Genomic DNA, 57,334 nt, shown 5'->3' with positions numbered 1-57,334 from the left:
AACTGCATGACTCAATAGTAACGCCGCCCGCCGCGTTTCGGTGAAGTCTTATATAAGACATAAGACATAATTTACGCTTTAAATTCAATAAGATAGTCGTTGGATTTTGCGATGCAAAACAGGCTTTCGAGTGGCGAAAAAACGAGGCTGCAGAAATTTTCAGAGAATTTCGCAATATGAAACGCGCTTTCAGCGACTGGGGGCGGGGCACGCTCGATTGCCGGTTCGGCGAGACATACGAAATGTGCACGACCGGATTGCCGATCGCCGTCGGCGCGTAGTCGAATTGCGTGAAGCGTGTATTCAGCAGGCCGAGGTTCGCGAACAGGACGAGGCCGTTGCGGAGAATCGAATCGGCGAGATCGAGCATTCTTTTTGCAATTGCCCTTACGGGCAATATCGCTGCCTCACTCCCTAATGGCGCATGCGCTGCATCCAGTCGACACTTTGGCAATCGTCGCATACGCGGCTGACCGGAAATCGCACTCGCCTAGTGCCGTCGAGCCGTTGCGTTCTATTCACCCGTGACACACGCACGCCAGCCGATCCGGAGATCGCCCGCCGCACCCTTGGTGCGTCACGCGCTTTTTCTGCGCCGTCGATACGCGATTCGGCATTTATTCATAAATGGCATTTCTAACAAAACACTAACAATATTCTCTCGAATTTAGATTACCCGGGAATGAAGCGCACATTTGATTTCGACTATGTGCATCGTGATAGGCTTGCTTCGTCTATAGGCCTATTTTTCGCACGATGTCCCGTCAAATAATGCCGCGCCTTACCAGTGGCAGCTCTGACGAACATACCGTGCCAAGATGCGATCCTTTCGCCCTATTCTGCTTAACCGGTTGCGGACACAACGGTATGGAGTGCCTGCGCTGAAACGCTCTCCAATTCGCGTTTTGCGATCGACCGCCCTTTGGGGCCCCGGCATCCTCGTCATGCTGGCGGACTGCGATGCGGGCAACGTCGTCACCGCGGCCCAGAGCGGTGCGCAATGGGGCGTGCGCCTGTTGCCGCTACTGCTCGCACTGATCCCCGTGCTCTACATGGTTCAGGAACTCGCCGTGCGGCTCGGCATTTTCACCGGCGAAGGGCACGGTGAGTTGATTCGCAAGCACTTCGGCGCTGTGTGGGCATGGATTGCGGCGCTCGGACTCGTGGTCGCCGTGTTCGGCTCGCTCATCACGGAATTCACGGGGGTGGCAGGCGTAGGCGAAATGTACGGCCTGTCGCGCAACGTCACGCTGCCCCTTGCGGTGTGCGCGCTGCTCGGTGTCGTGCTCACGGGATCGCACAAGCGTGTGGACCGCATCGCGATGCTGATTGGCGCGTTCGAACTGGCGTTCTTCGTGGTGGCCTGGCGCGCCCATCCGGATGCCGCCACGTTCGCACGGCAACTGCGCGATCTGCCGCTCGGCAATAGCGAATTTCTCTGGCTCGCCGCCGCGCTGGTCGGCGCAACCTTCAATCCCTGGATGGTGTTCTACCAGCAGGCCGCGGTCGCGGACAAAGGGCTCACCGCGCGCGACTATCGCGCGGCCAAGGTCGAAACGGCGGTCGGCGCCGTGATCACGCAACTGCTCACCGGCGCCATCCTCGTGGCGGCAGCGGCCACGCTCGGCCATGCGACCGGGCCGCGCGGCCTGCAAAGCGTGGGCGACATCAGCAACGCGCTTTCGGCCGTCGTGGGCTGGCAAGCCGGGCGGCTGTTGTTCGGCGCCGGCGTGCTGGGCGCTTCGCTCGTGGCCGCCATCGTCTGCTCGCTCGCACTCGCCTGGGGACTCGGCGAGGTCGCCGGCTACAAGCGCTCGCTCGAACAGCGCCCCGCCAGCGCGCCATGGTTCTACGGCATCTATGCCGCTGCTGTGGCGGGCAGCGCCTTCGTCGTCTGGCTCGCGCCGGATCTCGTCGCCTTGAACATCGCCGCGCAAGTGATCAACGCGCTCATGCTGCCGCTCGTGGTGGGGTTGCTGGTCGCGCTCGCGCTCGTGGCGCTGCCCCGGTCGCATCGGCCGCGCAACGCGTACTTGTGGCTGTTGTGCGCCTGCGTGGCAACGGCGAGCGTGGCGGGACTGGTGTGCTGGTAGCGGCCAGCCTGGCGCACCCGGTTGGGGGCGTCGTCCGAAGGACGGTCTTCTGCCAGTGGAATGTGCCGCTCGTCGACCAGCACTGGGCAGGCTTCGTCATGCTTTTCTCGGGGCTGCCCGTGCAAGTGGCGGGCATCTGGCATCTCATGGGGCGCAGCGCCTTGCGCGATCTCCACTACGGCTAGCCCATTAAACACCGAGCTTGTTTCATTGCCCTCAAGGGCAATGACGTTGCCCCATTTACCGATATGGAAACCCCAATGCCACTGCAATACTTGATGCTGCTATCCGTTTCCCCTGCAGCGCGCCGACCGGCCGGAGTTGCGGCTCGTTCTGATTGCGCGCTGACGCACGAACCCCGCCAAAGCACTTCAACGTCCTGACTGCACATGGTTCATCCCGTACCAGAGACGAACGACCCATCCCAACGCGCCGTACCCGACGGCCCGCCGGGAATGGTCCGTATCCCCGGCGGCACCTTCGCCATGGGTTCCAATCACCACTATCCCGAGGAAGCGCCGGCGCACAAAGTTAGCGTGCGCGGCTTCTGGATGGATCGCCATGCGGTAACGAACGCCGAGTTCAAACGCTTCACCGACGCCACCGGCTATGTCACCTCCGCCGAGCGCCCGGCCAATCCAGACGACTATCCGGGCGCATTGCCCGAAATGCTGGAGCCGGCCTCGGTGATGTTCGCCAAGCCGCCGCATCGCGTGGATCTGCGCAATCACTACAACTGGTGGGTCTATACCCGCGGCGCGAACTGGCGGCATCCGCGCGGCCCCGAGAGTTCGCTCGACGGGCTCTGGGACCATCCTGTCGTGCACATCGCCTACGAAGACGCCGAGGCGTATGCGAAGTGGGCGGGCAAGGACCTGCCCACCGAAGCCGAGTGGGAGTTCGCCGCGCGTGGCGGCCTGGAGGGCGCGGAGTTCGTCTGGGGCGACGAGTTCACACCCGACGGCAAGCACATGGCCAACACGTGGCAAGGCGAGTTCCCGTGGCAAAACCTGCTGGAGGACGGTCACGAATGGACCGCGCCGGTCGGCTCGTTCGCGCCTAACGGATACGGTCTTTACGACATGGCCGGCAACGTGTGGGAGTTGACCTCCGACTGGTACCAGGACCACGGGAAAATCGTCAAGGCGTGCTGCACGCTCGACAATCCGCGCGGCGGCTCCGTTGAAGCGAGCGTCGACCCGCGCGCCCCGCAAACCCGAATTCCGCGCAAGGTGATGAAGGGCGGCTCGTACCTGTGCGCACCGAACTACTGCAGGCGCTATCGCCCCGCCGCGCGAATGGCGCAACCGGTCGACACCTCGACCTGCCACGTAGGCTTTCGCTGCATCGTCCGCGATACCGCTGCCAGTTGAAGTTGCAGTCGAATCAAGCGAGACAACCGATCTCACGCTAACCCTTCGGCAACCGGGTCCGGAGGTAATCCCGCTGCCGGCTACGGTGGCTTTATTCGCAAGGAGTGTTCCATGGCGGGCAAGAAGAAACCCAACTTCCTGATCCTCTGGGGCGACGACATTGGTCAATCCAACCTCAGCATCTTCACGAAGGGGATGATGGGGTATCGCACACCCAACATCGACAGCATCGGCGAAGACGGCGTGCTGTTCACCGACTACTACGGTGAGCAAAGTTGCACGGCGGGCCGCGCATCGTTCATCACCGGGCAATGCGGTTTGCGCACGGGACTGACCAAGGTGGGCCTGCCTGGCGCGCCGCTCGGCATGAACGCCGCGGATCCGAATATTCCCGAACTGCTCAAGGATCTCGGCTATTCCACCGGGCAGTTCGGCAAGAACCACTTCGGCGACCGCGACGAGCATCTGCCGACGATGCACGGCTTCGACGAATTTTTCGGCAACCTCTATCACCTCAATGCAGAGGAAGAGCCGGAGCTGCCCGACTATCCCGATCCCAAGGATTTCCCCGATTTCCGCAAGAAGTACGGCCCGCGTGGCGTGCTGCATTGCTGGTCCGACGGCAAGGGCGGGCAGAAGATCGAGAACACCGGGCCGCTGACCAAAGAGCGGATGAAGACCTGCGACACCGAATTCATCGCAGCCGCGAAGAAGTTCATCAAGAAGGCGCATAAGGACGACAAGCCGTTCTTCGTGTGGTTCAACACCACGCACATGCATTTCCGCACGCATATCGAGGACCGCATCCGCGGCCAGGCCGGCCGCTGGCAGTCGGAGTACCACGATTGCATGATCGAGCACGACAAGCATATCGGCGAGATGCTCGCGCTGCTCGACGAGCTGGGCATCGCGGACAACACGATGGTCATGTACAGCACCGACAACGGCCCGCACATGAACTCGTGGCCCGATGCCGGCATGACGCCGTTCCGCAACGAGAAGAACTCGAACTGGGAAGGCGCGTATCGCGTGCCCTGCCTCGTGCGCTGGCCGGGCGTCATCAAGCCCGGCACGGTGTGCAACGAGATCGTGAGCCACCTCGACTGGCTGCCCACCATCGTCGATGCCGCGGGCGGCGGAGACGTCAAGGAAAAGCTCAAGAAGGGCTTCAAGGCCAACAACAAGGAATTCAAGGTGCATCTGGACGGCTTCAGCCTGATGCCCTACCTCAAAGGCAAGGAGAAAAAGCCGGATCGCAAGGGCTTCCTGTATTTCACCGACGACGGCGATCTTGCGTGTCTGCGCTACGACAACTGGAAGGTCGTGTTCATGGAGCAGCGCACGGAAGGTACGTTGCGGATATGGGCCGAGCCACTCGTTACACTGCGCGTGCCGAAGATATTCAACTTGCGAACAGACCCGTACGAGCGAGCGGATATCACCTCCAACACCTACTACGACTGGCTGCTCGATCACGTCTTCATCCTGGTGCCGGCGCAGGCGGGCGTGGCCGAATTCCTCGAGTCGTTCAGGGAGTACCCGCCGCGCCAGAAGGCGGCCAGCTTCGGCGTGGACCAGGTAATCGAGAAGATGACGGATGCCGCGGGAGGCGGGCATCGGTAGTCATTCTCGGTAGTCATCCTTAACATTATTTGTTGTCCTTCGTAGCACTCGTCAGCTAGTCAGGCTCGGGCGCTGCCGTTTGCGGCAGCGCCCGGGATTTCCATCATCGGGAAATCTCTTGAACGCCAAAACACTGATACTCCTCGCGCTTCAGCTCGCGATCATGGGGACCGTGTTCACCTACGGACTGCAGGCCAAGCGCGACGACCTGCTTTACGTGATCCAGCGGCCCGGCCTGCTGGTGCGCTCGTTGCTCTCCGTACTGGTAATTATGCCGCTCGTGGTGGGCGGCTGCGTCTATTTCCTGGACCTGCCGCAATCGACGGCCGTGGTGCTCACCGCGCTCTCCATCTCGCCCGTGCCGCCGCTGTTGCCCCAAAAGCAGGAAAGAGCCGGCGGTGTGGCGCCCTATGGTTTAGGTTTGCTTGTCGTGCTCGCGCTCGCATCGATCGTCACTGCACCGCTCTCGACCGCGTTCTTCGACTGGCTCTTCGCCCTCCCGCTCGCGATGGCGCCGGGCGCGATCACGAAAATCGTCCTGAAGATGATCATTGCGCCACTGGCGGCCGGCGTGCTGGTCATGTGGCTCGCGCCACGGGCGGCGCAGCATTTGCTCGCACCCGTGCGTCGCATCGCCAACGTCCTGCTGATCGGCGGCGTGCTCGTGCTGCTGGCGGGCACGTGGCACGCCACCTGGTCGGCGACAGGGCAATGGACCGTGGTGGCGCTCGTGGCCTTTGTGCTCGCGGGCCTGCTGATTGGCCACTGGATGGGCCGGCCGGAGCCCGCGCACGAGTCCGTGCTGGCGCTGGCGAGCGCATCGCGCCACCCGGCTATTGCGCTGGCGCTGGCGGCGGCCAATCTCCCCGATGCCCAGTTCGCGCCCACGCTGGTGCTGTACCTGATCCTGTGCACGCTGCTGACGATTCCCTACGTGAAATGGCAACGGCGACGCGCGGCCTGATCCCCCTCACGCTATAGAAGCAAGCCCATGACCTCCCACGACCCAACGCCTCGTACCATCCCTGACACCGCCCCATCGGCGCCTTTGAAGCCCGACGAAGGCACCCTGCAGACGCGCGCCCGCACGGCGCTCGCGGTCGAGCGCACGTTTCTCGCGGCCGAACGCACGCTGATGGCATGGCTGCGGACCTCGCTGTCGATGATCAGCTTTGGCTTCACGCTGGCGAAATTCTTCGAGTACATGCAGGGACAGCGCGGCGAGGCCATCGTCGGCCGCTTCGGCGCGACCTGGTCGCCGCGCATCGTCGGCACCGCGATGGTGGTGGTCGGCACGCTCGCGCTGCTCGCCGCGGTGGTTCAGCATGGGCGCCGCGTGAAGGCGCTGCGGTACGAAGGCCTGACGCGGCAATGGAATCTTGCATACTGGATCGCGATTTCCGTCGCGGCGCTGGGGGCATTCGCGCTGGGCTCACTGGTGCTCGATTGAGCCTCGATTGTGCCGCGCGGACGGACACGCTTGATATTCAGTCATATGCGCACGCCGTTGGCTCGATGCTACGCTTGGGCGATCTCAGCTTGAAAACAGGAGCCATGGTATGAACACAGGCCATACCCATAGCAGCGCATGGGTGGAAGTCGCGATCGTGGAAGGCGTCGCCGACGTGCGCCTGAACCGCGCAGACAAGATGAATGCGCTGAACCCCGACATGTTCGACGCGCTGATCGCAACGGGCGAGCGGCTTGCAGGCGCAGTCGATCTGCGGGCGGTCGTGCTTTCGGGCAACGGCAAGGGGTTTTGCGCAGGCCTCGACATGCAGAGCATGGCCACGCTCGAGCAAACGTGCCAGAAAACGCCGTTAGCGGAGCGCACGCACGGCCTCAGCAACGACTTTCAAACCATTTGCACGCTCTGGCGCGAACTGCCCGTGCCCGTGATCGCCGCCGTGCATGGCATGGCCTTCGGCGGCGGACTGCAACTCGCGCTGGGCGCCGATATGCGCTACGTGACGCCCGATGCCCGCCTTTCGGTGATGGAAACCCGCTGGGGCCTCGTGCCCGACATGGGCGGCATGGTGCTCACGCGCGACCTCGTGCGCGACGACCGGTTGCGCGAATTGATCTACACCGCGCGCATTGTGTCGGGTGCCGAGGCGGTCGAACTCGGGCTCGCCACGCGCGTGGCCGACGATCCGCTCGCCCTCGCGTTCACCACCGCGCGTGAAATCGCACAGCGCAGCCCCGACGCGATTCGCGCCGCCAAGCGCCTGCTGCAGGTCGCGTCGCGCGGCGACGCAGCGGCCACGCTGATCGCCGAATCCGTGGAGCAGGAGGCGCTGATCGGCGGCGCGAACCAGCGCGAGGCCGTCGCGGCGAACATGGAAAAGCGCGCGCCAAACTTCGTGCCGGCGTTGCCGTATCAAGGCAGCCGGTAACACCCACGCTCATACCGGTGCGGCGTGCGAGCGCAACATCGCGATCTGCTCGCGCCAGCGCGCTATCACCTTCTCGCGCTCGTGCAGGCGGAACGTCACCCCGCTCAGCACCTCGGCATATTTCGCACGATGCACCTCCACGCGTTCGATGCGCAGGCGAAACACGCTGAGGTCGAGGGCGGTCTGATGCTCCGCAATCAGGCTCGCGTGGGCGCGAATCTCCAGCACCGCGCCGTCATGAACCAGCGTTAGCGCGAGGCGTGCGTCGCGCAGCATGTTCTGCGCGGTGTTCGAACGCGGCCACATCGCCACGAGCAGGGTCTGCGCGTCGAGCGCCAGTACTTCGCCCACGCTCAGTTGTGCACCGTGCGGCCAGCCGTCGGCGCTCACGGTCGAGAGGCGGAAGGCCTCGTCCGCATGCGCCTCGAGGTGCTCGCCGTCCAGCGCGCTCACGAGCTCGGGCGGTAGCATGCGGGCTTCGTTCTGCTCGTCGGCGTGCTTGCGCTCCGGCGCGGCGTCGCGGGTTTCATCTCGATGCATCGATCAGGATCTCCGAAGGGGCAAACGGGCTCGCATAGCGGCTGCAGATCGGCTGCAATTCGGCTGCAAACGGGTTCACAAGCGCCACGCCAATCTACCGCATCGCGCACGACGATGGAATCGACGGAAAGGCAGCTATCACGCTGTACGCGCTGACATTTTCTCGGCATATACTCGGCGTCTCCCCTTCCCCACCGCGCCGTTCCGACGACTATGAAACGTGTGACTGTCCGGCAATCGCCGGTGCATGGCAAAGGCGTATTCGCGCTGCTTCCGTTGCGCGCCGGGGAGCGCATCTTCGAGTACAAGGGCATGGTGACCACGTGGCGCGAGGCGGCGCGCTGGTATGCGCGCCGCAGCGACTCCGGCCACACTTTCCTGTTCGGCCTGTCCGACGGGCGCGTGATCGACGGCGGACGCGGCGGCAATGGCGCGCGCTGGCTCAATCACGCATGCGCCGCGAACTGCGAGGCGGTCGAAGGCGACGGCCGCGTGTTCATCGAGGCGATCCGCGATATCGCGCCCGGCGAGGAGCTCTTCATCGACTACGCGCTCGAGATCGAGCAGCAGGCCGACGACGACGCACAACGCGACTATGCCTGCCGCTGCGGCGCCCCGCTCTGCCGCGGCACCATGCTGGGGGCACTGGCCTCGGGCGCACTCGTTCTGGCGGTGTGAACCCGACAATGCGAACCAACGATTCACCCGGGCGATTTGATCAGGAATCCGGATTAACCACGCGGATACCGCCGTTGCTGGGGAATCATCGAATTCGGCTTGTGAACCGCATGCCGCGCATCGCGGCATGCCTCATGCGGCGCTTTGCTTGAGCCGCGCGTACACGAACTGCCCGAAATACCACGCCAGATCGGAATGGCTGAGGATATTCGCATCCGACAACGCGCCGGCTTCGAGCTTCAGGCGGCGCAGCATGAGCTTGCCGGCTTGCGACACGATGTACAGGCGCACGAGTTCCTTGCGGGTCTTCTCGTCGGCGGACTCGAAGTGCTCGCGCCCGCGCTGGACTTCGTCGTTGCGCTGCGTGCGCGCTTCTTCATCGCGCGCGGCGATGCTCTGCTTCACGGCACTGCCGGCCGCGGCTCGCGCGGTTTCCTCGGCGCTCTCAGCAGCGGCTAGCTCCGACTGGATCGCCACCATCTTGCGCTCGGCCTCCGACACCTGCCAGTTGTGGCTCAGCGCCTTCATCAGGTAGCCGGCCGGACTCTTGGTGACCTTGCCCTGGTTGAGGCGAAAACGCGTGTACTCGATGGCCTGCTGGATCCGCTCGTCGGTCCAGCTCATGCGATGCTCGGCGATCACATCGAACTGCTTGTTGCTCAGGCCGAACTCCTCCTTGAGCGTGAGCAGCAGGTCGTGGGCATCGGGCTGACGGCTCAGCATGGCCGCAACCGTGTCCTTGCGCTTCAGCCGGAAGCGGATCTTGTTGATCTTGCGCGAGGTTTCGGAATCGGCCCGTGTTTCGTAGCTCAGGTCGATGTCCGAAAGCTCGTTGATCTGGCGCACAGCCGGGTCGAGATACTTCGGCCGGAAGTGCTTGAACTCCGAGGCGCTCGAACCGAGCTTGCCCGGCCAGCGGCGCATGACGTCGAGCTCGATCCAGTCGGTAAAGCCCGCGTTCACATACGGCAGCACGTAGTCGTAGATCGCCCGCGCAAAGGTCTGCGAGAAAGCGGCCGTGATGCACAGGTTCAGCCAGTGATGCTTGTCCGGACCAGTGATGTGACGCAGCATCAGCGGCGGAATGCGAAACTGGATGCGCCCCTTGCCGATCTTGACGCTGCCCATCAACTGCTCGGAAATCCACTGGTCCTCTTCGCTGGGCGCCCGGTCGGGCGGCGTGTCCGTCACCTCGATGAGCACACGCTGCGCCTCCTTGATCACGCTCTGGAGATGGCGCACATTGCGGCTCTCGTACCGCATGAGCCACTTGAAGTAGTTCAGGTCGACGTCGTAAATCTCGCGCGGCAGCGGCTCCTGGGCTGCGATGAAATAGGCGGCATCGATAAAGCGCCGCGACGACAGGCCGAGCCCGTTGATCGCAACGAAAACGTTGTTGCGCTGAAAGCCAATCTCCCTCGTGCTCTCACTGATGGGCTGGCCGGACATCTCCTCGAACAACCCGAGCGACATTTGCTGGGTGGTCGTCCTGCGTGCGCTGTCCTCCGACATTCGCGTGCTCTCCGTCGATATTGGCCGCGACTCTATCACTCCACGAACACAAGTCAACACAATAAACGTTACCTCGAACGGCACGTGCTGAAGGGCCGGCACAAAAAACGTGCCGAACTGCACATAGACCTCTCCATCTCCAGCACAAAAATCGTCACCTACGTGCACATAAATCGATGCTTCTGGCACATAGACCGGTGCTTTTCGGCGGCAAGTGCTTGAGAACAAAGGATTCGGATGCGCACGTTAGTGGGTTTGTGGGTTTTCTTTGTTTAAGTAAACAAACCAACCGCGTGTAGCAAAGACGCTTGGTACGAGGTTTTACGCCTATTGGCTAGCAGTGCACAGGTGCATTTCTTGTGGAAAAGCCCCTGGATCTCCGTGCCAAGGGGTGTTTGACCGCAAATCTTCGAGGGCTTGCAGTGCTATCGGGAGATGGAATGACGTTTGGCCATTGCCAAGGGTACCGTTTTATGTGCGCGCGTCAGCGTGGATGGTAACGATTTGTGTGCAGCCCGCCGGACGACGACGTTCAATGCCGAATTTCTTCTGCTCGATGCCCTGCCCGGTAACGTTTTTTGTGCGGAAAGGGTCGGCAGAGCGAAGGTCGAGTTTTTTGTGCAGGACGATGGCGTTCGACGAGGTAACGTTTAATGTGCGCGAGCTTGCGCAGGACCGCCAGGGACGCGGAGGCGGGTTTGACGCGAAGACCGGTAACGGTTTTTGTGCGGATTTTGGAGTCCTTTCTCGCCCGCGGTCGTTTTGTGGCAGCAGCCACTACGTTTTGCGCTGGTTTTCGGTGAGACGTTTGTCTAGAGCACTGCGCGACGGTCACGTTTTTTGTGCAGATCCGCGTTTTCGCGGTTCCTCGTGCTACGAGTGTCGACTTCGGTAACGGTTTTTGTGCGAGTTCTTGGCGCTTGAGGGATTGGATCCCGGATGCGTGCACAAAATCCGTTACTGCGAAATCTGAGTCGATTACATCGTTTCGTCGATTAGCGAAAGTGCACAAAAATCGTGACCTCTGACGATTTCGTATGCTTATATGAAGGTCTGCATAACGCCGTGAATGAGCGTGAACGGCGATCTCTGTCAGAATCGGATTGAATTCCTATGGGGGCGTGCTCAAAAAATAAGCAAATCGGCGGAAATGCCCTTAAACGTCGCATAGACGGCCTGGTGACCTGGCGAAGGTCCGAGGCTGGACCGAGGACCGGGAGCCCGTCCTGGCGCAAATAAAAAGGTCGATTTTTTTAAAAATCGACCTCAATCAGTGTGTTTCGATACGCTTTTCCTGTATTCTACGCTTTATCCAAATTCCGATAAAAAGCGTATTAATGGCAAAGACTATCGAATTTCCATCTATTGATCGGCGCGTCGACCTTTCCTCGGTCACGCAGTTTGCAGAGGAAGCCGGTCAGCTTTCAGAAGAACTTCGGGAAATGATGCTGGCGCCGAAGCCGCGGAAGATGGCGCCCACATTCACGTCCGCACAAGTTGCAGAACTGTGCGGCATCGACCGCATCAAGCTCAACAATCTGCTCGCCACACGCGAGGGCCTGCCGCAAGGCGAAGCCCAGGGTTCGGGGCGCAGCCGGGTGTTTACCTTGCCTGACGCGCGCACGTGGGTCCAGCAGGTTTCGGATATTTACCAAACGCCACTTCATACTGGCGTGCGCGACGCCGACGGCAAGGTCATTCTGGTCGCCAACTTCAAGGGCGGTTCCACCAAGACCACCACGACGATGTGTCTCGCGCAAGGCCTGACGCTGCGCGGCCGGCGCGTGCTGCTTATCGACCTCGACCCGCAGGCATCGCTCACGGAGCTTTGTGGTCTCTATGCGGAAAAGGAAGTGACCGAGGACAGTACTGTCCTGCCGTTCATTTACGATCCGCAGATGGAAGGCGGCCTGCTGAACTTCGTGCAGCCGACTTATTGGGACGGGCTCGACGTCATTCCGGCGCACCCCACGCTCTTCTCGGCGGAGTTCCATATTCCCGGCACCGTCATCAAGAACCCGGGCTTCAAGTTCTGGGACTTGCTGCGCCAGGGTATTGAGACACTGCGTCAGCACTACGACTACATCATTTTGGATACCGCGCCGTCGCTGTCGTATCTCACTATCAACGCGCTGATGGCCGCCGACGCCATGGTCATGCCGCTGGTTCCGGAGAGCCTCGATTTCATCAGCTCGGTGTCGTTCTGGAGTCTCTTCTCCGATCTCGCGCACACGATCATGGAGCGCGGCGACGAAAAGACCTACGACTTCGTTTCCGTGCTGCTGTCGAAGGTGGATTACGGCAAGACGTCGTCGGCACCGGTGGTTCGGTCCTGGGTGCAACGCACCTACAAGGATTGGGTCAGCGCGGTGGAAGTGCCGGCGAGTTCGGCCATGAGTAACGGCGCTCTGGCGATGGCCACCGTGTTCGACATCAGCAAGGGCGACCTCGCCGACAAGACGGTCGCGCGCGTCCGGCAGCCGCTCACCGATTACGTGCGCTGGATCGATGATCTTTATGTGGAGCAATGGAGGGCCGGAAAATGAGCTCGTTTCGCGACAAAATGGCGGCGAAGACCGCCGAGCTCGGCTCTGCTTCGGAGCGTCAGGCGACTGAACGGCCCGCACCCGCCGCACCGGAACCGCGCCGCAGCAGCGCGTTCAAGACGGGCCCGGGAATGCTGGGCGCGCTGGCCGTGGCCCAGCAGCGTATCCAGGAGCTCGAAAACACGAGCGACAAGCTCATGCTCCCCGTCAGCGCGATTCAGCCCAACCCGTGGCAGCCGCGCAAGATTTTCAGCGACGAAGGCCTCGCATCGCTGGCCGAATCGATTCGCGAAGTGGGATTGGTGGAGCCGGTTGTCGTGCGGCGCGCCGACAACGGCTATCAACTGATTGCCGGCGAGCGGCGCCTGCGCGCGCACGTTCTGCTGCACGAGGAAGAGATTCGCGCGTCGGTGATCGAGTGCTCGGATCAGGACATGGCCGTGCTCGCGCTGGTCGAGAACGTGGGGCGCGAGGATCTGACAGATTATGAAATCGGCCAGTCGCTGCGGCGCGCCGAGCGGGAATTCCCGACGCGCACGCGGATGGCCGAGGCGCTGGGTATGTCACGAAAGGGCTTGTATCGATTTCTCGCGTTCGAGAAGCTTCCCGACTTCATTCGCCGTGACCTCGACCTGAATCCTCGCTTGCTTGGCGGATCTGCCGCGGACGAGATCGTTTCGGCGCTCAAGAAGCATGGCGCACAAGGGCTGAAGGCGGCACGTGAGCTTTGGCCGGCAGTTATGGCCGGAACGCTCGACCAGGGGAAGCTGGCCGCAGCCATTGGCGCCCAGTCGGATCGTGGCGAGAGCGAGCAGAGCGTTTCGGAGCGGAGTATCGAGAAGATTTTCTCGGGCAAGAGCCACGCCGGCAGCATCACGAAGGATACGAATAGCTTCACCGTGAAGCTGAAGACTGGTGTTCTTTCGGATGCGCAGGAGACGCAGATTCGTGAGCTTATCAGCCAGTTGTTCAATGTGAAGCCCGGCTGAGGGCGAACTCCGGATTATTGGATGGTTGATTAAGGCCCGCGCAAGCGGGCTTTTTTATGCCCAGGCACAGGGTGTGTCGAGTCGACACAACGAGCCTTGGCTGTGGGAGGCAATCTACCGTGGGCGAACATCTGTGTCGACTCGACACAGATGTTCATGAGGAGGAGGTCGCGTCCCGACTGGATGAAACTGACGTGAATTATCGTGGGCGGCGCGCGGGTGGCTGCCTCTCCATGATGAGGCGGTGGGGAACGTGTGTCGAGTCGACACACATTGCTCCCGATTCGAGTGAGCAACTCTGTTGTGCAAGGACATCCACGTCAAATCGATTACAGCAGCAGATGGTGACCGAGGAGCCGCACAGCAAAGAGCGGAGGTCAGACAAGCCGAACCACTGAGACTCAACTCCTTCTCGAATGCCAGACGCACACTCGAATGTCAGCGTTCGATGTGTCGACTAGACACACGATGGTCCCGATTCGAGTGACCGACCCTGTTGTGCAGGGACGTGTACACCCAATCGATAACAGCAGCACGGCATGGCTGAAGTGCGGCGCGGCAAGGATCGGAGGTCAGCCCGGTCGATTCGCTGAGGCTCTACCCTCACGTGGTCTTATATGTCCGACGTGCACCTGAATGGCGGGCACCCTGCGTGTCGAGTCGACACACAGGGCAAACTCTAGCTCGGATGTCACTTAGGTGTGCCGTCACGACACGTAGAACTCAACCACGAGCACGGCCTGTTCGATGGGTGGCGGTTTCAAACCCACGACTAAGCACTGGATTTTTTCCTGGGAAAAGACGATTGGTGTGTCGACTCGACACACGAGTAACTGACCTCGGCACGCATAATCTGACTCGCGCAAAGACGGAGGTTGACCCGTCGCATCAATTGATATCGCTAAGCTCTGGCGCACACCTGAAGTGTGTCGAGTCGACACACGGCCCATCGCTGAGCACGTTGTCTGCCTTCTTGTCAGCAAGAGCGTCTTGCGTGCAGGCCATTCTCGGCTTGATGAGGCAAGAAACCTGAAGCGGGTTGCGAGCAATCCAACGAGACGACACAACCCACGCCGTCCACGAGTATGTGTCGACTCGACACACACTCGCGAGCAGGCGGGTAGAGATCTGCTTGCCGCGTGACCTCGCCTCGCCAATTCGTGACGACGGCGAGACGCCTGATGCTTTCAATGGAGGCGGGTTCAGTGATCGTCCCGATGACGAACTGCCAGCGGAAGGAATGAGGATTGCCTGCTCGATCGCGACCCGGTATGAGCGCATTGGAGTCGCCCAATCAAATTTTCATCAGGGAGTGCGTCGAGTATCACGCGGGAGAGTGTGTGGCGGTGTTGGCCGTTGACTTCGAGCGATCTCTCGACCGAAATCCATGGAGCCAACGCGCTGACTCGATTTGTCGGATCGTGTAATGACACAGCCATGACTCCTGCCTCGCAGGTAAAGTCTCCTCATGGACGCGTCATAGACTCAGTTCACGCAAGCGGAGTAGGGGGCGTCATGTCGGTCAGGGCTATGTCCGGCTCGCCAGAGTCCCTGTAGCCGTTCGTCATCGAGAATTTTCCATCCGTTCTAACAGCAGCTAATTAATGCAACTAACCGTCAAAAAGGTCGAGGCGGCCTGATTACCGAAGCAACATCCACAAATTCACGGACGCCGTAGCTAGCACGTCAACGCGAAGCGCAAATCGATGCAAGCACAAACCTCTCGCCTCGTTGCTACGAAGAGCAGAAATGGAAGTGCATCGGGTCAGGTCAATAACCGGACGTCACCGCCGTTCGCATGGGGGGAAAAGGAAGCGCTCGCAGGCAACGCTACGAGCGCCACCGTTTCAGCGCACCGTTGCAGAAGCATTCTCCACTTCCGCTAACCCCGTCCACGCCATTTCGTGAAACATTCACCGAAACTCGCGAAAATCTGCGAAACCCATATGACACGGGCGCTTCCGGGCGATTGAGGCGCTCCTGAGCCCCAATGTTCCACGGTCAAATGAGTTTTCGGACCCCAAAAGGGCGATCTTCAGCGCATTCACTCACCAAAAAATGAAAATTTGCGCGAGTTCGTGCTTTTCAATACGTATTTTGTAATATCTGGAGTCCGATCACATCCGCATGACTGCCTCGCACGCCCTTATCCAGCAAGCTCCCGCGCCTTAACGGCATCGCTGGCCAAAGCGAAATTCCCGGCCCCGAGGTGATGGATCGTATGCAGGTCGCGGTTGCTGCTATCGAACACCCAGTGGCCTCGGTCGAACACGCGCGAATCGGCTGCTGCCGATACCACTTCGCAGAAACACGTGTCATAGGCATCTTCGGTATGTCGCTCGGGGATGAGCCGACATTCCATCCACGCAGCGCAACCCGCTTCGAGCAGCGGTACACCGAGCACCGGCCCCCGAACGGCTTCGATGCCGAAGCGCTGGAATTTGTCGGCGTCACGTCCGCTGATGCTGCCAACCGCATAGGTCAAGTCCATTGCAGCCGCGCCTGGCACGCAGATGCCGAAGGTTCCGCTCGCATGAATCAGTTCGCGCGTGAAGGTTTTCTTGTCGATCACGATCGCGATGCGTGGCGGCGTGAATTCCACCGGCATCGACCACGCGGCGGCCATCACGTTGCGACGCGCGCCGTCCGCGCTCGTGACGAGCACGGTGGGGCCGTGATTGATGAGGCGGCTCGCGTGTTCGAGCGCAACGGGTTTGAAGCGGGAGAGGGCGTCCATCGTGCAGTCTGTCCGTGTCATGTCGAAGTCCGACGGACTGTACACCAGGTGAAAAAAGTCTGCGGACAGCGCTTGCCGTTCGCGTGCATCCGTATCGCTAGTCGATCGCCGCGCGTGAGGGCGCGGCGAGATGCTTGCGCACGAGGCTGTTCGCGTAGCCGCGCGATTGCATTTCGGCGAGCCGACTCGTGGTACGAGAAACATCGTGTGCGCCATCGAGGCCAGCGAGCGCCGCACGAACCGGCTGATCCGAGGCGATGAACAGCGCATGCTTGCGGTCGTAAAAAATATCGACGAGCCACACGAAGCGCTGCAGCACATCGCGGCGCTTGAGCATCTCAGTCTCCAGACGGTCGACGATCACGCCGCACCAGCGCTCGGCAAGCGCCAGGTAGTCGAGGTGCGAGCGGGGCATGCAGCACAGCGCATCGAAGTCGACCCACACCAGTTGTTTGCCCGCCGCCGTGACGGGCAGCAATCGTCCAGCCACTTCCACGGTTGTCGGATGCACGACTGCTTGCGCTTCGTACCCGCTAAAAATTTCCCACAACGGTTCGCGCGTGCCTTCGAGCGGCGCAAAAAAGCGTTGCTCGGCCGTTGCCGCGCCGCCGGCGTCGCATTGTTCGCGATAGTCGCGCTCGCCATCGAACGCGACGATTTCGAAGTGCTGCTCGATTCGTTCGATCGTGGGCTCGAAGCGTTCATGGAACTCGGGGTCCGGCAGCAAATTGCGCGGGCTGTAGTTCGACGTCAGCACGATGCGCGTGCCGCATGCGAGCGCCGTTTCCAGGAAGCGTCCCATCAGGAACGCATCGGCGATGTCGTGCACATGGAATTCGTCGAAGTAGAGCAGTTCGATGTCTTTCAGCCACGCACGCGAGACGTCGCCGAGCCGGTCGTCGCTTTTGGGCGCTTGCACGAGCAGGCGGTTCACATCGCGGATGAATTGATGAAAATGGAGGCGCCGCTTCGTGCACGTGGCAAGTGCATAGACGGTATCGACGATCAGGCTCTTGCCGCGACCGGGCAGACCGTGACAGTAGACGCCCCGATACGGCACCCGGTCAGCATGCGCGCGTTCATCATCGAGCAGCGCGCACAGCGCGTCGATGGCCCGTTGCTGGCTCTCGTCCGCGACGATTCCTTTCTGTGCGAGCGCACTGGCAATGGAGGACGGGTCGATCATGCGGTGACAATGACTCGGGGAACAATAAGAAAGGTCCACGTATTCTGCAATACACGGGGCGCTTGCGCACATCGCGAGATGTCACCGCCGCGCGCCGCCCCAGAGGCGCCGCGAGAAATCTTCGACCTCGCCACTGATGCGCCGCTTCTGCAGCGTGCGAGTCCAGCTCGCTGATAATCCCGCAGCGCTCAGCAGTCTGAGACACTGTTCGTCGCTAAAAGGCGTGTGCCAGGCGATGGCAGCGGCGTCGCGCAAAGAAACGTTGCTGACGCGCGAGGCAAGCTCAAGTGGAGCATCGGGACTGACGCGGCCGGCAGCAATCACACGGTAGAGCCAGCCTACGCGCGCGGCGTTCTGCATACGCAGCGAGAGGTCTTCGATGTCGAAGTGAAAGTTCACCTTGAAGCAGGGCGAGCGCGGCTGCGTAACCTGAATCAGCGCATCGCCCCAACGAAAGATATCGCCGATAAAGACGTTTTCTTCGGTCAGTCCAATTGTGGAGAGGTTTTCCCCGAAGGCCGGCGCGGAAAATCTTCGAGCCTGCGTGGGAAATTCACGCACCCAGTGAGCGTAGTGCTCGCGCGGATAGTGGCACAGCGCGCGGTCGGGGCCGCCGTGAATCCCGGGTTCTGCCTGCTCGTCTCCTTCAAGGCCGTGTTCGGTCAACATCAGCGCGCCGTTCACCACGCGCTTGACGATCGCGCTCGGGCGGCTGCCGGGATAATCGCGAATCGGGCCGGTAAAGACCGCTACGGGATAGCTCATGTGCGACTCCATCTGCGTGAGCCCACATGCTCCGCGCTTTGGCCTTGCCGTGCAATTCGAAATCGCGAGCGGCGGGGTGGCGTTCGGTCGCGTGTAAAGGCGAACGTGGTCTAATGCAACGATCAGATACGGCGCGAAGCGACATGTTCGCATGCGCGCAAATTCACGGAGGAGCAGTGAACGAATCACGCAAGCTTGCGTGCCTGTGCGGCGCGGTCACGATTGATCTGATCGGAGAGCCTGCTGCATTGGCGAATTGCCATTGCGGGACGTGCCGGGATTTCTACGGCACGTCGATATTGTCCGCATCCGCATGGCCGGCGGATCGCGCTGTTGCCAGCGGAGCGCTTCAGGTCTTCCAGCATCCACATAAGCAGATGTCACGGGCTTTTTGTGCCACGTGTGGTGAGACGCTGTTCGGCACGAATCGCCTCGGTATGCGCGTCGTTCCGAACAGTTTGCTCGCGCGTGCGCACGATGGGACCTTGCCCGCGGAGAGACAGCCCACAATGCATCTGTTTTACCGGCATCGCGTGATCGACGTGATCGATGCGCTGCCCAAGTATCTGGACGGATGGGATGGGCCCGTATTTGAAGCGGGAAATTAAGCGCGCAGCCCGCTACCGTTCCCCCTTCGCCTCGCTCTCCAGCAAATCGAGCAGCACTCTGGCCGCTTCGCTCATCTGGCTCGCGTCGCGGTGCACGATGCCCACGTCGCGGTGAAACGTGTGGTGGCCGAGGTCGAGCGCGCGGACTTTGACCGGCCAGCGCCTATACGTGGCGGTCTGCGGGACGAGCGCGACGCCCACGCCGTTCTCCACCAGCTTTACGATGGCTTCCAGTTCGTCGAGCTCGCACGCGTCCTGCACGCGTAACTGCATGCGCCGCAAAAAACGGTCGACCTGCCGGCCGCCGAACGAAGCGCGGTCGTAGCGAATATAAGGCTGCGTGGCGATCAGTTCCATCCAGTCGGTGCCTTTCATGCGGCGCGGCACGATGAGCCGATAAGGCTCTTGCGCAAGCGGTGTCCAGCGCATATCGCTCTGGAGTGCGAACGGTGGGCGGATGAGGGCGGCCAGCTCGATTTCACCGGCATCGACGAGGTTGAGCAGTTCCATCGACACCCCCGGAATTACGCGCGTGCTCGCACCGGGGCACTGTTTGCGGAAGGCCGCTAGTGCGTCGGGCAGCAACGCACGCTGCACCGAGGCGATCGCGCCGATGTTGACCCGCACGGCCACGGCCGGGTCCACGGTAACCGTGCTCAGGTTGCCATAAAGCCGGATCACCTCCTGCGCCTGCACGAGAATCTGCTGACCGCGTGCATTCAGGCGTGCGGTGCGTCCCTCGCGGTCGAACAGCGCGAAACCGAGTTCGGCTTCGAGGCGTTGCATCTGCGCGCTCACGGCAGCCTGCGTGAGACCGATCCGGTTGCCGGCAGCGGCGAACGTCCCCTCGCGGGCAACGGCAATCAAGGTCTTCAGTTCGCGGATCATTCACAAATTCCATTTGTGGATGATGAAATTATATATTGATTTTATTTTTAATCGACGCCGCCTATCATCGCCCGGTCAAACGCTAAAACGTGTTGCATACCGAGCATGGAGTCGAGCATGAGCCTTTCCCCGTTTCACCTGGCCATTCCTGTTTATGATCTTGCCGCCGCGCGCGACTTCTATGGCCGCGTGTTTGGTCTCGAAGAAGGCCGTTCGAGCGAACAGTGGGTCGATTTCGATTTTTTCGGCCATCAGCTTGTGATTCACGAGCATCCGAAAACCGTCTCGCAGGAGAACGCGCATACGAATGCGGTGGACGGGCATGACGTGCCGGTGCCGCATTTCGGCGTGGTGCTGGAATGGGGGCAATGGGAAGCGCTCGCGCAGCGGCTGCGCGAGTTCGGCACGCAATTCGTGATCGAGCCGTATATCCGCTTTCAGGGGCAGGTGGGCGAGCAGGCCACCATGTTTCTGTTCGACCCGTGCGGCAACGCGCTCGAATTCAAGGCGTTCAAGGACATCGGGCAGCTATTTGCCAAATGAACCCCGGCGTCGCCGGGGTCAACTGCGCATCAAGCCTGCGTCAGCTCTGCGTGATGAAGTTGCGCACGTGCGTATTGAACAGGTCGGCGTGCGTGGCGTTCATGCCGTGCGACGCGCCTTTCATCGTGACGCGCTGAGCGAAGTCGATCCACTCGTCGAGCGCTTCCGCGTTATTGCGGAACATGAGCGGGCTGCGCTGGCCGTCGATCAGCAGCGTGCGGCACTTGACGTCCGCTGCGGGGCTGCGCATGTAGGCGGGCAGCGGGTCGAGCAACTGCTTGGGCAGCGTCGTGGCGTTGGCGATGGCCATTTCGCGGAAGGCATGCGGGCTCTTGCGCCAGGCGCCGGGCATGCTCACTGAATCCACGAACAATTCGAGCCCTTGTTCCAGATCGCCGCGCTCGATGAGATCGGCCGCGCGCGTCCGCAGTGCATTGGTTGCGGGCGGGAGCACGTCGGCGTCGTCTTCGACGCGACGGAGCGGGCCGCCCGGGTCGGCGAGCACGAGCGAGCGCACGAGGCGCGGATAGCGGCGTGCAAGGTGATAGGCAATCGAGCCGCCACGCGAATGGCCAACCAGATGCACCGACTCGAGCCCCATCGCGGCAATGAAGTCGGCCAGTTCGTGCAGATGGCTTTCCCAACCGAATTCGCCCTGAATGCAGGCGTCGGCGGCCGGCCAGTAATGGCTGAGGCTAGGCGCGATGCAGCGGAAATCGTCCGCGAGACCGTCCAGTTGCGGTTCCCAGTAGCGGTAGTCGCACAGCGAGCCATGCACGAACAGGAGCGGCTCACCCATGCCTCGTTCGAGGTAGGGCAGAACGACCCCCGAATCCAGCGTCGCGAACGACAGATCGGGCGGGGCAAGCAGGGATGGGTCAATGCGTTGGTTCACGGAGATCACTCCAGTCGCGGAGATGACACTTTGCCGCATGGCAACGCTTAAGGGAAACGCAATAAATTGAACGTTGCTATCAGGTTTTCTGATTGAAAAACAATTGAAAGAAAGCGTTGGTTCGAGCTGTGAACAACTCAGATGTGAATTGCGCCCGGAAACACGCTGCGTAATCGCCAGCTTGATGCCGCGCTGGTGCATCGGCCGCACCGGCCAATCCGCAGCCGGCCGCGCCGTGACGCTGGTAGACTCCGGCCGAAAAGTCAGTCCCTACTTACCGGAGTTCATTCATGCACCGAAACCTGCTTCGCGGCTGTCTTGGCGCTGCCATGTGTCTGCTCGGCGCTTGCAGTGCCGCGAGTTCCACTGCCTCATCGAATGCGGTCGGCGCAGATCGCGACGCCCACGGCTGCATCGGATCCGCAGGCTATTCGTGGTGCGAACACACGCAGCGCTGCGAACGTCCCTGGGAACTCGCCAAGCAGAAAGGCTTTGCTGCCTCCGAGACGAACTTCGCGCAATACTGCTCCACTGGAACGGCCAACTAATCCGGGTCCGCAGGCCGATCGACCCGGTTCAGTCGGGTCGATTTTCCGATTCCGGAAATTTTCAATATTTACTTAGGATTCCATTTGATTTGATTGTTCGCATGCGGCGAATCGTTGTCGTGTGCTTTCCGGCCCGTTTTACCCGTATTTTTCGGACCTGATCGATATATATCACAACATGATATATATCCTATAATGATCATGGGTTTCTGCGCAGACGAGCAGAAGGGCGGCGAAGCCGTTGTCGTCTTATTCAGGGTGCGCGGTTGAATACATCGGCGACTGGGTGCCCATCGCGCCGCTGCCGATAGTACGACATAGTGCAATCGGAACCGATGATCACGGAGGCAAATCATGGAAGGCAAACTCTCCAATCCGGCACCGCTCGGACTAGCCGGGTTCGCATTCACGACGTGGATGCTCAGCATGGTCAACGCTGGCTGGTTCAGCTCCGACGCGTTGGGCCTCGTGCTCGCGCTGGCGTTTGCTTTCGGCGGCACGGCGCAAATGATCGCGGGCGTGATGGAGTTTCCGCGCGGCAATACGCTCGGCACGGTGGCGTTCCTCAGTTATGGCGCGTTCTGGTGGTCGTTCGCGCTCTTCGTCGCATTCCTCGGAACAAAGGTGCCTGAGGCGTTCGTCGGCTGGTATCTGCTGGTGTGGGGCGTGTTTACGTTCTATATGTGGATCGGCTCCATGCACACCAGCACGTCGGTACAAGTCGTGTTTCTCGCACTCTGGATCACCTATCTGCTTCTGGCGATCGGCGCGTTTTCGGGCTCGCAGGTCGCCACGCATCTCGGCGGCTATACGGGCCTGATTACAGCCGTGCTGGCGTTCTACGCGTCCGCCGCCATGGTCATCAACGAAAGCTTTGGGCGCACCGTGTTGCCCACTCATCCCTACATAGAGCCGCCGCATCCACAAGCAGCGTAGCGGTTTCGCGCCGGCGGGGGCGCGTGCCCGAGGGCGCTTCCCGCCGGAGGCATGGCAGCGCAACGTCCTCAACCAGGAGGAAGCCATGTCTGAACATCTAATATTTCCCGTGACACCGGAATGGGCGAAGCACGCCTCGCTCGACCAGGCGCGCTATGAGGAGATGTATCGCCGCTCCACCGAGGACCCTGAGGGTTTCTGGGGCGAGCACGGCAAGCGTCTCGACTGGATCAAGCCGTACACGCAGGTCAAGGACGTTTCGTTCGCGAGCCAGGATCTGCATATTCGCTGGTTTTACGACGGCACGCTCAATGCCTGCAGCAATTGCCTCGACCGCCATCTATCCACGCGTGGCGATCAGGCCGCCATCATCTGGGAAGGCGACGATCCCGCCAACAGCCGCACGCTAACGTACCGCGAGCTGCATACGGAAGTCTGCAAGTTCTCCAATGTGCTGAAATCGCTGGGCGTGAAGCGTGGCGAGCGCGTGACCATCTATATGCCGATGATTCCCGAGGCGGCTGTCGCGATGCTCGCATGCGCGCGCATCGGCGCGATTCACTCCGTGGTGTTCGGCGGCTTCTCTCCTGAAGCGCTGGCGAATCGTATTCAGGATTGCCAATCGAATATTCTGATTACCGCCGACGAGGGCGTGCGCGGCGGCCGCGCGATCGCCATGAAGGAGAGCGCCGACGCGGCGATGGAAAAATGCCCCGAGGTGCGTACCTGCGTCGTGGTTCGGCGCACGGGTGGCAAGGTCGGCTGGCGCGAAGGCCGCGATCATTGGTATGAAGCTCTGATGAGCCGCTGCACCGCGGACTGTCCGCCGGAAGAAATGAATGCTGAGGACCCGCTGTACATCCTCTACACCTCGGGCTCGACGGGCAAGCCCAAAGGCGTCGTGCACACCACGGGCGGCTATCTCACCTATGCGGCGATGACGCACCAGTATGTCTTCGACTATCGCGATGGGGAGATCTACTGGTGCACCGCCGACGTGGGCTGGGTGACAGGACACAGCTATATCGTCTACGGTCCGCTTGCCAACGGCGCCACCACGCTGATGTTCGAAGGCGTGCCGAACTACCCGGACAGCGGGCGTTTCTGGCAAGTGTGCGACAAGCATAAGGTGCAAATCATCTACACCGCGCCAACCGCGATTCGCGCACTGATGCGCGACGGAGACGGCCCGGTCAAGAAGACATCGCGTAAATCGCTGCGGCTGCTCGGCACGGTGGGTGAACCGATCAACCCGGCGGCGTGGCTTTGGTATTACGAAGTGGTGGGCGAAAAGCGTTGCCCCGTGATCGACACCTGGTGGCAAACGGAAACCGGCGGCATTTTGATTGCGCCGCTGCCGGGCGCCATGACACTCAAGCCCGGCGCCGCCACACGGCCGTTCTTTGGCGTGCGTCCGGCGCTGGTGGGCGAAAAGGGCGAGGTCATCGAGGGAGCGGGCGCGGGCAGCCTCTGCATGCTCGACTCGTGGCCCGGCCAGATGCGCTACGTGTATGGCGATCCGGACCGGATGCGAACCACGTATTACAGCCAGTTCGAAGGTAAGTACTACACCGGCGACGGCTGCTATCGCGATGCGGATGGCGACTACTGGATCACGGGGCGCATCGACGACGTGGTCAACGTCTCGGGTCACCGGCTAGGCACAGCGGAAGTGGAAAGCGCGCTGGTGACGCATCCGTGTGTCGCCGAGGCGGCCGTCGTGGGTTTCCCGCATTCGCTCAAGGGGCAGGGCATCTACGCTTATGTGACGCTCAAGGTGGGCGTGGAGCCCACGGAGCCGCTGCGCAAGGCGCTGGTCGCGCTGGTGCGCGAGGAAATCGGTCCGATCGCGAGTCCCGATTTCATCCAGTGGGCGCCCGTTTTGCCGAAGACCCGCTCGGGCAAGATCATGCGCCGCATTCTGCGCAAGATTGCCGATGGCGACTACGACAATCTGGGCGATGTCTCCACGCTGGCCGATCCGCGTGTCGTCAAGGAACTGATCGACCATCGGATCGCGCATTGAAGCGCAGGCATTGACCCGATCTTCACGATGAGCGGCGGCGCGATGGACCCGCTTCATGGGCCCATCGCGCCGCCCTTCATTTGCCGGTGACCGACCGCAGCGCCGCACGCAGCAGCCCGATCGTCGCGAGCACCCACGCCGCGAAGGCGATAAGTACGGTGACCCTCGCCACGTTGGCGAGAAACGGCAGGTGGGCGGCGTCGGCGTAACTCCAGGTGGCGGCCGTGTACATGCCCAGCGGAAACACGATGGACCATTCCGCCGATGTGTAGCGTAGCGGGTCGCCAATGATCACATGCTTCTCGATGAAAAGCGCCACAAGCAGAGGAATCCAGAATGTCGCCATGGCCCAGCATGCGGTGGTCAGCACCTGGAGCACGAGCAGGTCGCCGCCTGGCCAGCCCGTGAGGTGGTGCCCGGCCAGAATGAGGCGGCTGCCCGCGAACGTGGTGATCGCCATCGCGCCCATGTTGATCCACCAGGGCTCCGTGAGATCGGCGGCCGTCATGGGCACGAAGCACCATCGATAGAAGATCAGCGTGATGAGGATCATGTAGAGGCAGCCGCCCAGCAGCCATGCCGAGATGGCCAGCAGATCGAGCGGGACGGAGGCGCCATCGTCTTGCGAGACGGCTACTGCGAGCACGGCAACGGATTCGGTGGCCACCACCAGCATCAGCCACGTGCCGTTCAGACCCGCGTGCAGCCCGGGCTTGCGCTGCCCGATGGTCATGGCGGCGAGGAACGTGTACGAGACGACAAGCCAAAGCCCGGCCGCGAGGCCGAGCAGCCACGGCAGCGCGCGTGGGAGGAGATGAAATGTCGAAAGCTGGCCGCCGATTACCGCGGTTGCCGCGACCAGCGTGAGGGAGCCCGGCCCGCGCCCGTGATCGACGATATCGGCGTGCACCGCGCGTGGGTAGCGCAGCAGACGGCAAAGCGAAATGACCAGCAGCGCGGGCCAGGCTACGGCGTTGACGCCGAGTAGAAACCACCCGATGACCTCGTAGCCAAGCAGATGCGCGGCGATCGAGACGATGCCCGTCGCCATGACCATCGCGAAGGCCGTGGGCGGAAATGCCTGTAGCCAGGATTGGCCCGCTTTGAGCGTCGGCATGCGTGGCTCCTCAACGCCCGTGCGCAACCCGACGCTTTGCTGGTGTCCGCTATGTCATCGGGCCGCGTTGTGCCCAGGGCGGAGTCAGGCCTTCTTGACGTAAGAGTTGCACCACCCCTTCGCATACACCAGCTTGCCGCCGTACGCGAGGCAGGGTCCTGTCGCCGCGCCGGCCTTGCCCTGATATAGCTGACAAGAAGCGCAGGTCTGCCCGACCTGATAGCGGGGGAACTTCGCTTTGTCGACTTTGGCGGCGTCTTCCTTGTAACCGAGCGCCTGGGCAGTGGGGTCGCTTTCGGAAAGCAGCGGAGCGTCGGCGCGCGATTCGGTGGAAAGTACCGTGGTCGACGCGACAGAGGCGGCAATGATCATGAAGCGCCGGCGAGAGACTGGCATGACATGGACTCCTGTATGTGGGGGATCCAACGGGAGCCGGCGGATCACCATGCGCATGTCAAGCATCGCTCTGGGCCCGCATTTCGAGTGTCTCCCGTCGTGCATCGACTTCGACAAAACTGGTGCGGAAACCAATGTATCACGGTGTGACATATGAATGCACGCCGTGTGTGAGCGCCGGATCAGCCGCGGGCTTGCGCCTCTCGCAAGCCCGCGAGCGATTCGCGCTGATTGCCTTCGGCGTCGAAGTTGCCTGCGTCGAGCCACGTTTCGAACGCACGCTTCACGCCCGGCCAGTCCTGATCGATGATGGCGAACCACGCGGTGTCCCGGCTGCGCTCCTTGTACACGATGGCCTGCCTGAAGATGCCTTCGTACTGGAACCCGAGCCGCAGCGCGGTCTGGCGCGAGGGCGCATTGAGGCTGTCGCATTTCCACTCGTAGCGCCGGTAGCCGAGTTCGTCGAATGCGTAGCGCATCAGCAGATACTGTGCCTCGGTGGAGATCGCCGTGCGCTTGAGCAGCGGGGAGAAGACGACGTTGCCGACTTCGATCACGCCGTTCGCCGGGTCGATGCGCATCAGCGAGAACGTGCCCACGGCCTTGCCGGTCGCCCGGTCGACGACCGCGTAATGCAGCGGGTCGGTGGAGGCCGCCACTTTCGCGAGGTAGACCCGATACGACTCGGGATCCGCGAACGGGCCGACCGTAAGATAGGTCCAGTCGCTGCCGTCCGTGGCCTGGTTGTAGGCGTCGAAAAGGTCGGCGGCGTGCCGTTCGACGTCGATGGGCTCGATGCGGCAGCGCGTGCCCTCGATGCTCACGCGCGCGGGCCGCTCGCGCGCGGTCCAGCCGGAAAGGTCGACGCCGATGGGTTGCTCGTACTCGTTTGTTCTCGCTGCCATGCTTTGCTTGCTCCATTCGCGCGACCGGGTGGTCGCCTGCGTGACACGGTTGATCGGGAATGACCGCTAAAGTACCGCGTGCGTGGCTCCTTGCAAAGATCCACGGGGCGCGGCGTCGTTGGGGCCACGCGGGCGCCGGGCGGAAGCCGCACCCATGCCGGACGCAGGCCGAAAGAAATGTCGTGCGGTGTGTAACCCGCTGCGCGTTGCCGACGAATTAGCTTGAAGAGACCCGGAGGCGGGTGGCGCACGGCATGCGCGGGCAGGTTCATCGGCGGAGAACAAAAGCGTGGGCTGGGCGGATACAGCGGCGGGATGGATGCAGGCGGACGAACGTGACGGACGCGCTGCACATGGTGTACGCGGCGCACGGGTTGCACGCCGCGCCGCGAGCGCTATTGCGGTCGCGAACGCCATGGGCTACGCTCAGTCGACCGCGCCCGCGCTGGATGGCGGCAACATTGGCGCCGCCGTATGCAAGCCTACTGCAAGCTTCGCGGCGGGTGTGGAGCTTGGCGCAGGCGCGCCATCCCTTCGGCCGGAGCACACAGGACGCCCTTTGCATCCCGCGGAAATCCGTCTCAAAGCACTGTTCGTCGACGGTCTCGAAGGCGACGTCGACGCCTACCGCCTGTTCCTCCAGGAACTCACGCGGCATTTGCGCGGCTTTCTGCGCCGCCGCATTCCACAATTGCACGAAGATGTTGAAGACCTCGTGCAGGAGATTCTGCTCGCGGTGCACAACGCACGCCACACGTGGCGCTCCGACGAACCGCTGACCGCCTGGGTGCACGCCATCGCCCGCTACAAACTGATGGATTTTTTCCGCGCGCGCGCTCGCCGCGAATCGCTGAACGACCCTCTCGACGATCACACCGACCTGTTCGCCACCGCCGACGACGAACCGGCGCAGGCGCGCCGCGACATCGGCAAGCTGCTCGAGCAGTTGCCGGACAAGCAGCGCCTGCCCATCGTTCACGTGAAGCTCGAAGGACGCTCGGTGTTGGAAGCCGCGCAGCTCACCGGGCTGTCGGAGTCGGCCGTGAAGGTGGGCATCCACCGTGGCCTGAAGGCGCTCGCCGCGCGTATCCGGGGGGCGCAATGAAAACCGACGACCTCATCAACCTGCTTTCCACGGGCGGCGCGCGCGTGGATCATAAGGCGGTCTTGCGCCGCTTCGCGCGTGCGCTGCCGCTCGGGTTGGCCGGATCGCTCGCGATCGTCATGATGGTGTTCGGCGTGCGGCCCGACCTCATGAGCGTGGCGCAAACGCCGATCTTCTGGGCGAAGCTCGCTTTCCCGCTTGCCGTGGCGCTCGCCGCCGCGCTGGTCGTGAGCCGGCTGGGACGTCCCGGTGTGCGCAGCGGCTACGCGTGGGCGCTGGTGGCCGTGCCCTTCGTTTGCGTCTGGCTGGCCGGGTGGCTCACGCTGGGCGCCGCCGCGCCCGCCGAGCGCGTGCCGCTCATGCTCGGCTTGTCGTGGCGCACCTGCCCATTCAACATCCTGCTGCTTTCGGTGCCCACCTTCGCGGCGGTGTTCTGGGCCACGCGGGGCCTTGCACCCACGCGCCCGCGTCTTGCGGGCGCCGCGGCGGGTCTCTTCGCGAGCGGGCTGGCCACCGTCGCTTATTGTGTGCACTGCCCGGAAATGAGTCCGGCGTTCTGGAGCATCTGGTACGCGATCGGCATGTTGTTGCCCGCCGCGCTGGGTGCGTGGCTTGGGCCTCGGTTGTTGCGCTGGTAAGTTGGGCCGGGCGTTGCCCGGCTCTCTGATGGCCCCGCCCGAAGCAAGGAGGAAGCACGCCGAAAGTTCTCAGCGCCCCTCGGTACCGCAGGAAACGACTGCGTTGCTTCCCAGTTCTTGCGCGTCGCCGGTTTCAGGCTTGATGTCCTCGAGCGCGGCACGGCTTGTGGCGCCTTGTCTTTGTTCAGATCGACGGCGCGCTGCACGGGTGGCAACTGACCCATCTGAGCGCTCACTTCGCGCTCGATTGCGGCGAGCGTCGCTTCCGCCTCGTCGAGCCGGCCGACCGATTCGAGCCAGCGCGGCGACTCGGGCATGCGATGCCGCAGGAACCAGACGACGAGCGCGCCCACGCCCGCGAGCGCGAACATATAGCGCCAGCCGAGATTCGGAATGACCCAGTAGCCCGCTGCGAGCGCCGCAAACAGGCCGCTATTGGTGATGCTGGCGAGCAGCGACACCCACTTGCCGCGCGTGGCGGGCGGCACGAACTCTGCAAGCGTGCCCGCCGCGACGACGAGTTCGGCGCCCAGGCCCAGACCCATGATGAAGCGCAGCCCGATGAGCGATTCGATGTTGGGCGCAAAGCACGCGGCGATGGAGGCAAGCCCGAACACGGCGAGATTGAGCTGGTACGAATAGCGCCGGCCGAGCCAGCCCGCGATGAACGCGCCGAGCATCATGCCGACGAAGGTGGAGGACACGAACATCGCGCCGTGGTGTAGGTCGGTGAAACCTTCCTTGACCATGGCCGCGACTGACCCATTGGCGAGATAGATGTCGAAGGCGTCGAGAAACGCACCGCCGGCGATGAGGCCGAGAATTTTCCAATGAAAGCGGGAAATGGGCAGCCTGTCCAGGCGCCCGGCAGCATTGACCGCGTGTTGCATGGTGTCGTCTCCTGGTTGGGTTTGCCGCGGAGTTATTTTTTTGCGGCCTGCATACTGTCCAAGAAATTCTGGACTACTACGGTGTTGGACGATTTTCGGCTGATCAGTATCGACGGAGCCGCGTGGCGAAATTAAACCGCCCCGCTCTCCCGCAGCGTGCGAATGCGCGTGTCGTCGTAACCGAGTTCTTGCAGGATCGCATTGGTGTGCTGGCCGAGTGCGGGCACGGGGTCCATGCGCGGGTTATCGGCGAGCGTCGCGCCTGGCGGCAGCAGCGCGGGAATCTCGCCTGCCGGGGTGCCCACGCGCGTCCAGCGCTCGCGGGCAGCGAGTTGCTCGTGCGCCCAAACCGCGTGCATGTCGTTGATATGCGCGTTCGCGATCTTCGCTTCTTCCAGCCGCTCGATCACATCGCCCGCCGTGAGCGCCCCGAACGCAGTTTCGATGAGCTGGCCCAGTTCCGCGCGATGCGCCACGCGGCGGCTGTTCGAGCAGAAGCGCGCGTCGTCGGCCAGCGCCGGCCGGCGCAGGACCGTTTCGCAGAAGCGCTTCCATTCGCGCTCGTTTTGCAGGCCGAGCATGACGGACTTGCCGTCGCCGGCCTTGAACGGCCCGTAGGGATAGATCGTTGCGTGCGCCGCGCCGTTGCGCTGCGGCGGCGTCTGGCCGTCGATCGCGTAGTAGAGCGGGTAGCTCATCCACTCGACCATGCTTTCCAGCATCGACACGTCGATGCGCCGGCCGCGCCCGGTCTTGCCGCGCTCGATGAGCGCCGCGAGGATGCTCGAATACGCGTGCATGCCCGCCGAGATATCGGCGATCGAGCAGCCGGCCTTGGCCGGCTCGTCGGGCGAGCCGGTGATGCTGAGAAAGCCGGACTCGCTCTGGATCAGCAGGTCATAGGCCTTCTTGTCGCGATACGGGCCGTCGCTGCCGTAGCCGGAGATATCGCAGACGATCAGGCGCGGGTAGCGCTCGCGCAGCGTCTCGTAGTCGAGCCCGAGGCGCTGCGTGGCGCCGGGCGCGAGATTCTGCACGAACACGTCGGCGTCGGCGAGCAACGCGTGGACGATGGCGAGCGCTTCAGCGCGCTTCACGTCTAGCGTGAGGCTTTCTTTCGAGCGGTTGGTCCAGACGAAATGCGAAGCGAGGCCGTGCACGCGTTCGTCGTAGCCGCGCGCGAAGTCGCCCGAGCCGGGGCGCTCGACCTTGATGACGCGCGCGCCCAGATCCGCGAGCTGGCGGGTGCAGAAAGGCGCGGCGATCGCGTGCTCGAACGTAACGACCTTGATGCCTTCGAGAGGGCGCATGAGAGTCTCCCTGATGCAGTCACAAGCGATCAGAACGAACGCGGCAGGCCGAGAATGTGCTCGGCCACGTACGAGAGAATCAGGTTCGTCGAGATCGGCGCGACCTGGTAGAGGCGCGTCTCGCGGAACTTGCGCTCCACATCGTATTCGCAGGCGAAGCCGAAGCCGCCGTGGAATTGCAGGCAGGCGTTCGCGGCTTCCCACGAGGCGTCCGCCGCGAGCAGCTTGGCCATGTTCGCCTGCGCGCCGCACGGCTCGTGCGCGTCGAAGCGGCGCGCCGCCTCGAAACGCATGAGGTTCGCGGCTTCCACGTTGACGAACGCGCGCGCGATGGGGAACTGCACACCCTGGTTCTGGCCGATCGGGCGGCCGAATACCTGGCGGTCCTTCACATATTGCGAAACCTTGTCGATGAACCAGTAGCCATCGCCGATGCATTCGGCGGCAATCAGCGTGCGCTCGGCGTTCAGCCCGTCGAGAATGTACTTGAAGCCCTTGCCTTCCTCGCCGATCAGGTTCTCGGCGGGAATTTCGAGGTTGTCGAAAAAGAGCTCGTTGGTTTCGTGATTGACCATGTTCAGGATCGGCTGCACGGTCAGGCCTTTGCCGATCGCTTCATGCAGATCGACCATGAAAATCGACATGCCTTCGCTTTTCTTCTTCACGTCCGAGAGCGGCGTGGTGCGCGCGAGCAGGATCATGAGGTCGGAGTGCTGCACGCGTGAGATCCACACCTTCTGGCCGTTGATCACATAGCGGTCGCCCTTGCGTACCGCGGTGGTCTTGATCTTCGTGGTGTCGGTGCCGGTGGTGGGCTCGGTCACGCCCATCGATTGCAGGCGCAACTCGCCGCTCGCGATCTTGGGCAGATACTTGCGCTTTTGCTCGTCCGAGCCATGGCGCAGCAGCGTGCCCATGTTGTACATCTGGCCGTGGCAGGCGCCGGAGTTGCCGCCGCTGCGATTGATCTCTTCCATGATGACCGAGGCCTCGGTGAGGCCGAGGCCCGAGCCGCCATATTCCTGCGGAATCAGCGCGGCCAGCCAGCCCGCTTTCGTGAGCGCGTCGACAAAGGCTTCGGGGTAGCCGCGCTCCTCGTCGATCTTGCGGAAATACTCGGCCGGAAACTGGCCGCACAAATCACGCACGGCTTCGCGGATGTCCTGGTATTGATCGGTCGCTTCGTTCATTGTTTGGATTCCTGCGTATATTCAGGTGGATTGTGTTCAGGCGAGCACGGCGCGTGCCGACATGGTCAGCCGGCCTTCGTGATCCTTCGCCCAGAGTTCGATGGTCTGGCCGTCCGCCGAACGGCGGCCGCATAGGGTGAAGGCATGCCCGAGGAAGGTTGGGCGCACGGCCTTGTAGCGGTACTCGCGCACGACGGCATCGGGCGCGAAGCGCGCCACCGTGTCGAGCAGCAGCGTGGCGATCAGCGGCCCGTGCACGACGAGGTCCGGATAACCTTCCACGTTGCGCGCGTAGTCGCGGTCGTAATGAATGCGATGGCCATTGAAGGTGAGCGCCGAGTAGCGGAACAGCAGCGCCTCGGTGGGCGTGATTTCGCGCTGCCAGTCGGCGTGGACATCGGCGGGCGCTTGCGTGGAGGCGGGTCCCGGCTGTTGGCCAGGCTGCGTGCTTTCGCGATACACAATGTCCTGCTCTTCGCGGATCGCGGTGACGCCATCGGCAATGATTTCGTGCTCGACAGTGACGAACGCGAGCCGCCCGCTGCGTCCCGCCTTGTTTTCGATGCGAAGCACACGCGAAACACGGTGCGCCTGCGCGCCGATCGCGAGCGGCGCATTGAACGTCATGCGCCCGCCCGCCGCCATGCGCCGTGGCAGGCCGAGATCGGGAAGGAAGCCGCCCTTGTGCGGATGCCCATCGGGGCCCAATTCGACTTGCGGCGCGGCGGACCAGAAATAGAGCCAGTGCCAGAGGGGGGGAAGCGCGTCGCCGAGTGCCGGCTTGCTGCCGCTGTCGAGTGTGGCGGCAAGCGCGGCAGCGGGTGCGGGGGATACGAGGTCGGTGACCGTTTGAACCGGCTGTATGAGCGGTTCCGGCAGGGGATGATTCATCGCCGTCTCCAGCGCTGGTTCGGCCAACGCATTGCTATAGAAGGAATGGATCGACTGTATGCGAACGCTCCGCGACGCGGAAATACGGATTGAATGTGCCGGTCATAAGCGTATCCTATGACTCTCGCATTGCCAGGGCAGGAAGGGCCCAAGTCCATGGACGTTCGGCAGCTTCGTTACTTCGTGAACATCGTCGATTACGGCAGTCTCGGCAAAGCCGCGGAAAAGCTCTACGTGGCGCAGCCGTCGCTCAGCCAGCAGGTCGCGAAGCTGGAAGACGATCTGGGCGTGCCGCTGCTCGTGCGCAGCCCGCAGGGCGTAAAGCCCACTGCCGCGGGCCAGGCGCTGTACCGTCATGCGCGCCTCGTGCTGCATCAGATGGAGCAATTGCGCCAGGAAGTGCGCGAGGGTGTGGGCGCGGAGTCGGGCACGGTCGCCATCGGCTTTCCCACGACCATGGCCTCGGTGCTGGCGATGCCGGTTTTCGAGCGCGTGCGCGAGCGCTACCCCGGCATTCGCCTGCAGTTATTCGAGAGCATGAGCGGCTATCTGAACGAACTGCTCGCGAATGGCCGCCTCGATCTGGCCATTCTGTTTCGCGACACGGCTACGCCGGGCATCTCCGCGCTGCCGGTGCTCGACGAAGAACTTTACGTGCTTGGCGAGCCGGGGCTGCCTGCGCGGGCACGCACGTGTGCGCTCGCGGCGCTCGCCGATGTGCCGCTGGTGGCGCCGGGCGTGGCCAACGGCCTGCGCTTGCTGCTCGAACGAACCTTCGCGCGCGAGCAAGTGCCGTTGAATATCGTCGCGGATGTGGACTCGCTGCCCATGCTGCTCTCGGTCGCGCAGTCGGGCGCGGCGTGCACGATTCTGCCTGCTTCGGCGCTGGCGCTACGCGCGCCGGCCGAGCGGCCGAAGATGCGGCGCATCGTCGATCCGACGATCCGGCGGCCCGCGAGCATCTGCTGGCCGAATGCATTGCCGGTGAGTTCCGCTTCGCTTGCTGTGCGGCGCACGCTTTGCGAGTTGATCGAGGAGCTTCGCGCGAGCGGTGTCTGGACAGGAATCGAACTGCGGGAGACGGGGATAGCGGCGGGCTGAGGCGTGGCGCGCGAGCCCGCAGAGAGGTGAGCACCCGGAGGCCAGCTTCACATGAGGCTGGCCTCGCGCGTGATTAGTGCTTGGTATCGACGCGCTTGGGCTTGGGCGGCGAGTCGATCTTGGCGTACTGGAATGCCGGCGTGGCCTTGAGCGCTTCCTTGGTTGCGCCGGGCAGATAGAGGTTGCCGTTGCGCACGTCGAGCGAGGCGATAGGCACGGCCACGTCATGCGAGGCGACGCCGAGGAAGCCACCCGCTGCGACGATGGCCGCCGACACGGTGCCGTCCGGCGCGACGATCAGGTCGCGCACCGTGCCGACCTTGACGTTGTCGTCGTTATAGACGGCTTTGCCGAGCACGCTCTTCTTCACGCTCCAGCCTTCGAGCAGTGCCTGCGATTGCTCGACCGTCACGGAGAGCGGCTGCGCGCCGGCTACCTGGGCTTGCGCACCTGCGCTAGCCACGCTTGCGGCCACAACAGCAGCCGTCAACATCGTCATGCGGAAAGACATTTACCGTGCTCCTGATTCAAGTTTCTGCTTCTAGGTGAATGCGCGGCGCGGAGCCACGCTAAACAATCGAAGCGTAATACTAGCGGGATTGAAGCAGGGGCGCGTGTGGGTTGCCGCAGGCGGGGCGCACTTGGTGTGTGCAATATCATGCTGGCCCAATCTCGGGCTCGCCGCCGACGCGATTCGCGATCAAGGCACGCGCGTGCGCGCGACGTCCACCATCGGCGCGACTGGCGCGATCGGCGCCGCATCCACGCCCACTTCATCGGCGTCGAATGCCATCGCTGGCGGCTGGCCTTTCGCGCGCCGCATGCCCTTCCCGATCATCAGCAGGTGGTAGTAGAGCCGCGCGCTCAATCCGTACCGATACGCGTGCAGGTTCCCGAGCGCGAGACTCAAGCCTTGGCGCGCCTTGTTGTTGCGCGCGTAGAGCGAAACCACGATCGGCACGAACCGGCGCATGGCGAGCTTGCGCGCGGGTTCGAGTTCGGGCGGCAGCGTCAGCCCCTGGAGGAAGCTCCAGGCGGCCAGCGATGATGCGCTGGTCGTATTGCGCGTGGACTGCGAAACCGAGACATCGGTTTTGCGGTAGTACGAGACATGTTCGTCGATGTAGCACACGCCCCGCGCCGCGAGGCACAGGCGCACGCCGAAAACGTAATCGCAGCACACGGCATGCTGCTCGTCGTAGCTGATCTGCTTGACGAGCGCGGCGTCGGCGAGCCAGCCGTTATTCGGGAACATCTGCACGATGCCGGTGCGTCCCGGCAAGGCTTGCAGGCCCGCCGCCGCGCTCGTGCGGTGATACGCGTGATTCATGTGCTCGCTAGACGCGTGGTCCACGCTGCCGTCGTGGTCGACTTCATATTGATTGCCGAACGCGGCCTGAATCCCGGGGTGGCGCTCCCATTGCGCAAGCAGGCGCTCGATGCATTGCTCGGCTAGATAGTCGTCGTCGTGGATCAGCAGGATCTTGTCGCCGGTTGCGCGCGCAAAGAGGCTCGCGACGTTGCGTGCCTGACCGAGCGCGGGCGTATTGCGCCGGTACGCGATGCGCGTGTCGTTGCCGTACCGTTGCGCAATCATGCGTTCGGTCTGGTCGTCGGGCGAGTCGTCGCCGATCACAATCTCGATGTTCGTGTGCGTCTGCGCAAAGCACGATTCGATGCAGTCGATCAACAGATCCGGCCGCTTGTATGTGGGCAGACAAATCGAGACTTTGGTTTTTATGGTCATGGGCCTACCCCTTGTTCCTTAGGGACGATGAAGAGGTTCGCATTGCGAACGCTACTCAACTGGCATGACGGTAAGCCATCAAAACTCGAAAGAAATTGAAAATAAATCGCAAGCCGGAGTAATGCGGGAAAACGCGTATCTGGCGGGAATTACGCACGAATGGTACGAGGATTCGAAAAGAAAATCGAAACCTGTGAGCAAGCGCCGTGCCGCGTGGTCCGCGCACTGGCACGGTTGCTGGCAAAGCCGCGCCAGGCGGGCTTTTTACCCTGAATTCGCACGGCGCCGCGCGGGGCCGTAAGGGACCAGAAAAGTCGGGTGCAAAGGGCGCGCCTCGCGGTTTGCGCCGTGGTTTTGGCGCCGCCCGATTATTTCCTTAATAGCAGCGCCGGATAAATGGCCAAACTGAGGGTCGAACGGAGAAAATAATTCTGCGGTTGGCAGGCGGCGGCCGGAATTATGGAAACACTTTCTACGGTCCGCCGCGTAGCATGATCGCCCATTCAATCAGCGACAGAACAACGGATCATGGGCGACAAACTGCACTATTTCGATTACGCGGCCACGACGCCGGCCGACCCGCGCGTGATTGCCGCGATGGGCGAATGCCTCGGCATCGAGGGTGCATTCGGCAATCCGGCCTCTAGTTCGCACGCGGCGGGCACCAAGGCGCGCGGTCTCGTGGAAGAGGCACGTGCGCAGGTGGCGGCACTGATCGGCGCGGCCCCCGACGAGATCGTCTGGACCTCGGGCGCCACCGAATCGAACAATCTCGCGCTGAAGGGCTATGCCGATGCGGCCACGGGCGCGCGCCATCTGATCACGAGCTGCCTCGAGCACAAGGCGATTCTCGACACCATGGCGAATCTCGAGCAGCGCGGCATGGCGCTCACTTATGTGCGTCCCGATGCCGACGGCAGCATTGGCGTAGAAGCCGTGAAGGCGGCGCTGCGCAGCGACACCGGCCTTGTCTCGCTCATGCTCGTGAACAACGAGATTGGCACGCTCACCGACATCGCCGCGATTGCGCCGCTCGTGCACGCAGCGGGTGCGCTGCTGCACGTGGATGCGGCGCAGGCGCTCGGCAAGACGCCTATCGATGTGAAGGCGATGGGCATCGACCTGCTGTCGATGTCGGCGCACAAAGTCTATGGGCCCAAGGGCATTGGCGCGCTCTATGTGCGCCGCGAAGTGGCCGCTCGCATCGCGCCGCAGATGCACGGCGGCGGCCACGAGCGCGGGCTGCGCTCGGGCACGCTGGCCACGCACCAGATCGTGGGCATGGGCACGGCCTGCGCGCTGGCGGCTGCGCAGATGGAGGCGGACACGCAGCGCATTGAAGGCCTGGCCGAGCGCCTGCTTGTTGGCGTGCGCGGTCTCGAAGGCGTGACGCAGAACGCGCGCGCGGCGCGGCGGATCGCGCATACGCTGAGCCTTACCATCGACCTGCCTGGGTTTTTCCCGTTCATGCTGGCGGCCGATCTTGCCGTGTCGTCCACCTCGGCGTGCAACTCGGCCTCGGGCGCGCCTTCGCACGTGCTGAGCGCGCTGGGGCTCGATGCCGAGGCGGCCAGCCGCACGCTGCGCTTCAGCATCGGCCGCTATACGACGCAGGAAGACGTCGATCGTGCGATCGAATGCATTCGCGCCGTGGTGGCACAATGCGCGACGAGTGCTGCGGCCTGCGCAGCGTGAACGGTGATCTATGACCGGTGACCGGCAAGGGGTGCGTATGCCGATTTCGCTCGAAGTGTGCGTCGACAGCGTGGATGGGCTCGAAGCCGCCATCGCCGGTGGCGCGGATCGCATCGAGCTGTGCTCCGCGCTCGATCTGGGCGGCCTCACGCCCACGCCGGGGCTGATCGCAGCGGCGGCGCGCGCGCCGATTCCGGTCTACGCGATGATCCGGCCGCATGCACGCTCGTTCGCATGGTCGCCCGCCGACACGGCGGCGATGCTCGCCGAGATCGACGCGGTGCGCGCGGCGGGTCTTGCGGGCGTGGTGCTCGGCGCGGCGCTTCCCGATGGCTGCCTCGACGTCGCGCTGCTGCGTACGTTGTGCGAGCGTGCGCGCGGACTCGGCACCACGCTGCATCGCGTATTCGATCTCGTGCCGGACCCGGCGCGCGCGCTCGAGGAAGCCGTCGCGCTTCAATTCGAGCGCATTCTCACCTCGGGCGGCGCCGCGCGCGCCACCGATGGCCTGGCCGTGCTCGCCGATCTGGCGCGGCGCGCGGCGGGGCGCATCGCCATCATGCCGGGTAGCGGCGTCACTGCCGAAAACGTGGCTCACATCGTCGAAACGACCGGCGCTGCCGAAGTACATGCGTCGTGCCGTGAATCGCTCGCGCAGCGCGATAGTAAAGGCGTCGAGCTCGGTTTTTTTCCGGCGCATCCCGCGTGCACCTCGCAACGCCTCGTGCAGGCGTTCAAGCAGACCCTTGCATCGATCGCCTGAACGCTGTCGACCAGAGTTGGCGCTTTAGCTGTCGGCCGGAGTTAGTGCTTCAGCACTTACTCCGGGCCCATGCAGAGCTCTTACTCTGGTCCCATGCAAAGCGCTTACGAAATCGGCTTCGAATCGGGCGTGGGGTTGCCCAGGTCGTCGGTCGGCAGCCATTGCTGATCGAACGCCGCCACATAGAGCGCCCACTGCGGCGCGCCCAGATCGACGAGTAGCGCGCCGTCCTGCCAGATGTCGTTGTGGTCGTTGCTGTCGTCGCCGGGGCGATGAATGAATTCGCCCTTCGATCCCTGGTTCATGTGCACGTCGTGCAGGCCGTTGCCTTCGCTATAGAAGCGGCCGAACACGTAGACGTCGAAGCTCGATTGCATCGCGCGCACCAGCAGGCGCTCCAGCGTGGCGACAGGCTCGACCGCGTTCGAGCCGTCCATGACGCCGCTGTCGCGCCAGTTGCCGGTGTTGGCCAGAAAGTCGCTGCGCTGGAAGTCGAGCGCGGGCAGCGCGTCCTGCCCGGTGAGATCGTGCGAGCCCGCTGCGGCGCTCTGGAGCGTCGCGAGCACAGGGTGGCTGAAGTCGAACGGCAGTTTGTACTTGAGCAAATCGTCGGCGTCGGTGGTGCCGACGTTCACCGCGATGTCCCATTGCGCGCCCGCGACCGAGAGGCCGAAGTGCAGGTGATATTGCACTTCATGGGGCCGCTGCGTGGGTGTGAGTTGCGGCGTGGTCACGATCTTGCCTTTCGCGTAGCCGTAGGGAAGCGCCATCTCTTGCATCTCCTGGAATTGCTCGTAGCAGAGCGGTCCATCATGAGGCCGCAGCGTGACAGGGGTGTTGTGCGGCGTAACCTAGCGCTCCGCGGCCCATTGCGCGAGCGTGGCCACCGTGTTCATGTTGCGCGCGGTGCCGTTTTTTGCAGCGGGAATCTTGAGCTTCGAGCGCGCGATGCCGTCCTGGTAGTACACGTAGATCTCGCGCGTGCCGAGGGCAATGAGCTCCGTGCCCTGGCCGCTCGCCTTCTCCAGCGCGTCGGCGCTTGGGGCGGTGTCCAGAAAGATCGCGAGTGTGCGCTCGGGAGGCTCGCTCGCGAAAGGATTCGCCGCGAGTACGGCGGCCATTTCAGCGGCGGTGCGCAGCAGCACACCCACTGGCTTGCCCGCGTAGTCTTCGAGGCTGCGTTCGAGTTGCTTCTTCACGCTCGCCGCCGCGAGCCGGCTCTGGAAGACGACGTTACCGCTCGCGATATACGTGCGCACGCTGGTAAAGCCGAGCGCCTCGCACATCGCGCGCAGATCCGCCATCGGGAGCTTGCCGGTGCCGCCGACATTCACGGCGCGCAGCAGGGCGATATAGGTAGGCATGCGCGCATGATACTGCGGTTCGCGCGAAGCGTGAGATGCGCGGGGTATCATCGAAAAGATGGGACGCGCCATTCCGGCGCGTTGGCGAAGCGAAGAGTAAATGCGTATGAAGACGCTGCTGATCGTCTATCACACGATGACCGGAGGCACGCAGCAAATGGCCGAGGCAGCGGCGGCGGCCGCGCGCGAGCAGGCGGGCGTCGCGGTGAAGCTGCAGCGCGCGGACGCCACGCAACCCGAAGACGTGCTCGCCGCGGACGGCTATCTGTTCGCGACCCCGGAGAATCTCGCGGCCATGTCCGGGCTGATGAAGGACTTCTTCGACCGCAGCTATTACGCGGCGCTCGACCGCGTGAACGGCCGTCCCTATGCGGTCATGATCTGCGCGGGCAGCGACGGGCAAAATGCGCTGCGCCAGATCGATCGCATCGCTACGGGCTGGCGGCTGAAAGCGGTGGCGCAGAGCGTGATCGTTTGCACCCATGCGCAGACGCCCGAACGCATTCTCGCGCCCAAGACCATCGGCGCCGACGATCTCGAACGCTGCGCGGAACTGGGCGCGGGGCTGGCCGCCGGACTTGCGCTCGGCGTCTTTTGACGCGCACGTTTTTTCGTGTGCTTTTTCGTCCGCCTATTCGTCCGCCTTTTCGTCCACTATTCGGCGCATTGCCCGGCTTCGAACTCCACGCCGTGACGCCTGAAAAACTGAGATGAGGTGCCGCGCCCGCCTTTCATAATGTTCGTCTCACCGATTAAATGCAGGATGACGAATTAATGAGACGGAGTTTGAAATCGCGGCAACGTGGCGCTGTTTGGGGCGTTCTGCTGAGCGTTCTGTTTGGCGCTGGCGGCGTGCTGTCGGGATGCACGCTCGATATGGGACGGAAGCCCCCGGTTTTCGCGATGCATTGCCAGCAGGTGAGCGCGGGGTACTACTGCGTGCAGCCGGGCGATACGCTCGCCAGAGTCGCGCCGGAATTCGGGCGCACCCCGCAAGACATCGCGAGCTGGAACGATGTTGCGCCAGGTGCCCCGCTGCGCGTGGGCCAGATGCTGCGGGTGGCGCCGCCGGATGCCGGGCCAGCGCAGGCGAATGCCGCGCCTGCGGGCGCGGCTTACGTTACAGAAACGACAGGCGTCACGCACACATCTGCATCGGCGCAATTCGTCTGGCCGGTCAACGGCATGGTCGTGCGCGAGTTCGGCGAAGGCGGCTCGCGCGGCATCGAGATTGCCGGCAGCGCGGGCAAGCCTATCAAAGCCGCCGCTGCGGGACGCGTCGTCTATGCGGGCGACGGCATCAAGACCTATGGCCTCATGGTCATCCTCAAGCATGACGATGGCTTCGTGACGGCCTATGGCAATAACCGCCGGCTGCTCGTTCACGAAGGCGACGCGGTTCTGCAGGGCGCGGCCATTGCGGAGATGGGCACGCAGGGCGACGGCGCCGCGCTGCTTCAGTTCGAGATGCGCGAAGGCAGCCATGCGGTGGATCCATTGGCGCATCTGCCGGCGGATTCCGGACCGGTCGCGGAGTGAGCCCCTAGCTCTGCGCGGCGCGCGCGACGCGGTTGCGGCCGGCGCGCTTGGCGGCATAGAGCGCCGCGTCGGCGGCGGCGATCAGCGCATGGGGCACCGCGCTCGCAGCCGGGTTGGCCGCGCCGCCCGAGCCACTCGTGGCGCAGCCGGCGCTCACAGTGACCCGGCCCGCAGGCGCTGGCGTGGGCATGGCGAGTTGCGCGACCGCCGCGCGGGCGCGTTCCGCGACGGCGCAGGCGTCGTCGGCGTTGGCGCCGGGCAGCACCAGCGCGAACTCCTCGCCGCCGTAGCGCGCGACGAAGTCGCCGGGGCGCAGCGTGCGCGCGAGCGCCTCGGCCACGGCGCTGAGACACGCATCGCCGTGCAAGTGGCCGTGGGCGTCGTTGTAAAGCTTGAAGTGATCGACGTCGATCATCACGAGCGAAAGCGGTTGCCCACCACGCGTGGCGCGCTCGAACGAGCGGCGGAACTGCTCGTCGAAATAGCTGCGGTTGTACACGCGCGTGAGCGCGTCGTGCGCCGATGTCTGGATCAGCGAGGCATGCTCTTCCGACAACCGCCGGTAGAGCGCCGTGACTTCCCAGACCAGCACGCACACCAGCACGCCCGGCGCGAACATGCTGAAGATGCGGGCCACGTACCAGCCCAGCGTGAAGCGCTCGACGCTCAGCGTATTGAGCGCGGCGTCCACGAGCGAGGCGAGCAGCGCCACCACGATCCACCAGTCGAGCACGAGCCGCAGCCGCCCTTTCAACAAGACGACGGCGATGGCCACGAGATTAAGCGCGCAGATGGCAAGACCCGTGGCGCCGGTAGCCTTCGCTGCCGTGGAGGCATGCCACGGCGCGACCAGATCGACGCGAACCACGAACACGCCGAGCGCTGCGGCAAACACGGCGGGGCCGAGGATCAGGAGCCAGGCGCGGGCATCCAGACCCAGGCCCGCGCGCTGGGGCGGGTCGTCCGACGCGCGGCTGCGCACCAGTTCGGCCACGATCACGAGCGCGGGGAAGCCCGCGTGCCAGAAAACCCACATCCACGCCGCGCTATACGGGCCCGCGCCCAGCAAGCCGGTGCGCGTGAACACGCCAGGAAACATCAGCAATTGCAATGCGACGGTAATGGCGGTGAAAGCGTAGGCGCCACCGAGTGCGCCGAGCATCGGCAGACGCGTGGCCGCGAAGCGCGCGCCGAGCATGAACGCCGCAATGCCCGAAGTAGTGAACACGGTTAGCGCGCACATCGGCATGAACGGGCCGATGGCGGGCAGGGTGTCGTGAGCGCGCGGCGCCGCAAGCGCGAGCGTGAGCATGATCGCGAGCGCGCAGAGGCCGGCGAAGATCGCCTGCCTGCGCGTAGCTGGTCCTATCAACAAGCCGTACATGGGGCCCCGTGGCGTCGAGCGCGTGCGTTCGCAACTCTGGGGAGGCGCCGTGCGCGCCTCCGGTTGCGAAGCTATTTTGCGCCGATTCGACTGCTGACGGGGCGTGAATGAGCGGCCGGACCCACTACCGTGGGATCACTCGGCGGGCAAGGCGGTCGGCATGCGCAGCCGGTACAGGGAGACCGCCTGGATGGCCAGCGCGCAGAAGATCGCGCTGCCGTAGGCGGCCACGAGATTCGTGCGCGTCAGCAGCAGGCTCAGCACGTAGAAGAACGCGGCAAAGCCCAGCAGTCCCGCCACCATGCCGCGCATCAGTTGCTGTGGGGCGGCGTGGCCGGCCGAGCGGTGTGCGAACACGGCGAGGATGATCGCCATGAACGGGAACGACGCGAGCACGCCGCTTGCTTCGGGGCCGACATAAGGCGCGATCAGCGTGACGCCGACCACGAGCCCCGCGATGAGCGCCATACGCGAAGGCAAGTCCCACCACGGCGGATCGAGCTTTTCGTTTTTGGCCGCCTGGTTCGGAATGAAGTTGAGCGCGAACACGATGGCCAGAACGGCGAGCAGGAAGAGGCCCGTTTGTGCGAGGCCGCTCCATTGCAGAACGGCGGCCACGACGACGAATGTCGCGCAGGCGCTCGCGAGCGCCATGCGCCATCCGAGGCTGGCCAGCCGCCAATAGACCAGGCAAAAGGCCACTTGCGCAACCGTGGCGACGAGCGAGCCCGCCGTGGCCTGCGCCGCGAAGGCGGGCCCGTGCTCGAGCGAGAGGAACACCGAGATGGGCCCGGAAGTGAGCGGCAAGCCGACCATGAATCCGCCGATCGCCTCGCCCCAGCGGCGCACGGCAAGACTGGCGGCCAACAGCAACAACGGAGTGACGATGAGCTTGAAAACGAGAAGATCCATGATGACCGATACGATGGTGGAGTGCGGCAGCCGGGAGCGATGCTATGGATAGTGAGGGCCGCCATCGCGCCTGACAAACCATTTGTCGTCATATAATGCGTGAGTAAAACTCACGCATGTCGTCATCCCATTCCCGTTATGTTCGACCGGCTTCCCCCTTTGCAGACCCTGCGCGCCTTCGAAGCCACCGGGCGCTTGTTGAGCATGACGCTGGCGGCCGAGGAGTTGCACGTCACGCACGGCGCGGTGAGCAGGCGTATCAAGACACTCGAAAACCACCTTGGCGTTGCGCTGTTTCAGCGTCTGACGCGGCGGATCGTACTGACCGAAGCGGGCGCCGAATTCCTGCTGGCCGTGACCCGGGTGCTGGCGGAACTAACGAAGGAGTCGGAGCGCTTGCGCGCTCACGACAGCCGCGACGGCCACGGCCGGGTGACGCGCCTGAAGATCAACTCCAGCGTTTCGTTCGCGAACAAGTGGCTCGCGCCCCGGCTGCATCGGCTGAAGGCGCGTCATCCGGAACTCGACGTTCATCTCGAAGTGACCGACAAATATGTCGATCTGAACGAAGGCGAGGCCGATGTCGCGATTCGCTACGGCAGCGGGCGTTATCCGCGTGTGCTAGCGGAGCGGATTCTCGAAGAGACCGTGACGCCGGTTTGCAGTCCGGAATATTGGAGGGCGAGAGCAGGCATGCCTTCGGTCGAGAGTCTTGCACGCTGCACTTTGCTGCACGAGGACGGCATGCTGGCCAACTGGGAGCAATGGCTCGCACTGGCAGGCATCAAGGGAATTCGCAGCGACCGCGGATCGGCCTACAGCCATGGGAGTCTCGCCATCGAGGCGGCGATTCGCGGTGAAGGCGTGGCGCTTGGGCGCAGCGTGATCGTGGCCGACGACATTGCCGCTGGGCATCTGGTTGCGCCGTTTCCGGAGATCTGCCTGAAATCGGAGCGCGGTCATGATCTCGTCTATCGCATCGGCAGCCGCGACGACTCCAAGGTGTGCGCTTTGCGCGACTGGCTTGCTGATGAGATACGGCGGTTTCTCGGCTAAAACAAACTCGCTTGCCCCGAAACCAGCGTTTCAAATTCCTCACGCAGAAACGGCAAAATGGCGTCCGCCACCGGCTGCAACTGTCGACTCAAATAAAACCCGTAATCGAGAGGCGAGCTGAGCGTTTCCAGTGGCTCAGGGCCCGCGGTCGTCATCACGTAGCTGATCCAGCCGCCGTTTTGATATTGCAGAGGACGGCCTTTAGCGCGGTTGAATTCGTCGGCGACGCGCGCGGCGCGCACGTGCGGCGGCACGTTGCGCTGATAGTCGCCAAGCGGCCGGCGCAGCCGCTTCCTGAACACGAGCTGCTCATCGAACTCGCCGCTCAGCGTGCGCCGCACATAATCGCGCACGTAGTCGGCATACGGCTCGCGTTTGAAGACTCGCCGGTATAGTTCGCGCTGGAATTGCTGGGCGAGCGGTGTCCAGTCGGTGCGCACGGTCTCCAGCCCTTTGAACACCATGTCGTCGCTGCCGTCTTTCGTGCGCGCGAGACCCGCGTAGCGCTTCTTGCTGCCTTCTTCCGCGCCGCGCACGGTGGGCATGAGAAAGCGCGAATAATGGCGCTCGAATTGCAGCTCCAGAGCGCTTTGGAGACCGAAGCGTTCGCGCAATTCGGTCTGCCACCACTGGTTGACATGCTCGACCAGCGCGCGGCCGGTGCGCGTGGCGTCTTCTTCCGTATGCGCGCGCTTGAGCCAAACGAAGGTGGAGTCGGTATCGCCGTAGATGACGTCGTAGCCTTGCGACTCGATCAATTCGCGCGTCTTGCGCATGATCTCGTGTCCGCGCATGGTGATCGACGATGCGAGGCGCGGGTCAAAAAAACGGCAGCCCGTCGAGCCCAGCACGCCATAAAACGCATTCATGATGATCTTCAACGCCTGCGAAAGTGGCGCATTCTTGTTGCGCTTGGCGTTCTCGCGGCCCTCCCAGACCTGGCGCACGATCTCGGGCAGGCAGTGCATCGTGCGCGAGAAGCGCGCGCCGAGAAAGCCCGGCACGGTTTCATCGTCTTCGCGTTCATCGCCGGCGTGGCGCAAACCTTCTATCAGCCCCACGGGATCGATCAGAAACGTGCGGATGATCGAGGGATAAAGGCTCTTGTAGTCGAGCACCAGCACGGAGTCGTAGAGCCCTGGCCGCGAGTCCATCACGAAGCCGCCGGGGCTGTTTTCGCCTACTACGTCGCCGAGATTTGGCGCCACGTAGCCGAGCCGGTGCATGCGCGGCAGATACAGATGCGTGAACGCCGCGACCGAACCGCCGCTGCGGTCGGCAGGTAATCCGGTGACCGAAGCGCGTTCAAGCAGGAATGCGATCAGCTCGGTCTTCTCGAAGATGCGCGTAACAAGTTCGCAATCCTTGAGGTTGTAGCGCGCGAGCGCGGGCTTGTCTTCGTCGAAGCGGCGCTGGATTTCGTCCATGCGCTGATACGGATTGTCGACGGACTTGCCTTCGCCCAGCAGCGTTTGCGCGACGAATTCGAGGCTGAACGATGTAAAGCTCCAGGTGGCCGAGCGCAGCGCCTCGATACCGTCGATGATGAGTCGGCCCGCCGCGCCCGCGAAGTAGTGGTTCTGGTTGACGCTATGCTCGCGCCACTCCATCACGGCGCCGCCGCGTCCGAGGCGCAGCGGCACGCCATATTGCTGCGAATGCGCGTGCAGCACGCGCAGATCGAACTGCACGAGATTCCAGCCGATGATGGCGTCGGGATCGTGCCGCGCCATCCATTCGTTCAGACGCACGAGCATCTGTGCGCGGCTCTCGCAGTATTCGAAGTCGAAATCGAGCCCGCTCGCGTCGCCGTTTTCGGGGGCAAGCATGAAGACCTGGCGCTGGCCGCAGCCTTCTAGCGCGATCGAATAAAGCTCGCCCTGCGCGCTCGTTTCGATGTCGAGCGAGACGAGCCTGAGTGTCGGGCGATAACCGGTGGCCGGCTTCAGTTCGCCGTCGAGCAGCAGTCCCGAAGCATCGGGCGTGCCGCGAAACAACACGGGCGCCGTGATGAAGCGCTCCATCATGTAGCGCTCGGGCGGCTGGATATCGGCTTCGTAGACGTCGACGCCCGCTTTCGCCAGGCGTTTCGCCGTGCCGGTCAACTGGCGGTATTGCGGCGCGTAGAGGCCGACCACGGGCCGCTGCCGAAAGTCCTTCAGTTCGAGCGGGCGCAGTTCGGCGCCCTTGTTGCGCTCAAGCATGCCGAGCGCGGTCTCGCGTTGCGCAGCCGGCACGAACGCGACCGACGTTTGCGGGCGCAGGCGCAACTGCCGTGGGCCATCGGGCGTTGCGAGCCAGAAGTCGACTTCGGTATGGTGGGGCGTGTCGCGCCAATGTCGCGTCAGGATGAAGCCCGGCTCGAAGCCGGGTTGAAGCTCGGTCACTGTGCGTACCCGCAGGCCTGTGGTGTCTGCGGGAATTGTAACGCTACCGGGCGGTGTGACTTGAAGAGGGCCGACGCTTCGTGCGAAGCGCCGGCCCCGGGTGCCGCGGGTATGACGCGTTACGCGTCCGAACTACTCGTCCGAACCGTGGCCGAGCCCGAGGCCCGGCAGCGAGTGCGTGCCTTCGGCGGCAACGGAGTGCAGCAGTTGCGGATCGAGATCGAGCGCGCGCAGGATCGTCGGCGCGACCTGCGTGGTCTGCACGCGCGCCTGGATCGCGCGGCCGCCGCCATGCAGGCCCGCATACGACACGACGAGGCCGAGATGGCTATCGTCCGGCGCATTGCCGCCGTGCTCCTCATCCTTCGTCTTGCTCGACGTGTAGATCACGCCCGGGTTCGGCTGCACGACGATATCGGGCGTGCGGCCGAGCGACGGATCGCCGAAGCGCGCGGTCAGCGCGTTGCCGCTGAGAATGTACGCTTGCGGGCCGTCCGCGCAGATGCCGGGCACGTTGCACGAGAGGTTCTGCTTGAGCGTGGCGACCACGGCGTCGCGCTGCGATTGATCGCGCAGCCAGATGAGACCCACGTCGTCGGTCTGCACGAAGCCCGTGCCGACGAGACCCGTACCGTCGTTCAGGTTGCCGCTCTTGGTGTTGTTCTGGCCGAAGTTGCCGTTCGGATCGAGATAGTTGCTCGTCTCAAGCAGTTTCGTGAGCGTGTCGCCATTCTTCACGAGCTTCGTGTGATCGCTGGGCGACTGGCCGTGCTTGGCCGTGACGATGATGAGCGTCGACGCGTAGAGGTTTTGCTGCTTGAGCGCGGCAACGATGAGGCCAAGCGAATTGTCGAGATACGTGATCGCGCCCGACACGTTCGGCCCCGGCGTGAAGCTGGCGTCGAGATAGCCGCCGCCGTTGGCTACGGTGGCCTTCTCGGCCACGCTCAGCGTCTGGAAGTTGGTGCCGAACAGCGTGGGCACGGGCTCGTTGCGCGTGCCGGTGGAGTCCTTGCCGTTGATCTGGTTGATCAGCGCCTGCACGTGGAAATCGTCGAACTGCTCGGTGTGCGTGTACACATCGGTGTAGTTCGTCTGCGTGACCGGGTCGATCGAGTTGATCTCGGTGCGCGCGAGGTCATCCACGCCGCGACCCGAGGGGCCATTCAGCCAGTCGTAGCCCCATGCATGCTTGTCGGCCCACGCGGTGTGCGAGCCGGGCAGGTTCTCCTTCACGACTTCGAAGATCGTGTTGGTCTTCACGTAGTCGTGCGGATAGACCGGCACGCACTTGGCGCCTTTGCGCGCGCGCGGAATGGCTTGCGGATTGAAGTCGCCGCCGCCGTCGAGGTGCACGAGCGCGCCGCCGTTTTGCGCGTCGATGCCGGTGGTTTCGTCGAACACGACGTTCCAGCCCTGCTTGCCCACGCAGCCCGTGTCGCTGGGCGCGTAAAGCGTGCGGTCGTACGAAACGTCATAGAAGAGGCCGGCCGTCTTGGGCGAGCCACCCGTCACGAGCGCGGCAAGGCCCGGAAACGAATCGGACAGCCCGGGCGTATAGGCGTTCGTATACGTGACGCCCGACTTCGCGAGCAGCGCGAGATTCGGGCAGGTATTGCCGCCGATGCAGCGCGCGACGTCCTGCTCGTGCAAACCGTCGAAGCTGATGAGCAGGACGTGCTTGATGCCGCTCGTTTCGCTCGCCTGCGCCGGCGCGAGTGCGCTACCCACGGCGAGCGCCATTGCGCTGAGCGCCACCAGACCTGCCGACCATCTCCTTGCCGTTTTCATCGTTCACCTCTTTGTTCGTGTTTGTGGGGGGAATCACGCGAAACAGAAGTGGCAATGTGCCGGGCGTATGCGTCGAGGCGATGAACAACAACTTTCAATTACATTCTGTTACATGCGCCCTGCGGCACGAGCAGGGTGCATGGGTGCGAGCGCAACGGTTGTCGACGCGCGCTAGCTGCAGGCGAAACTGCTCGCCGAATTCACATCCCCATTGGTGTAGCGGGCGAACTTCGGATACGGGCACAGCGGGCGCGTCCGACCCGCACCCCACTCGGCCGGAACCTCGCTGTTCGGCAATGCATTGGAAGCGTCCCGAGCCGTGGCAATTACCCTGTCCGGCGCTTGGCCGTTCTCGACCCACGCGACCATCGGCGTCAACATGTCGAACTGATCGGCTGCCGGCCCGCCGCTGCAGTGATTCATACCCGCCACCGTATAGAAGCGCGCGAAATTGCTCGCATCTCCGCCATTCGCTGTGGACAAGCGTTGATACCAGTCCGTCGTATCGTCCGATGAGAACACCGGGTCGCTCGTTCCGTGATAGACGATCAGCTTCGCGCCGCGGTTCTTCAAGTTGCTTAGGTCGGTCTCATTCGGTGGGGTCATGAATGGCCATGCCGATTCCGAATAAGCTCCGCTCGTCGCGAAGATTTTCGATGCGTCGTTGTCCATGCTGAAGTTCAGTGCCTAGGCCGAGATCTGGCTGAGTGTCGACGCGCTTCGCGGCGGCGACGTGAACACGAATGGCGCGGCCATCGGGTCAAGCGTGATCGAGGCACGCTGTTTCCACGAAGCCCAGCCCGCACCGTTGATGCCGACGTCATACGGGAACGTGGCGTAGAGGGCGGTGCCGGCGCTGTCGCGCGCACCCGAGAACAGATTGCCGATCGCCTGCTTTTGATCTGTCGTCAGACAGGCGCCGTCACGTACATTGCTGGTGCAGGTCGGAACATTCGTAGCGAGGTTGAAATTTGCCTGGCATACCTTGATATCTTCGACCATGCCATCGGCTACGCCGTCGAGCGCATCGCATTTGGCAATCACCTTTGACGCGATAAGCTGGCGTTCAGCCGTGGTCAGGCAAGCGCTGAACGAAGCGGGCCTGGGCGAGGGCGTCGTCAACGTCATCACGCATGCGCCCGAAGATGCGCCAGCGATCGTCGAACGGCTGATCGCGAATCCGGCGGTCAAGCGCGTGAACTTTACCGATTCGACACGCGTGGGCCCGATGCGCGCGCGCATCATCAGCGAAGTTGAGCCGTACGTGCAGGACGTGGTGATCACCGGCATGAATCGCGACGATGTTGGGGCGATGATCTTTCCACGACTGGATACGTGTCGCGCGCTTGCGGGGCTTGGGAGTGAGGCGACTGCGCAAGAGGTTTTTAATGCACCGCCCGTGCGCGAGCTTTTCTCCGGAGTGCTTGCACGTTTGAATGAGTCGGCGACGGGCAGCGCGACGTTTATTGCGCGTTTGCGGTTGCTGGTGCAGCCGCCTTCGCTCGATCGTGGCGAGATTACGGATAAAGGCTCGATTAATCAGCGCGCGGTGCTTCAGCACCGCGCGGAACTGGTTGAGGCACTTTATGCGGAGGATAGCGAGGGCAGCGGGGTGATACGGGCGCGACGTGAGGTGCCGGCCCGCGTGCTATGAGCGCGTTTCTCCGTTCAAGCCCAGGGGCTGGCGATGAACTTTAACGCGCCTTGGAACTCGATTCCGGAACCGCCCTTGATCGGGATGCGAGCAACGAGTGGCGACGTTGTTCCTGCGTGTAGCGGTTGCAGCTTCAGTGGCGTCTTCGTGGAAGGAGCGCCCGTGGCCGTCTGCTCGCTTTCCCACCAGTAAGAGGCGGTCCAGGGCATTTGAGTGGTGTCGAGTTCGACGATTACTGCATCCGCGTAAATGCTGCTGCCTTCAAAATGATCCACATCCGCATCTCGTCCACCGATCTGAAAGTCCGGCGTGCGCACGGCCAGTTGCACGCGGTACGCCACGGTCGGATTCTTCGGGTCCCGCTTTCCCCAGTTCGCCATGAAGATGGTAGAAAGCGCTTTTTCGAGCACAGGTGTCTTGCCTCGTTGCGCTCGCACGTCCCTGTGCTCGAACACGGCTGACGAGTCTTCTTCAGCGATACGGCGCGTCAGGAACCAGCGTTTATTGCGCAGGGAAATGATCACATCGACGGGATATTTCGCTTCGAGCGTTCCAGCGGCATCCGCATTCGCAAGATCGCCGGTCGGCATGGTGATGTCATTCACTTCTAGCCAGACGTCGACGCGGTAGTCGCCAAACAGAAAACGCTGGAGGTTTTGATAGCCCTCCTCGCTGTTGACAATGCCGAAGTAACCGGAGTGGCTACGATAGACGAAAGCCTTGGCGCACGGCGTTTCCACCTGATTCCCCGTCGCATCGACCGTGACTCCTTTCAGATCGGCATTCTGGATGCGAACCAGCCCGTCGCTCCCTTTTCCCACGAAGGTGCGCGACAAGCCCATGCCTACTTCGTAGTCGAGCCGGTTCGTACCGATCAACGTGAAGATATTCGCGGGGTCGAGCGCGTCGGCGGGGCAGCGGGCGACGTCGTCAGTTTGCGTCTGCCAGGCCGGAACCAGACCGAGGTATTTGCCCATCACGGAACGGTTGAAGGTATTGATTTGACGATTCGTCAGGAAACTCGGCACATTGAATCCGCTGAATTCGATGCCATTGTGCGGTGTCGCATAAGTGAAAAGTTTCTTCACGGTCTTGCGGACGTTCTGCGGATCGCACCGTGGATTCTGCAGGAAAGCTCGCGCGACGAGTCCGCCCATGGAATGCGCTACGAGAAAACAGCGGAATTGCTCCGGTGCATCGTATGCGCCCTTGGTTAGCAGGACCAGGTCGCGCAATCGTGCAATGAGTACGCTCAGTTGTGCCGCGAAATCTTCGATCGGCGGGACGACACCATTGCCGAGGAGCGTCGATGCGGGATCGTAGTAGTGGAATATCACAATCGAGCGACGCGGCACCGGTTCGTTGAAACCGGGGCTTGCCAGATCCGTCCCTTCGCTGACCACGTTCACGTACTCATGATTTGCCACGAGCCGTACGACGGGCGACTCGAACACGAAGCGCGCCGCTTCCGTATTGCCGGGACGCGCTCGATAAACAGTCGATCCTGAATTGAAGCCGCAAAAGGGGTCCGCTGTGGTTTCGTCAATGTCCGACTTGTTCATCGCGAAACCACGGATGTAGACGATCGGGTGATACGAATCGGGATTTGCCGTCCGCATGGCGCGCTCCGCGGCTGCTATTTACGCACGGGAATAGTCGACGAAGCCGACAAGCGTTTCATCCGTCAACTTCCTTCGCGTCAGGCGGAACACACCGACACCGGACCGGGATCCATCGGTGTTTGTGTTGCCTTCGATCGTTTGGAGGCCGCCGCCGGGAAGTAATGTCTCGACGATGCCGGTATGGCCCAGGCCGCCACCAAAGTCGAGAATGAAGATCATGCCAGGTTGCACCAGCGATCGGCTTTTCAGGGCTGAGGCTGCGGTGACGCGAGTCACATTCGGCAGATTTCCGGCGCGTTGCCAATGCTGAATGCAACCCGCTGTCTTTGGCAACGGCGTTGATCGTTCCAATTGTTGCGCCGCCTGCAGAAACGACCAGTAGACAAAGCACATGCACCAAGCCCTGCTGTCGATCGTGCCGGACAGCGAAACACCCGTGCTTGTTAGATAACGGTCAACCATGGGGCCACGGTTCGATGCGCGCGGGACCTCCATTTGACCCACCTGGCTCGACGCGACGGCGATCGCCTGCGCGAGTATGGGTACAAGCGGCTGTACGTCTACGGGTGTCGCGCCGAACAGGGCGTTCCACGTATGGACCCCGACCTGTCCATCCACCTTGAGCGGCAGCCCACTTTCGTCGCAATGCTGGGCCTGAAACAACTTGACCACCGATTCCATGGCCGCGTCGAACTTCCCATTGGTGCCGCCCGCATATCCACGCGCAGTGAGTTGATTCTGAACCGCCGAAACGGACGCCGTGGCGGTCGATCCAAGTGAAAGTACTGTTCCATCGAATGGCAGCATTTTTCGTCTCCTGGATATCCAGATCGACTACGCGATTCTTCAAGCTCGTATAGGGGTCTTACGCTTACATTTACCATTCATTTGTCATTCACTTTATCAACAGCCAGGAAAAACTAAAGGTCGATTTTTGCACTCGTATGTACGGTACCGAACAGATGGACCCACTCCCCATCCTTACCCCGCACACCCGCCCCGGCCTAAACAATTCCATTCAATTGAGCGAAAATAGGTCCGGAATTAAAACGACATCGGGAAGGGCAATGAACTTCAAAAGTCTCGTAACGGCGCTCGCATTGAGCATCGCGCTGCCTGTATTGGGTGCATCGGCAGCGCATGCACAGTCAACGCAGCAGGCAAAGCAAACGCAAAAGGAGCCGGCATCCTCGGGCCAGGCGATCGCCACGCAAGGTACCGCCAACGGCGTTCCGGCATGCATTAGCTGCCACGGCGCGAATGGCGAAGGCAACGCGGCAGCGGGATTCCCACGGCTCGCCGGTGTGGGCGCGGACTATTTCGAAGCGCAACTTGAGGCATTCGCCGATGGCAGCCGCGAGAACGCGGTGATGCAACCGTTCGCGAAGAACATGTCGGCCAGCGAACGCACCGCCGTGGCGCAGTACTTCAGCAGCCTGCCTGCTCCGAAGGGCATTCGCACGCAAGATCCGGCCGACGCTACGCCGTCCGATAGCGGCGCATGGCTCGCCACGCGAGGCCGATGGCAACAAGACCTGCCCGCCTGCGTGCAATGCCACGGGCCGGGCGGCGCGGGCGTCGGCGCCGCATTCCCGCCGCTGGCGGGACAGCCTGCGGCGTATATCGAGGCACAGCTCAATGCCTGGAAGAACGGCAAGCGGCCGCCTGGCCCGCTTGCGCTGATGCCGGCCGTCGCGAGCAAGCTGAGCGACGCCGACATGCATGCCGTCGCGCTGTATTACGCGCAACAGCCTTCGCCCGAAGCGGGCGCAGCGGCTGGGGCTTCACAAGCATCGGCGCAAGCCGCTGCACAACCTGCTTCGCAACCCCAGGCGGATTCCAGCAATCACGCAACGCCATTCCAGCTGCCGCCCGAAAGCGCCATGCCTGGCGGCGACTTTGGCAAATCGGTGAAGCTCGGCGAGCAAATCTTCCGGAACACTGGCCAATACGCGGGCAAGTTCGTGGGCAACTCGCTGAGCTGCGCGAATTGCCACCTCGATGCGGGCCGTAAAGCCAATTCGAGTCCGCTATGGGCTGCCTTTGTTTCGTACCCGGCTTATCGCGCCAAGAACGGGCACGTGAATACATTCGCTGAACGACTGCAAGGCTGCTTTAACTACAGCATGAATGGCAAGGCGCCGCCGCTGGGCGATCCGGTGCTGGTCGCGCTGGAAAGCTATTCGTACTGGCTGGCCACGGGCGCGCCCGTGGGCGCCAAAGTAGCCGGCAAGGGCTATCCGAAGCTGCCCGCGCCCGCCGAGAAAGCGGACTACGCGCGCGGCGCCAAGGTCTATGAGCAGCATTGCGCGGCATGCCACGGCGCGGATGGCCAGGGCAAGACGAGCAATGGCCACACGGTGTTCCCGCCGCTATGGGGCGCGCGTTCCTTCAACTGGGGCGCGGGCATGCACGAGACGCAAAACGCCGCCGGCTTCATCAAGGCGAATATGCCGCTGGGTCTCGGCGGCACGTTGACGGATCAGGAGGCCTGGGACGTGGCGACCTTCATGGACAGCCATGAGCGACCGCAGGATCCGCGTTTCAAGGGATCGGTCGCGCAAACGCGTGCGAAGTATCACGACACGCCGAACTCGCTGTATGGCACGGTGGTGAATGGCCATCTGCTTGGCAGTCCCTGAATGCCGTTCTTCTTCTAGCAATCGAAAGGCGGGCCGTTCTGGCCCGCCGCCGGCTCAAAGGCTCAATTCAAAGACTGAATTGCCGGAAATCGAGCGGCGACATTTCATAGGCGCGCCGGAACGCTCGATTGAAATCCGACGCGCTATTAAAGCCCAATGCATACGCGATTTCGACCACGGCTTTGTGGGGATAGCGGCGCAGGTCCTCGGCCGCCTGACTGAGGCGGCGATTGCGGATATAAGCCGCGAGGCCGCCTTCATTTTCGAATAGACGATAAAGCGTGGGGCGCGAAAGCTGCGAAACGCTTAATACGCTTTCAGGCGACAAGTCCGATTCGTGCAAATTCTCATCGATATAACGACGCACATGGGCAAATGCCGCGGCCCGCACTGCCGCGCGTGCATTTCCGGTGAGCCCCGCTTCCTTGCCGAATGCCGCGCCAATTAATAGCGCGCAAGTGCGCATGGCTTCCTGTGATTCGCTTTCGCTCATGTGTGTCAGGCCGCGTGCAAGCTCGGCGATTTGTGCGGGAATCAGGCGCGCGATTGGCGAGCGATATTCGATCACGCTGCCATGAATCGATTCGGGCTCCGGCAGCACGGATGCGAGTAGCGAGCGCGGCATGAAAAACGCCATCACGCGACAGCCGGTGCGCGTCATCTGCATTGGCTGACCCATGTCCAGCGCGAGAATACCGGGCTCCGACTGCGTGGCGATGCGTTTCGGATAGGCGCCCGTGCGCGTTTCGATTGCGCCGTCCACGAGTACATGAAAAACATACTGGCGCATGGCGTCGGTGGAAATGCGGGCGGCGGAACGGGCTTGCGACACCGGATCGGTCTGGCAGTCCATGAACGCGAGATCGCCGCTGCGCCAGGCGTCGATGGTGCCGCGAAAGCCGCGGGCCTGATCGGCATGCGAGATTGGCACGTCGAGAAAATAACCAATGCGTTGGCGCCATGCGGACAATTGCAAGTGCGGCGCCTCATGCTCGGTACTGAAACGATCGTGCGGATAATCTGCCTTTGTCGCATTGCTGGTGGCGAGCGCTAGCGTTTGCCTGGACACATTACATTTCATATTTATGAAATCCCCGAAATCAATGCATTGCGCCACTTTATGTGTGCGCCCTATTTAGAATGCGATGCCAGCCCCGTGGTCCGTACGAGCATGCCATTCAATGGCGCATTTCGCCTACAAATGCAAGAAATGAACCGGGATGTATGGATATGAGGGTTTATACCTAAGTGTTCTTCCACAAAATTGTTAAATTCTCCGCTTAGAATGAACCCTCTAATTTCACTGCGGCGGTGGCGGAAGTCCTTCGGGGCGTGCCGATCGTAGTGTTTTAGGGTCGTGTTGGATGGCGGCCTGAAATTCATCCATTTCGCATCACTAATCATGAGGCATTGCCGATGACCGAGTCCGTGACCCTTTCCGCACCCGATCGTCTCCGCGCCCATTATGAATCTGGCGTCGCGGTATTTTTTGCTCTTGCACAGCCGGCGTTCGGGAGCTTCGAAGCCATCGTCGCGCTCAATCTGCAGACGGCTCGCACGGCGATCGCCGAAAACGAGGCCGCGCTGAAGGGCGCGCTTCAAAGCGGCAATCCGGTTGAGCTTTTCATGCAGCAACTGAATGCTTCGCAGCAAGCTGCTTCGAAGGCGATGTCGTATGGACGTAAGGTTTTCGATATCGCGGCCCATGCGCATGCTGAATGGACCCAGATCGCGCAGGCGCAAACCGAGCGGCAAGAGCAGTGCGTCAAAGCGCTGGCCGAGCGCTTCTCGCAAAGCGCTCCCGCCGGTACGGAGCCGTTCGTGGCTGCCATGAACTCGACGTTTGCGGCCTATGGCAATGCTGCCGAGTCGGTGCGCACGATGACCCGCCAGGCCATCGAGGCCGCGCAGGGCAAGTTCGATAAGGTCGCCGCTGCTGCGCAGCGCTCGACGCAAACGGGGCCGGCTGCGAACTGATCGCTACGGCGCTGATTCTTCACGGAGCGGCGCGGCTGCAAATCGACAAGACTGCGCCGCGCCATCCGCACACTTCCACGCTTTTAATTCATACCAATACGTCGCGCAAATTTAATGCGTGCATCCTCTGATTTGTCATCTTCGTGTGACAGGACGCAGCTACGCTCGCTGAGAAATAGCCGTGGCGCCGCTTTGGTTGCCATCGCGCCGTACAGCGCAGGCAGCATGAGTATTTTTAACGCAGGAGTGGAAATTGACTGACATTGTGATCGTTTCGGCCGCGCGTACCGCGGTGGGCAAATTCGGCGGTTCGCTGGCAAAGATTGCCGCGCCCGATCTGGGCGCGCTGGTCATCAAGGCGGCGCTGGAGCGCGCG

At 62.8% G+C, this 57,334-nt stretch carries 50 protein-coding genes and 6 pseudogenes (1 of these 56 cut by a window edge); 29 read left to right on the top strand and 27 right to left on the bottom strand.

All coding sequences use genetic code 11. The features are described 5' to 3' along the window. Positions 1 to 370: the 5' portion of a hypothetical protein gene (locus HV773_RS27545; RefSeq protein WP_129563833.1), read on the bottom strand. Its footprint begins 59 nt before the window's first position; 370 of the gene's 429 nt are visible here — the first part of the coding sequence; it begins with the start codon at positions 368 to 370; its stop codon lies off the left edge, out of view. A gap of 535 nt (positions 371 to 905) precedes the next feature. On the opposite strand from HV773_RS27545, the gene HV773_RS27540 reads away from it, so the two are divergent. From HV773_RS27540 to HV773_RS27515, 7 genes are all read left to right on the top strand, one after another. After that, positions 906 to 2,093, top strand: coding sequence for an NRAMP family divalent metal transporter (locus tag HV773_RS27540; protein WP_227875516.1), 1,188 nt, complete (start codon positions 906 to 908; stop codon positions 2,091 to 2,093). Positions 2,094 to 2,155: 62 nt separating this feature from the next. Continuing rightward, positions 2,156 to 2,278: a hypothetical protein gene (locus HV773_RS37305; RefSeq protein ID WP_257791206.1), complete on the top strand. Its 123-nt coding sequence runs from the start codon at positions 2,156 to 2,158 to the stop codon at positions 2,276 to 2,278. Between the two features lie 270 nt (positions 2,279 to 2,548). Then, a complete protein-coding gene (locus HV773_RS27535) occupies positions 2,549 to 3,466 on the top strand; it encodes a formylglycine-generating enzyme family protein (protein ID WP_129563835.1) in 918 nt (305 codons plus the stop codon). 111 nt (positions 3,467 to 3,577) lie between these two features. Next, positions 3,578 to 5,089 (top strand): arylsulfatase, encoded by a 1,512-nt coding sequence (locus tag HV773_RS27530; RefSeq protein WP_175197346.1) that lies wholly within the window; start codon positions 3,578 to 3,580, stop codon positions 5,087 to 5,089. 118 nt (positions 5,090 to 5,207) lie between these two features. Continuing rightward, positions 5,208 to 6,053, top strand: coding sequence for a Na+-dependent transporter (locus HV773_RS27525; protein WP_129563837.1), 846 nt, complete (start codon positions 5,208 to 5,210; stop codon positions 6,051 to 6,053). Positions 6,054 to 6,080: 27 nt separating this feature from the next. Continuing rightward, complete coding sequence (locus HV773_RS27520) at positions 6,081 to 6,539, top strand: YidH family protein (RefSeq protein ID WP_129563838.1); 459 nt, start codon at positions 6,081 to 6,083, stop codon at positions 6,537 to 6,539. 109 nt (positions 6,540 to 6,648) lie between these two features. Then, positions 6,649 to 7,485, top strand: a complete 837-nt coding sequence (locus HV773_RS27515) for a crotonase/enoyl-CoA hydratase family protein (protein ID WP_129563839.1) — start codon at positions 6,649 to 6,651, stop codon at positions 7,483 to 7,485. A 9-nt stretch (positions 7,486 to 7,494) separates the two neighbouring features. On the opposite strand, the gene HV773_RS27510 is transcribed toward HV773_RS27515, so the two are convergent. Beyond that, positions 7,495 to 8,025, bottom strand: a complete 531-nt coding sequence (locus tag HV773_RS27510; RefSeq protein WP_129563840.1) for a pyridoxamine 5'-phosphate oxidase family protein — start codon at positions 8,023 to 8,025, stop codon at positions 7,495 to 7,497. 213 nt (positions 8,026 to 8,238) lie between these two features. Between HV773_RS27510 and HV773_RS27505 the strand changes: the two genes are divergently transcribed. Next, complete coding sequence (locus tag HV773_RS27505) at positions 8,239 to 8,703, top strand: SET domain-containing protein (RefSeq protein ID WP_129563841.1); 465 nt, start codon at positions 8,239 to 8,241, stop codon at positions 8,701 to 8,703. 132 nt (positions 8,704 to 8,835) lie between these two features. Here the strand turns inward: HV773_RS27505 and HV773_RS27500 are convergent, their stop codons facing one another. Continuing rightward, on the bottom strand, positions 8,836 to 10,215 hold the full coding sequence (locus tag HV773_RS27500; protein WP_129563842.1) for a replication initiation protein: 1,380 nt from the start codon (positions 10,213 to 10,215) through the stop codon (positions 8,836 to 8,838). A 447-nt stretch (positions 10,216 to 10,662) separates the two neighbouring features. Between HV773_RS27500 and HV773_RS27495 the strand changes: the two genes are divergently transcribed. From HV773_RS27495 to HV773_RS27485, 3 genes are all read left to right on the top strand, one after another. Continuing rightward, on the top strand, positions 10,663 to 10,869 hold the full coding sequence (locus tag HV773_RS27495) for a hypothetical protein (RefSeq protein WP_129563843.1): 207 nt from the start codon (positions 10,663 to 10,665) through the stop codon (positions 10,867 to 10,869). A 683-nt stretch (positions 10,870 to 11,552) separates the two neighbouring features. Then, positions 11,553 to 12,761: an AAA family ATPase gene (locus HV773_RS27490; RefSeq protein ID WP_129563844.1), complete on the top strand. Its 1,209-nt coding sequence runs from the start codon at positions 11,553 to 11,555 to the stop codon at positions 12,759 to 12,761. Next, positions 12,758 to 13,750 carry a ParB/RepB/Spo0J family partition protein gene (locus HV773_RS27485; RefSeq protein WP_129563845.1) on the top strand — a complete coding sequence of 331 codons (993 nt, stop codon included), beginning with the start codon at positions 12,758 to 12,760 and terminating at the stop codon, positions 13,748 to 13,750. Before HV773_RS27490 ends, HV773_RS27485 begins: the two co-directional genes overlap by 4 nt. Before the next feature lie 2,146 nt (positions 13,751 to 15,896). Here the strand turns inward: HV773_RS27485 and HV773_RS27480 are convergent. The 3 genes from HV773_RS27480 to yiiM all read right to left on the bottom strand — a co-directional run bounded on the left by HV773_RS27480 (position 15,897) and on the right by yiiM (position 18,438). Then, positions 15,897 to 16,508 carry a flavin reductase family protein gene (locus HV773_RS27480; protein ID WP_246282418.1) on the bottom strand — a complete coding sequence of 204 codons (612 nt, stop codon included), beginning with the start codon at positions 16,506 to 16,508 and terminating at the stop codon, positions 15,897 to 15,899. A 76-nt stretch (positions 16,509 to 16,584) separates the two neighbouring features. Beyond that, positions 16,585 to 17,673 carry a cell division protein ZapE gene (gene zapE / locus HV773_RS27475; protein WP_129563847.1) on the bottom strand — a complete coding sequence of 363 codons (1,089 nt, stop codon included), beginning with the start codon at positions 17,671 to 17,673 and terminating at the stop codon, positions 16,585 to 16,587. 81 nt (positions 17,674 to 17,754) lie between these two features. Further along, positions 17,755 to 18,438, bottom strand: a complete 684-nt coding sequence (gene yiiM / locus HV773_RS27470; protein WP_129564447.1) for a 6-hydroxyaminopurine reductase — start codon at positions 18,436 to 18,438, stop codon at positions 17,755 to 17,757. Between the two features lie 176 nt (positions 18,439 to 18,614). On the opposite strand from yiiM, the gene HV773_RS27465 reads away from it, so the two are divergent. Continuing rightward, a complete protein-coding gene (locus tag HV773_RS27465) occupies positions 18,615 to 19,046 on the top strand; it encodes a GFA family protein (protein WP_227875517.1) in 432 nt (143 codons plus the stop codon). Between the two features lie 12 nt (positions 19,047 to 19,058). Here HV773_RS27465 and HV773_RS27460 read toward each other — a convergent pair whose 3' ends face one another. Next, positions 19,059 to 19,934, bottom strand: a complete 876-nt coding sequence (locus HV773_RS27460; protein WP_129563849.1) for a LysR family transcriptional regulator — start codon at positions 19,932 to 19,934, stop codon at positions 19,059 to 19,061. Between the two features lie 117 nt (positions 19,935 to 20,051). Between HV773_RS27460 and HV773_RS27455 the strand changes: the two genes are divergently transcribed. Then, positions 20,052 to 20,477: a VOC family protein gene (locus HV773_RS27455; protein ID WP_129563850.1), complete on the top strand. Its 426-nt coding sequence runs from the start codon at positions 20,052 to 20,054 to the stop codon at positions 20,475 to 20,477. 40 nt (positions 20,478 to 20,517) lie between these two features. Here the strand turns inward: HV773_RS27455 and HV773_RS27450 are convergent, their stop codons facing one another. Then, positions 20,518 to 21,372, bottom strand: coding sequence for an alpha/beta fold hydrolase (locus tag HV773_RS27450; protein ID WP_129563851.1), 855 nt, complete (start codon positions 21,370 to 21,372; stop codon positions 20,518 to 20,520). Between the two features lie 290 nt (positions 21,373 to 21,662). On the opposite strand from HV773_RS27450, the gene HV773_RS37020 reads away from it, so the two are divergent. From HV773_RS37020 to acs, 3 genes are all read left to right on the top strand, one after another. Next, positions 21,663 to 21,920 (top strand): hypothetical protein, encoded by a 258-nt coding sequence (locus HV773_RS37020; protein WP_129563852.1) that lies wholly within the window; start codon positions 21,663 to 21,665, stop codon positions 21,918 to 21,920. 354 nt (positions 21,921 to 22,274) lie between these two features. Next, positions 22,275 to 22,856: an acetate uptake transporter gene (locus HV773_RS27445; protein ID WP_129563853.1), complete on the top strand. Its 582-nt coding sequence runs from the start codon at positions 22,275 to 22,277 to the stop codon at positions 22,854 to 22,856. Positions 22,857 to 22,941: 85 nt separating this feature from the next. Next, positions 22,942 to 24,882, top strand: coding sequence for an acetate--CoA ligase (gene acs / locus HV773_RS27440; protein WP_129563854.1), 1,941 nt, complete (start codon positions 22,942 to 22,944; stop codon positions 24,880 to 24,882). Between the two features lie 76 nt (positions 24,883 to 24,958). On the opposite strand, the gene HV773_RS27435 is transcribed toward acs, so the two are convergent. The 3 genes and pseudogenes from HV773_RS27435 to HV773_RS27425 all read right to left on the bottom strand — a co-directional run. Continuing rightward, positions 24,959 to 25,999, bottom strand: coding sequence for a tellurite resistance/C4-dicarboxylate transporter family protein (locus HV773_RS27435; protein WP_129563855.1), 1,041 nt, complete (start codon positions 25,997 to 25,999; stop codon positions 24,959 to 24,961). Between the two features lie 84 nt (positions 26,000 to 26,083). Next, positions 26,084 to 26,395 carry a high-potential iron-sulfur protein gene (locus tag HV773_RS27430; protein ID WP_129563856.1) on the bottom strand — a complete coding sequence of 104 codons (312 nt, stop codon included), beginning with the start codon at positions 26,393 to 26,395 and terminating at the stop codon, positions 26,084 to 26,086. A 191-nt stretch (positions 26,396 to 26,586) separates the two neighbouring features. Further along, positions 26,587 to 27,300: pseudogene (locus HV773_RS27425) on the bottom strand (GNAT family N-acetyltransferase); the annotation flags it as partial. Positions 27,301 to 27,859: 559 nt separating this feature from the next. Here HV773_RS27425 and HV773_RS27420 point away from each other — a divergent pair. Together HV773_RS27420 and HV773_RS27415 are read left to right on the top strand one after the other, a co-directional pair. Then, entirely contained in the window at positions 27,860 to 28,405 is a 546-nt protein-coding gene (locus HV773_RS27420; RefSeq protein ID WP_129564448.1) for a sigma-70 family RNA polymerase sigma factor, read from the top strand. Next, positions 28,402 to 29,043 carry a DUF1109 domain-containing protein gene (locus HV773_RS27415; protein ID WP_129563858.1) on the top strand — a complete coding sequence of 214 codons (642 nt, stop codon included), beginning with the start codon at positions 28,402 to 28,404 and terminating at the stop codon, positions 29,041 to 29,043. The genes HV773_RS27420 and HV773_RS27415 overlap by 4 nt, the downstream gene beginning before the upstream one ends. A 167-nt stretch (positions 29,044 to 29,210) precedes the next feature. Here HV773_RS27415 and HV773_RS27410 read toward each other — a convergent pair. The 4 genes and pseudogenes from HV773_RS27410 to HV773_RS27395 all read right to left on the bottom strand — a co-directional run. Beyond that, positions 29,211 to 29,933, bottom strand: a pseudogene (locus HV773_RS27410) (MFS transporter); the annotation flags it as partial. Between the two features lie 131 nt (positions 29,934 to 30,064). Further along, positions 30,065 to 31,243: a CaiB/BaiF CoA transferase family protein gene (locus tag HV773_RS27405; protein ID WP_129563859.1), complete on the bottom strand. Its 1,179-nt coding sequence runs from the start codon at positions 31,241 to 31,243 to the stop codon at positions 30,065 to 30,067. A 29-nt stretch (positions 31,244 to 31,272) separates the two neighbouring features. Continuing rightward, positions 31,273 to 32,433 (bottom strand): acyl-CoA dehydrogenase family protein, encoded by a 1,161-nt coding sequence (locus HV773_RS27400; RefSeq protein WP_129563860.1) that lies wholly within the window; start codon positions 32,431 to 32,433, stop codon positions 31,273 to 31,275. Between the two features lie 36 nt (positions 32,434 to 32,469). After that, entirely contained in the window at positions 32,470 to 33,324 is an 855-nt protein-coding gene (locus HV773_RS27395) for an HTD2 family dehydratase (protein WP_129563861.1), read from the bottom strand. A gap of 156 nt (positions 33,325 to 33,480) precedes the next feature. On the opposite strand from HV773_RS27395, the gene HV773_RS27390 reads away from it, so the two are divergent. Next, on the top strand, positions 33,481 to 34,425 hold the full coding sequence (locus HV773_RS27390) for a LysR substrate-binding domain-containing protein (RefSeq protein ID WP_129563862.1): 945 nt from the start codon (positions 33,481 to 33,483) through the stop codon (positions 34,423 to 34,425). Positions 34,426 to 34,498: 73 nt separating this feature from the next. On the opposite strand, the gene HV773_RS27385 is transcribed toward HV773_RS27390, so the two are convergent. Both HV773_RS27385 and HV773_RS27380 read right to left on the bottom strand, forming a co-directional pair. Next, entirely contained in the window at positions 34,499 to 34,936 is a 438-nt protein-coding gene (locus tag HV773_RS27385) for a PRC-barrel domain-containing protein (RefSeq protein ID WP_129563863.1), read from the bottom strand. Positions 34,937 to 35,125: 189 nt separating this feature from the next. Then, positions 35,126 to 36,172: a glycosyltransferase family 2 protein gene (locus HV773_RS27380; protein WP_129563864.1), complete on the bottom strand. Its 1,047-nt coding sequence runs from the start codon at positions 36,170 to 36,172 to the stop codon at positions 35,126 to 35,128. 528 nt (positions 36,173 to 36,700) lie between these two features. Between HV773_RS27380 and HV773_RS27375 the strand changes: the two are divergent. Both HV773_RS27375 and HV773_RS27370 read left to right on the top strand, forming a co-directional pair. Next, a pseudogene (locus HV773_RS27375) lies at positions 36,701 to 37,852 on the top strand (cysteine desulfurase family protein); the annotation flags it as partial. Between the two features lie 52 nt (positions 37,853 to 37,904). Further along, positions 37,905 to 38,630, top strand: a complete 726-nt coding sequence (locus tag HV773_RS27370; RefSeq protein ID WP_129563866.1) for a copper homeostasis protein CutC — start codon at positions 37,905 to 37,907, stop codon at positions 38,628 to 38,630. A gap of 104 nt (positions 38,631 to 38,734) precedes the next feature. On the opposite strand, the gene HV773_RS27365 is transcribed toward HV773_RS27370, so the two are convergent. After that, positions 38,735 to 39,400, bottom strand: a complete 666-nt coding sequence (locus HV773_RS27365) for a DUF2278 family protein (RefSeq protein ID WP_129563867.1) — start codon at positions 39,398 to 39,400, stop codon at positions 38,735 to 38,737. A gap of 81 nt (positions 39,401 to 39,481) precedes the next feature. After that, positions 39,482 to 39,994, bottom strand: coding sequence for a DUF1697 domain-containing protein (locus tag HV773_RS27360; protein WP_129563868.1), 513 nt, complete (start codon positions 39,992 to 39,994; stop codon positions 39,482 to 39,484). Positions 39,995 to 40,100: 106 nt separating this feature from the next. Here HV773_RS27360 and HV773_RS27355 point away from each other — a divergent pair, with 106 nt between their 5' ends. Beyond that, on the top strand, positions 40,101 to 40,592 hold the full coding sequence (locus HV773_RS27355; protein WP_129563869.1) for a flavodoxin family protein: 492 nt from the start codon (positions 40,101 to 40,103) through the stop codon (positions 40,590 to 40,592). A 278-nt stretch (positions 40,593 to 40,870) separates the two neighbouring features. After that, positions 40,871 to 41,533 carry a peptidoglycan DD-metalloendopeptidase family protein gene (locus tag HV773_RS27350; RefSeq protein ID WP_227875518.1) on the top strand — a complete coding sequence of 221 codons (663 nt, stop codon included), beginning with the start codon at positions 40,871 to 40,873 and terminating at the stop codon, positions 41,531 to 41,533. A 4-nt stretch (positions 41,534 to 41,537) separates the two neighbouring features. Here the strand turns inward: HV773_RS27350 and HV773_RS27345 are convergent, their stop codons facing one another. Then, positions 41,538 to 42,917 carry a sensor domain-containing diguanylate cyclase gene (locus HV773_RS27345; protein ID WP_129563870.1) on the bottom strand — a complete coding sequence of 460 codons (1,380 nt, stop codon included), beginning with the start codon at positions 42,915 to 42,917 and terminating at the stop codon, positions 41,538 to 41,540. A gap of 135 nt (positions 42,918 to 43,052) precedes the next feature. Then, a complete protein-coding gene (locus tag HV773_RS27340; protein ID WP_129563871.1) occupies positions 43,053 to 43,829 on the bottom strand; it encodes a hypothetical protein in 777 nt (258 codons plus the stop codon). Positions 43,830 to 43,967: 138 nt separating this feature from the next. On the opposite strand from HV773_RS27340, the gene gcvA reads away from it, so the two are divergent. Beyond that, positions 43,968 to 44,885, top strand: a complete 918-nt coding sequence (gcvA, locus tag HV773_RS27335; protein ID WP_129563872.1) for a transcriptional regulator GcvA — start codon at positions 43,968 to 43,970, stop codon at positions 44,883 to 44,885. On the opposite strand, the gene HV773_RS27330 is transcribed toward gcvA, so the two are convergent. The 3 genes and pseudogenes from HV773_RS27330 to HV773_RS27320 all read right to left on the bottom strand — a co-directional run. Next, a complete protein-coding gene (locus HV773_RS27330; RefSeq protein ID WP_129563873.1) occupies positions 44,882 to 47,272 on the bottom strand; it encodes a DNA polymerase II in 2,391 nt (796 codons plus the stop codon). The two genes, gcvA and HV773_RS27330, sit on opposite strands and share 4 nt — an antisense overlap. A gap of 132 nt (positions 47,273 to 47,404) precedes the next feature. After that, positions 47,405 to 49,063, bottom strand: a complete 1,659-nt coding sequence (locus tag HV773_RS27325; protein ID WP_129563874.1) for an alkaline phosphatase family protein — start codon at positions 49,061 to 49,063, stop codon at positions 47,405 to 47,407. Between the two features lie 171 nt (positions 49,064 to 49,234). Continuing rightward, positions 49,235 to 50,200, bottom strand: a pseudogene (locus tag HV773_RS27320) (tannase/feruloyl esterase family alpha/beta hydrolase); the annotation flags it as partial. Between the two features lie 82 nt (positions 50,201 to 50,282). On the opposite strand from HV773_RS27320, the pseudogene HV773_RS27315 reads away from it, so the two are divergent. Further along, positions 50,283 to 50,717: pseudogene (locus HV773_RS27315) on the top strand (feruloyl-CoA synthase); the annotation flags it as partial. Positions 50,718 to 50,731: 14 nt separating this feature from the next. Here the strand turns inward: HV773_RS27315 and HV773_RS27310 are convergent. After that, positions 50,732 to 52,336, bottom strand: a complete 1,605-nt coding sequence (locus HV773_RS27310; protein WP_129563876.1) for an esterase/lipase family protein — start codon at positions 52,334 to 52,336, stop codon at positions 50,732 to 50,734. Between the two features lie 21 nt (positions 52,337 to 52,357). After that, on the bottom strand, positions 52,358 to 53,146 hold the full coding sequence (locus HV773_RS27305; protein ID WP_129563877.1) for a peptidoglycan-binding protein: 789 nt from the start codon (positions 53,144 to 53,146) through the stop codon (positions 52,358 to 52,360). Between the two features lie 137 nt (positions 53,147 to 53,283). Between HV773_RS27305 and HV773_RS37300 the strand changes: the two are divergent. Together HV773_RS37300 and HV773_RS37005 are read left to right on the top strand one after the other, a co-directional pair. Beyond that, a pseudogene (locus tag HV773_RS37300) lies at positions 53,284 to 53,766 on the top strand (c-type cytochrome); the annotation flags it as partial. Next, positions 53,755 to 54,981: a c-type cytochrome gene (locus HV773_RS37005; RefSeq protein ID WP_281365304.1), complete on the top strand. Its 1,227-nt coding sequence runs from the start codon at positions 53,755 to 53,757 to the stop codon at positions 54,979 to 54,981. The pseudogene HV773_RS37300 and the gene HV773_RS37005, both read left to right, overlap by 12 nt. 67 nt (positions 54,982 to 55,048) lie before the next feature. On the opposite strand, the gene HV773_RS27295 is transcribed toward HV773_RS37005, so the two are convergent. After that, positions 55,049 to 55,957 carry a helix-turn-helix domain-containing protein gene (locus tag HV773_RS27295; protein WP_227875519.1) on the bottom strand — a complete coding sequence of 303 codons (909 nt, stop codon included), beginning with the start codon at positions 55,955 to 55,957 and terminating at the stop codon, positions 55,049 to 55,051. Positions 55,958 to 56,397: 440 nt separating this feature from the next. On the opposite strand from HV773_RS27295, the gene phaP reads away from it, so the two are divergent. Next, positions 56,398 to 56,958: a TIGR01841 family phasin gene (gene phaP, locus HV773_RS27290; protein ID WP_227875520.1), complete on the top strand. Its 561-nt coding sequence runs from the start codon at positions 56,398 to 56,400 to the stop codon at positions 56,956 to 56,958. A 253-nt stretch (positions 56,959 to 57,211) separates the two neighbouring features. Further along, positions 57,212 to 57,334, top strand: a 123-nt coding sequence (locus HV773_RS27285; RefSeq protein WP_484555905.1) for a thiolase family protein, incomplete at its 3' end; no start/stop codon positions are given.

The sequence above is a fragment of the Paraburkholderia caffeinitolerans genome (assembly GCF_902859945.1).
In the GTDB taxonomy this organism is placed as follows: Bacteria; Pseudomonadota; Gammaproteobacteria; order Burkholderiales; family Burkholderiaceae; genus Paraburkholderia; species Paraburkholderia caffeinitolerans.
Note: the sequence above shows the minus strand (reverse complement) of the source record. Positions and strands in the feature narration are given on the sequence as shown.

Coding starts and splice junctions, on each gene's coding strand:
- HV773_RS27535 (WP_129563835.1), top strand. CDS start 2,549: ATGGTCCGTATCCCCGGCGGCACCTTCGCCATGGGTTCCAATCACCAC.
- HV773_RS27530 (WP_175197346.1), top strand. CDS start 3,578: ATGGCGGGCAAGAAGAAACCCAACTTCCTGATCCTCTGGGGCGACGAC.
- HV773_RS27520 (WP_129563838.1), top strand. CDS start 6,081: ATGACCTCCCACGACCCAACGCCTCGTACCATCCCTGACACCGCCCCA.
- HV773_RS27515 (WP_129563839.1), top strand. CDS start 6,649: ATGAACACAGGCCATACCCATAGCAGCGCATGGGTGGAAGTCGCGATC.
- HV773_RS27510 (WP_129563840.1), bottom strand. CDS start 8,025: ATGCATCGAGATGAAACCCGCGACGCCGCGCCGGAGCGCAAGCACGCC.
- HV773_RS27505 (WP_129563841.1), top strand. CDS start 8,239: ATGAAACGTGTGACTGTCCGGCAATCGCCGGTGCATGGCAAAGGCGTA.
- HV773_RS27500 (WP_129563842.1), bottom strand. CDS start 10,215: ATGTCGGAGGACAGCGCACGCAGGACGACCACCCAGCAAATGTCGCTC.
- HV773_RS27490 (WP_129563844.1), top strand. CDS start 11,553: ATGGCAAAGACTATCGAATTTCCATCTATTGATCGGCGCGTCGACCTT.
- HV773_RS27485 (WP_129563845.1), top strand. CDS start 12,758: ATGAGCTCGTTTCGCGACAAAATGGCGGCGAAGACCGCCGAGCTCGGC.
- HV773_RS27480 (WP_246282418.1), bottom strand. CDS start 16,508: ATGACACGGACAGACTGCACGATGGACGCCCTCTCCCGCTTCAAACCC.
- zapE (WP_129563847.1), bottom strand. CDS start 17,673: ATGATCGACCCGTCCTCCATTGCCAGTGCGCTCGCACAGAAAGGAATC.
- yiiM (WP_129564447.1), bottom strand. CDS start 18,438: ATGAGCTATCCCGTAGCGGTCTTTACCGGCCCGATTCGCGATTATCCC.
- HV773_RS27460 (WP_129563849.1), bottom strand. CDS start 19,934: ATGATCCGCGAACTGAAGACCTTGATTGCCGTTGCCCGCGAGGGGACG.
- HV773_RS27455 (WP_129563850.1), top strand. CDS start 20,052: ATGAGCCTTTCCCCGTTTCACCTGGCCATTCCTGTTTATGATCTTGCC.
- HV773_RS37020 (WP_129563852.1), top strand. CDS start 21,663: ATGCACCGAAACCTGCTTCGCGGCTGTCTTGGCGCTGCCATGTGTCTG.
- HV773_RS27445 (WP_129563853.1), top strand. CDS start 22,275: ATGGAAGGCAAACTCTCCAATCCGGCACCGCTCGGACTAGCCGGGTTC.
- acs (WP_129563854.1), top strand. CDS start 22,942: ATGTCTGAACATCTAATATTTCCCGTGACACCGGAATGGGCGAAGCAC.
- HV773_RS27435 (WP_129563855.1), bottom strand. CDS start 25,999: ATGCCGACGCTCAAAGCGGGCCAATCCTGGCTACAGGCATTTCCGCCC.
- HV773_RS27430 (WP_129563856.1), bottom strand. CDS start 26,395: ATGCCAGTCTCTCGCCGGCGCTTCATGATCATTGCCGCCTCTGTCGCG.
- HV773_RS27415 (WP_129563858.1), top strand. CDS start 28,402: ATGAAAACCGACGACCTCATCAACCTGCTTTCCACGGGCGGCGCGCGC.
- HV773_RS27405 (WP_129563859.1), bottom strand. CDS start 31,243: ATGCGCCCTCTCGAAGGCATCAAGGTCGTTACGTTCGAGCACGCGATC.
- HV773_RS27400 (WP_129563860.1), bottom strand. CDS start 32,433: ATGAACGAAGCGACCGATCAATACCAGGACATCCGCGAAGCCGTGCGT.
- HV773_RS27395 (WP_129563861.1), bottom strand. CDS start 33,324: ATGAATCATCCCCTGCCGGAACCGCTCATACAGCCGGTTCAAACGGTC.
- HV773_RS27390 (WP_129563862.1), top strand. CDS start 33,481: ATGGACGTTCGGCAGCTTCGTTACTTCGTGAACATCGTCGATTACGGC.
- HV773_RS27385 (WP_129563863.1), bottom strand. CDS start 34,936: ATGTCTTTCCGCATGACGATGTTGACGGCTGCTGTTGTGGCCGCAAGC.
- HV773_RS27380 (WP_129563864.1), bottom strand. CDS start 36,172: ATGACCATAAAAACCAAAGTCTCGATTTGTCTGCCCACATACAAGCGG.
- HV773_RS27370 (WP_129563866.1), top strand. CDS start 37,905: ATGCCGATTTCGCTCGAAGTGTGCGTCGACAGCGTGGATGGGCTCGAA.
- HV773_RS27365 (WP_129563867.1), bottom strand. CDS start 39,400: ATGGCGCTTCCCTACGGCTACGCGAAAGGCAAGATCGTGACCACGCCG.
- HV773_RS27360 (WP_129563868.1), bottom strand. CDS start 39,994: ATGCCTACCTATATCGCCCTGCTGCGCGCCGTGAATGTCGGCGGCACC.
- HV773_RS27355 (WP_129563869.1), top strand. CDS start 40,101: ATGAAGACGCTGCTGATCGTCTATCACACGATGACCGGAGGCACGCAG.
- HV773_RS27350 (WP_227875518.1), top strand. CDS start 40,871: ATGGGACGGAAGCCCCCGGTTTTCGCGATGCATTGCCAGCAGGTGAGC.
- HV773_RS27345 (WP_129563870.1), bottom strand. CDS start 42,917: ATGTACGGCTTGTTGATAGGACCAGCTACGCGCAGGCAGGCGATCTTC.
- HV773_RS27340 (WP_129563871.1), bottom strand. CDS start 43,829: ATGGATCTTCTCGTTTTCAAGCTCATCGTCACTCCGTTGTTGCTGTTG.
- gcvA (WP_129563872.1), top strand. CDS start 43,968: ATGTTCGACCGGCTTCCCCCTTTGCAGACCCTGCGCGCCTTCGAAGCC.
- HV773_RS27325 (WP_129563874.1), bottom strand. CDS start 49,063: ATGAAAACGGCAAGGAGATGGTCGGCAGGTCTGGTGGCGCTCAGCGCA.
- HV773_RS27310 (WP_129563876.1), bottom strand. CDS start 52,336: ATGCGGACGGCAAATCCCGATTCGTATCACCCGATCGTCTACATCCGT.
- HV773_RS27305 (WP_129563877.1), bottom strand. CDS start 53,146: ATGCTGCCATTCGATGGAACAGTACTTTCACTTGGATCGACCGCCACG.
- phaP (WP_227875520.1), top strand. CDS start 56,398: ATGACCGAGTCCGTGACCCTTTCCGCACCCGATCGTCTCCGCGCCCAT.